At 37.2% G+C, this 57671-nt stretch carries 48 protein-coding genes (2 of these 48 running past the window's edge); 12 read left to right on the forward strand and 36 right to left on the reverse strand.

What is annotated here, in order from left to right:
• Positions 1–501: the 5' portion of a sodium-dependent transporter gene (locus LQE94_RS03035; RefSeq protein WP_022074547.1), read on the reverse strand. Its footprint begins 897 nt before the window's first position; 501 of the gene's 1398 nt are visible here — the first part of the coding sequence; its start codon is at positions 499–501; the stop codon falls past the left edge of the window.
• Positions 502–835: 334 nt separating this feature from the next.
• Here LQE94_RS03035 and LQE94_RS03040 point away from each other — a divergent pair, with 334 nt between their 5' ends.
• Entirely contained in the window at positions 836–2842 is a 2007-nt protein-coding gene (locus LQE94_RS03040; RefSeq protein ID WP_240576958.1) for an oleate hydratase, read from the forward strand.
• Between the two features lie 68 nt (positions 2843–2910).
• Here LQE94_RS03040 and LQE94_RS03045 read toward each other — a convergent pair whose 3' ends face one another.
• Complete coding sequence (locus tag LQE94_RS03045) at positions 2911–4251, reverse strand: MATE family efflux transporter (protein ID WP_240576959.1); 1341 nt, start codon at positions 4249–4251, stop codon at positions 2911–2913.
• A 326-nt stretch (positions 4252–4577) separates the two neighbouring features.
• Between LQE94_RS03045 and LQE94_RS03050 the strand changes: the two genes are divergently transcribed.
• The 3 genes from LQE94_RS03050 to LQE94_RS16390 all read left to right on the forward strand — a co-directional run bounded on the left by LQE94_RS03050 (position 4578) and on the right by LQE94_RS16390 (position 6504).
• Positions 4578–4760 carry a hypothetical protein gene (locus LQE94_RS03050; RefSeq protein WP_240576960.1) on the forward strand — a complete coding sequence of 61 codons (183 nt, stop codon included), beginning with the start codon at positions 4578–4580 and terminating at the stop codon, positions 4758–4760.
• Positions 4753–5124: a CHASE domain-containing protein gene (locus tag LQE94_RS03055; protein WP_240576961.1), complete on the forward strand. Its 372-nt coding sequence runs from the start codon at positions 4753–4755 to the stop codon at positions 5122–5124. The genes LQE94_RS03050 and LQE94_RS03055 overlap by 8 nt, the downstream gene beginning before the upstream one ends.
• A 294-nt stretch (positions 5125–5418) precedes the next feature.
• On the forward strand, positions 5419–6504 hold the full coding sequence (locus tag LQE94_RS16390) for a hybrid sensor histidine kinase/response regulator (protein ID WP_240576962.1): 1086 nt from the start codon (positions 5419–5421) through the stop codon (positions 6502–6504).
• A 96-nt stretch (positions 6505–6600) separates the two neighbouring features.
• Here the strand turns inward: LQE94_RS16390 and LQE94_RS03065 are convergent, their stop codons facing one another.
• Entirely contained in the window at positions 6601–6816 is a 216-nt protein-coding gene (locus tag LQE94_RS03065) for a hypothetical protein (protein WP_240576963.1), read from the reverse strand.
• A gap of 140 nt (positions 6817–6956) precedes the next feature.
• On the opposite strand from LQE94_RS03065, the gene LQE94_RS03070 reads away from it, so the two are divergent.
• Together LQE94_RS03070 and LQE94_RS03075 are read left to right on the forward strand one after the other, a co-directional pair.
• Positions 6957–7598, forward strand: a complete 642-nt coding sequence (locus tag LQE94_RS03070; protein WP_118737894.1) for a sugar O-acetyltransferase — start codon at positions 6957–6959, stop codon at positions 7596–7598.
• A gap of 57 nt (positions 7599–7655) precedes the next feature.
• Positions 7656–7931 (forward strand): hypothetical protein, encoded by a 276-nt coding sequence (locus LQE94_RS03075; RefSeq protein ID WP_117989742.1) that lies wholly within the window; start codon positions 7656–7658, stop codon positions 7929–7931.
• Between the two features lie 100 nt (positions 7932–8031).
• On the opposite strand, the gene LQE94_RS03080 is transcribed toward LQE94_RS03075, so the two are convergent.
• From LQE94_RS03080 to LQE94_RS03090, 3 genes are all read right to left on the reverse strand, one after another.
• Positions 8032–9429 (reverse strand): MFS transporter, encoded by a 1398-nt coding sequence (locus tag LQE94_RS03080; protein ID WP_240576964.1) that lies wholly within the window; start codon positions 9427–9429, stop codon positions 8032–8034.
• Between the two features lie 53 nt (positions 9430–9482).
• Entirely contained in the window at positions 9483–10454 is a 972-nt protein-coding gene (locus tag LQE94_RS03085) for a flavodoxin family protein (RefSeq protein ID WP_240576965.1), read from the reverse strand.
• A 167-nt stretch (positions 10455–10621) separates the two neighbouring features.
• Complete coding sequence (locus LQE94_RS03090; RefSeq protein WP_240576966.1) at positions 10622–13018, reverse strand: GH39 family glycosyl hydrolase; 2397 nt, start codon at positions 13016–13018, stop codon at positions 10622–10624.
• Between the two features lie 475 nt (positions 13019–13493).
• On the opposite strand from LQE94_RS03090, the gene LQE94_RS03095 reads away from it, so the two are divergent.
• The 4 genes from LQE94_RS03095 (at position 13494) to LQE94_RS03110 (ending at position 20096) form a co-directional block, all read left to right on the forward strand.
• The gene (locus tag LQE94_RS03095) at positions 13494–13958 is read left to right on the forward strand and encodes a C-glycoside deglycosidase beta subunit domain-containing protein (RefSeq protein WP_240576967.1); all 465 of its coding nucleotides are present in this window, start codon (positions 13494–13496) and stop codon (positions 13956–13958) included.
• A gap of 1 nt (position 13959) precedes the next feature.
• On the forward strand, positions 13960–15015 hold the full coding sequence (locus tag LQE94_RS03100; RefSeq protein WP_240576968.1) for a TIM barrel protein: 1056 nt from the start codon (positions 13960–13962) through the stop codon (positions 15013–15015).
• 259 nt (positions 15016–15274) lie between these two features.
• On the forward strand, positions 15275–17704 hold the full coding sequence (locus LQE94_RS03105; protein WP_240576969.1) for a GH39 family glycosyl hydrolase: 2430 nt from the start codon (positions 15275–15277) through the stop codon (positions 17702–17704).
• 16 nt (positions 17705–17720) lie between these two features.
• Complete coding sequence (locus LQE94_RS03110; protein ID WP_240576970.1) at positions 17721–20096, forward strand: GH39 family glycosyl hydrolase; 2376 nt, start codon at positions 17721–17723, stop codon at positions 20094–20096.
• A gap of 95 nt (positions 20097–20191) precedes the next feature.
• Here LQE94_RS03110 and LQE94_RS03115 read toward each other — a convergent pair whose 3' ends face one another.
• The 21 genes from LQE94_RS03115 to LQE94_RS03215 form a co-directional block, all read right to left on the reverse strand.
• On the reverse strand, positions 20192–21391 hold the full coding sequence (locus tag LQE94_RS03115) for an NADH-ubiquinone oxidoreductase-F iron-sulfur binding region domain-containing protein (protein WP_240576971.1): 1200 nt from the start codon (positions 21389–21391) through the stop codon (positions 20192–20194).
• Between the two features lies 1 nt (position 21392).
• A complete protein-coding gene (locus LQE94_RS03120; protein WP_240576972.1) occupies positions 21393–23510 on the reverse strand; it encodes an FAD-dependent oxidoreductase in 2118 nt (705 codons plus the stop codon).
• A gap of 87 nt (positions 23511–23597) precedes the next feature.
• Entirely contained in the window at positions 23598–24533 is a 936-nt protein-coding gene (locus LQE94_RS03125; protein WP_240576973.1) for an ROK family glucokinase, read from the reverse strand.
• Between the two features lie 2 nt (positions 24534–24535).
• A complete protein-coding gene (locus LQE94_RS03130) occupies positions 24536–25708 on the reverse strand; it encodes an MFS transporter (RefSeq protein ID WP_240576974.1) in 1173 nt (390 codons plus the stop codon).
• The gene (locus LQE94_RS03135) at positions 25702–26043 is read right to left on the reverse strand and encodes a nuclear transport factor 2 family protein (RefSeq protein ID WP_117989733.1); all 342 of its coding nucleotides are present in this window, start codon (positions 26041–26043) and stop codon (positions 25702–25704) included. Before LQE94_RS03135 ends, LQE94_RS03130 begins: the two co-directional genes overlap by 7 nt.
• 27 nt (positions 26044–26070) lie before the next feature.
• Entirely contained in the window at positions 26071–26598 is a 528-nt protein-coding gene (locus tag LQE94_RS03140) for a nitroreductase family protein (RefSeq protein ID WP_118724599.1), read from the reverse strand.
• Positions 26599–26704: 106 nt separating this feature from the next.
• Positions 26705–28156, reverse strand: coding sequence for an FAD-dependent oxidoreductase (locus tag LQE94_RS03145; protein ID WP_240576975.1), 1452 nt, complete (start codon positions 28154–28156; stop codon positions 26705–26707).
• Positions 28157–28332: 176 nt separating this feature from the next.
• The gene (locus tag LQE94_RS03150; protein WP_330638832.1) at positions 28333–29391 is read right to left on the reverse strand and encodes a Gfo/Idh/MocA family protein; all 1059 of its coding nucleotides are present in this window, start codon (positions 29389–29391) and stop codon (positions 28333–28335) included.
• A 97-nt stretch (positions 29392–29488) separates the two neighbouring features.
• Positions 29489–30544, reverse strand: coding sequence for a sugar phosphate isomerase/epimerase family protein (locus LQE94_RS03155; protein ID WP_240576976.1), 1056 nt, complete (start codon positions 30542–30544; stop codon positions 29489–29491).
• Positions 30545–30557: 13 nt separating this feature from the next.
• Positions 30558–30953 carry a C-glycoside deglycosidase beta subunit domain-containing protein gene (locus LQE94_RS03160; protein WP_022076241.1) on the reverse strand — a complete coding sequence of 132 codons (396 nt, stop codon included), beginning with the start codon at positions 30951–30953 and terminating at the stop codon, positions 30558–30560.
• A gap of 78 nt (positions 30954–31031) precedes the next feature.
• Positions 31032–32144: a Gfo/Idh/MocA family protein gene (locus LQE94_RS03165; RefSeq protein WP_240576977.1), complete on the reverse strand. Its 1113-nt coding sequence runs from the start codon at positions 32142–32144 to the stop codon at positions 31032–31034.
• Positions 32145–32299: 155 nt separating this feature from the next.
• Complete coding sequence (locus LQE94_RS03170; protein WP_240576978.1) at positions 32300–33220, reverse strand: sugar phosphate isomerase/epimerase family protein; 921 nt, start codon at positions 33218–33220, stop codon at positions 32300–32302.
• 184 nt (positions 33221–33404) lie between these two features.
• A complete protein-coding gene (locus LQE94_RS03175; protein ID WP_240576979.1) occupies positions 33405–34700 on the reverse strand; it encodes an MFS transporter in 1296 nt (431 codons plus the stop codon).
• 304 nt (positions 34701–35004) lie between these two features.
• Positions 35005–36348: an MATE family efflux transporter gene (locus LQE94_RS03180; RefSeq protein ID WP_276312692.1), complete on the reverse strand. Its 1344-nt coding sequence runs from the start codon at positions 36346–36348 to the stop codon at positions 35005–35007.
• 84 nt (positions 36349–36432) lie between these two features.
• Positions 36433–38835 (reverse strand): GH39 family glycosyl hydrolase, encoded by a 2403-nt coding sequence (locus tag LQE94_RS03185; protein WP_240576981.1) that lies wholly within the window; start codon positions 38833–38835, stop codon positions 36433–36435.
• A gap of 178 nt (positions 38836–39013) precedes the next feature.
• Positions 39014–39991, reverse strand: a complete 978-nt coding sequence (locus LQE94_RS03190; protein WP_240576982.1) for a flavodoxin family protein — start codon at positions 39989–39991, stop codon at positions 39014–39016.
• A 207-nt stretch (positions 39992–40198) separates the two neighbouring features.
• Positions 40199–40759 (reverse strand): chromate transporter, encoded by a 561-nt coding sequence (locus LQE94_RS03195; protein ID WP_240576983.1) that lies wholly within the window; start codon positions 40757–40759, stop codon positions 40199–40201.
• The gene (locus LQE94_RS03200; RefSeq protein WP_022076232.1) at positions 40756–41319 is read right to left on the reverse strand and encodes a chromate transporter; all 564 of its coding nucleotides are present in this window, start codon (positions 41317–41319) and stop codon (positions 40756–40758) included. Before LQE94_RS03200 ends, LQE94_RS03195 begins: the two co-directional genes overlap by 4 nt.
• Before the next feature lie 93 nt (positions 41320–41412).
• Positions 41413–42846, reverse strand: a complete 1434-nt coding sequence (locus LQE94_RS03205) for a sulfatase-like hydrolase/transferase (protein ID WP_172696965.1) — start codon at positions 42844–42846, stop codon at positions 41413–41415.
• A 17-nt stretch (positions 42847–42863) separates the two neighbouring features.
• The gene (locus tag LQE94_RS03210) at positions 42864–44291 is read right to left on the reverse strand and encodes a sulfatase-like hydrolase/transferase (RefSeq protein ID WP_186864750.1); all 1428 of its coding nucleotides are present in this window, start codon (positions 44289–44291) and stop codon (positions 42864–42866) included.
• Positions 44292–44419: 128 nt separating this feature from the next.
• On the reverse strand, positions 44420–45283 hold the full coding sequence (locus tag LQE94_RS03215) for a LysR family transcriptional regulator (RefSeq protein WP_240576984.1): 864 nt from the start codon (positions 45281–45283) through the stop codon (positions 44420–44422).
• A gap of 238 nt (positions 45284–45521) precedes the next feature.
• Between LQE94_RS03215 and LQE94_RS03220 the strand changes: the two genes are divergently transcribed.
• Positions 45522–46658: an anaerobic sulfatase maturase gene (locus LQE94_RS03220; RefSeq protein WP_240576985.1), complete on the forward strand. Its 1137-nt coding sequence runs from the start codon at positions 45522–45524 to the stop codon at positions 46656–46658.
• A gap of 67 nt (positions 46659–46725) precedes the next feature.
• Here the strand turns inward: LQE94_RS03220 and LQE94_RS03225 are convergent, their stop codons facing one another.
• Entirely contained in the window at positions 46726–47769 is a 1044-nt protein-coding gene (locus LQE94_RS03225) for an alpha/beta hydrolase (RefSeq protein WP_022076226.1), read from the reverse strand.
• 89 nt (positions 47770–47858) lie between these two features.
• Positions 47859–50060 carry a glycoside hydrolase family 3 N-terminal domain-containing protein gene (locus LQE94_RS03230; protein WP_118689223.1) on the reverse strand — a complete coding sequence of 734 codons (2202 nt, stop codon included), beginning with the start codon at positions 50058–50060 and terminating at the stop codon, positions 47859–47861.
• Positions 50061–50258: 198 nt separating this feature from the next.
• On the opposite strand from LQE94_RS03230, the gene LQE94_RS03235 reads away from it, so the two are divergent.
• Complete coding sequence (locus LQE94_RS03235) at positions 50259–51074, forward strand: helix-turn-helix domain-containing protein (RefSeq protein WP_240576986.1); 816 nt, start codon at positions 50259–50261, stop codon at positions 51072–51074.
• A gap of 89 nt (positions 51075–51163) precedes the next feature.
• On the opposite strand, the gene LQE94_RS03240 is transcribed toward LQE94_RS03235, so the two are convergent.
• The 7 genes from LQE94_RS03240 to LQE94_RS03270 form a co-directional block, all read right to left on the reverse strand.
• Positions 51164–52132 (reverse strand): flavodoxin family protein, encoded by a 969-nt coding sequence (locus LQE94_RS03240; protein ID WP_118689224.1) that lies wholly within the window; start codon positions 52130–52132, stop codon positions 51164–51166.
• A gap of 351 nt (positions 52133–52483) precedes the next feature.
• Complete coding sequence (locus LQE94_RS03245) at positions 52484–53470, reverse strand: sugar phosphate isomerase/epimerase family protein (protein ID WP_240576987.1); 987 nt, start codon at positions 53468–53470, stop codon at positions 52484–52486.
• Positions 53471–53486: 16 nt separating this feature from the next.
• Positions 53487–53918 (reverse strand): C-glycoside deglycosidase beta subunit domain-containing protein, encoded by a 432-nt coding sequence (locus LQE94_RS03250; protein WP_117991901.1) that lies wholly within the window; start codon positions 53916–53918, stop codon positions 53487–53489.
• On the reverse strand, positions 53903–54097 hold the full coding sequence (locus tag LQE94_RS03255; protein ID WP_240576988.1) for a hypothetical protein: 195 nt from the start codon (positions 54095–54097) through the stop codon (positions 53903–53905). The genes LQE94_RS03250 and LQE94_RS03255 overlap by 16 nt, the downstream gene beginning before the upstream one ends.
• Positions 54098–54197: 100 nt before the next feature.
• On the reverse strand, positions 54198–55526 hold the full coding sequence (locus LQE94_RS03260; RefSeq protein WP_240576989.1) for a carboxylesterase/lipase family protein: 1329 nt from the start codon (positions 55524–55526) through the stop codon (positions 54198–54200).
• A 22-nt stretch (positions 55527–55548) separates the two neighbouring features.
• A complete protein-coding gene (locus LQE94_RS03265; protein WP_240576990.1) occupies positions 55549–56949 on the reverse strand; it encodes an MFS transporter in 1401 nt (466 codons plus the stop codon).
• A 199-nt stretch (positions 56950–57148) separates the two neighbouring features.
• On the reverse strand, positions 57149–57671 hold the end of the coding sequence (locus tag LQE94_RS03270; protein ID WP_240576991.1) for a GH39 family glycosyl hydrolase. The gene runs 1847 nt beyond the window's last position; the window shows 523 of its 2370 coding nt (coding positions 1848–2370); its start codon lies off the right edge, out of view; the stop codon is at positions 57149–57151.

Raw genomic sequence — 57671 nt, forward strand, 5'->3', positions numbered from 1 at the left:
AAATTTAGATACACGTTCAATTCCCTTTTCAACACCATTATAAACGATCAGTGCTGTTAACAGCATAAATACCAAACTGAACCACACAGAAGATGGTGAGGAAATAAATCCAGTAAAACATCCATCAGCCACAGCTTCTTTACCTGAACTAAACAGATAGATTGTAATATACTTCAGAATCCATCCCCCAATAACTGCGTAATATGTCATGATCAGCACCGGCACCAAAAATGTCAGAATTCCTAAAAATTTCCACTTCGAACGCATCGACTCATAGGCATAAATTGCACTTTTTCCAGTCTTACGTCCGATGGCGATATCTGTTGTTAATAATGTAAATCCAAAAGTAACTACCAATACCAAATAAATAATCAGGAAAAGTCCTCCCCCGTCTTTTGCTGCGAGATATGGGAATCTCCAAAGATTTCCAACTCCTACAGCACTTCCAGCAGCAGCAAATACAAAACCGATCTGCCCGCTAAAACCACTTTTTTGTTTCATAAGTTTAGCCTCCATAAAATTTAGTCGAACCTTAACTGATTTATTATATCAATAATCGTGGGATGTATACAATATAGATTTCAAAAATTTAAATTTTTTGCATTTTTGCACTACTTTAAATACATCATTCATCAATCTTTTGTATATACCTTATCATATTTTCTAAGATTTGATAATAGACCTTCCTATGAAAATCTGTAAATAACTGTTTTTTACAAAAAGGATGATTTGATAAGTTTTTTATCATTTTGCCCTTTTTGTAAATTGAAAACAGACAAAAATGCTCATACTATAATCATAACAAATGGATAGCTCACAGAAAGGTGGTTATATTATGGCAAATAAAAAATCTAAACTTGGTATGATCTCAGCAGTTGCAGCAGGAACAGGTACTGCAATTTACCTCGCACAGAAAGCAAAAAATAAATTTGAAAATGGTGATGCATCTCAATCTATTTCACCTTTGTTTAGTAAAAAGAAAACTGATGACATTTCCATTAAGAACAATTATCGCAATACGGAGCGTGGAAAATATGAGCGAAACAGCAAGGGAATCTACTATTCTAATGGAAACTATGAAGCATTTGCTCATCCTGAAAAACCGGAAGGTGTAGATGACAAACATGCTTATATTGTAGGAAGCGGACTTGCCTCTCTTGCTGCCGCATGCTTCCTTGTACGTGATGCACAAATGCCTGGTTCTCACATCCATATTCTGGAAGCGATGGATATTGCCGGCGGTGCATGTGATGGAATCTACGATTCTTCCCGCGGTTATGTAATGCGTGGAGGACGCGAGATGGAAAATCATTTTGAATGTCTGTGGGATTTGTTCCGCAGTATTCCTTCTATTGAAACACCTGGTGTTTCTGTACTGGATGAATATTACTGGCTCAACAAACATGATCCAAACTACTCACTTTGTCGTGCTACCATCAATCGTGGTAAAGATGCACATACAGATGGTAAATTTAATTTGAGTCAAAAGGGCTGCATGGAGATCATGAAACTCTTTATGACAAAAGATGAGGATTTGTACGATAAGACTATTGAAGATGTATTCGATGATGAAGTATTCGATTCTACATTCTGGTTATACTGGAGAACAATGTTTGCATTTGAAAACTGGCACAGTGCTCTTGAAATGAAACTCTACTTCCAGAGATTTATCCATCACATTGCCGGACTGCCTGATTTCAGTGCATTGAAATTCACAAAATATAATCAATATGAATCTCTGATCCTTCCTATGCAAAAGTATTTGGAGGCTGCTGGTGTTGACTTCCAGTTCAATACAGAGGTTACAAACGTTGTATTTAAATTTGAAGGAGATAAGAAGATTGCTTCTGCTATAGAATGTAAGGTGAATGGAAAAGAAAGCGGCATCGTTCTAACGGAAAATGATCTCGTATTTGTTACGAACGGAAGTTGTACAGAGGGAACCATTTATGGAGATCAGAATCATGCCCCGAACGGAGATGCTGAAGTCCGTACAAGCGGTGTATGGAATCTTTGGAAGAATATTGCCAGACAGGATCCATCCTTTGGACATCCGGAAAAATTCTGTTCTGACATTTCAAAAACGAACTGGGAATCTGCAACTGTTACAACTCTCGATGATAAGATCATCCCATATATCACTGATATTTGCAAACGTGACCCTCGCACAGGAAATGTTGTAACAGGAGGTATCGTAAGTTGTCAGGATTCAAGCTGGCTGCTTAGCTGGACAATTAATCGACAGGGACAGTTTAAAGATCAGGATAAAAACCAGGTATGTGTATGGGTATATGGCTTATTTACAGATGTGCCTGGAGACTATATTAAGAAACCTATGAAAGATTGTACAGGTAAAGAAATCACTGCTGAATGGCTGTATCATCTCGGAGTACCTGAAGACCAGATTATGGATTTTGCAGAAAATAGTGCGATCTGTGTACCGACAATGATGCCTTACATTACTGCTTTCTTTATGCCTCGTACAAAAGGTGACCGCCCGGATGTCATTCCTGACGGATGTGTCAACTTCGCATTCCTCGGACAGTTTGCTGATACTCCTCGCGACACCGTTTTCACAACAGAGTATTCTGTACGTACTGCTATGGAAGCTGTTTATGGACTTCTCAAAGTCGACAGAGGTGTTCCTGAAGTATGGGGAAGTGTTTATGATATCCGTGAGCTTCTCGACAGCAGCGTAAAGCTTATGGATGGAAAATCTCCACTGGAAATTCCGCTTCCTGGTCCGCTAAATGCACTCAAAAAACCGCTTCTGAAGCTTGTAAAAGGAAATGTTATTGAAAAGGTACTCAGAGACCATGATATCCTCAAAGACGGAATGTAAAATCATCTGAAACTTTTTCTGATTCAGCTCCCCGGCACAAACACCGGGAAGCTGTTTTTCTTTTTATATTAAATAACCTTATACTCCAGCCATTTCCTGCTATGAAATCTCCATGTAAATATAATTCCACGAACAGTCCAGTCCGCAAACATACCAATCCAGACTCCCATTGGTCCAAATCCCATGACACGAATTAAAAATACACAAAGACAAAAACGACATGCCCACATCGTAATGCAGGATGTGATCATTGAAAACTTCACATCTCCTGCTGCGCGCAAACCATATGCCGGAATAAATGACAGAACCCAGACAAATGGTTTTACAATTGTGATCCACATCACCATATGGAAGCACATATCTGCACTTACTCTTTCCATTCCACCTAACATTGTAACCGGTTTCGTCAACGCAAATACTGTCAGACAACTTACAATAATAATAACTTCCGCGATCACACACAATTTCTTTATATAATAAACCGCTTCGTCTTTTCTTCCGGCTCCCATACATTGACCTACGATTGTCATAAGTCCAATGCCAACTCCGATTGCTGCAATACCATTGAGATTTTCCAAAATATTAGTCATAGCCTGTGCTGCTATTGCCGCTGTACCAAGAGTTGATACCGTTGACTGGATCGCCAGTTTTCCTAATTGGAACATACTGTTTTCCACACCGGATGGAATTCCTATTCCAAGAATCTTTCGTATCATACTCCAGTTTGGACGTATTTTCATATAATCTCTCACTACGATTGGCTGTCTGTCTTTTCTTAACTGAATCAGTACTACAACTGCACAAAAGATACGTGAAACTAACGTAGCAATTGCTGCACCTGCAACACCCATATGAAAGCCCCATATCATAATTGCATTTCCCACAATATTCATTACATTGGAAATCATCGAAATGATCATCGGTCCTTTGGTATTATCCTGTGCACGGAAGATGGATGCTGCTGCATCATACGCCGCAATAAATGGAAATGATAATGCTGTGTAGAAGAAATATATTTCCGAAGCTCTCATAACCTCTGCTTCAACTGAACCAAAGATTACTCTTAATAACGGCTTCTGGAAAATAAGACAGATTAAACTGACTACAATTGAAATTGCTGTGATGATAAACAAAACCTGGCGTGCTGACTCATTTGCCCGCTCTTTATTCTTCTGTCCAATATACTGTGCACATATAATTGCTCCACCTGCTGCCAGAGCAGAAAATGCCTGTATTACCAGAACATTAATTGAATCAACTAACGACACCGCCGATATTGCTGCCGAACCGACATTACTTACCATCATTGTATCTGCAGTTCCCATAACCGAATTCAACAGCTGCTCTAATATTACCGGAACAAGAATCGCTGCAATCATCTGATTTGAAAACATGTGTTGTTGTTTCATTTGATATCTATCCCTTTCACTTTTTCTCTATTCTTACAATGTCACCTTTGATATTATCTTCCTTTCATATAAATATTGCAAGTTTTTATACAAGAACATGAATGGACTCTCCGATGGACGAAATCATGTCGGACTGAAAAATGTATAATCCCGTCTGAGTTCTATGTGCCATGGCACACTTTCCATTCGAAGTAAAGTTGGAAAGGGAACTACTGTTGTTATTATGATCCCACGCTAATTAAATTTCATATTTTTTTCACTTTACTTCATTAAAATAATGCGTATAATTGTAACTGCAAACATAATACAAATGAGGTTTTCTACTTATGAAAGATAACGTAAATAAAAGAAATTTAGAAATAAAGACAGCGCTTGTTTTTCTCATTACATTTGTTCTTGCTGCCGGTTTGACAGATTATCAAAACCAGACACAGGAAAAAGGAAGAAAAATCAAAAGCTGCTTACACCGCAGAATCAACGATCACCCATATAGAAGCTCAATTGAATAAATATCTGGCCGAATCCAATCTGATCAAGCAGATTGTAGAATCCGGGCGAGACATTGATACGCAACAATTTGCTACTATTTCTGAACTCATGCAGGACAAACAGCATGTGATCAAGGCCCACGAACTTGCTCCGGATGGTGTCATTTCCTATGTCTATCCATTAGAAAGCAATGAAGCTGCTATTGGTTTGGATATGCTTGAAAACAAAGAACGAAAAAAAGAAGCTAACCTTGCTAAAGAAACCGGAGAATATACCATTGCAGGACCTTATGAACTTGTACAAGGTGGCACCGGTTCACTGCTTTTTGATCCAATCTACACAAATGATACAAACGGAGAAAAAATTGTAATCGCACAAAGCTAAAGCTATTTTCCTACGGATACCCTTGAAGTAGCATGTGCTGTTCCAAATGATACCTGGTATTTTGAAATTGTTCCGAAAGAAGGGTGGACAACCGTTCATCAGGTAGTACTCGGTCTTTTCTTTGCCCTGATCATTGCAAGTCTTCTGGCAATTGGTTATTGGCAGGCCAGCATGCGTCGGCTGAAGGATATTCTCCATGCAGAAGAAATGAAAAAAACAGTTTAGAAGGCTGAAGCTGCTAATGAAGCAAAGACACGTTTTTTATTCAATATGAGTCATGATATCCGCACTCCAATGAATGCGATTATTGGATTTTCCGAATTGCTTGAAAAGCACATTGATGAAAAAGACAAAGTAACCTATTATATCGGTAAGATTAAATCTTCCAGTTCTTTACTGCTTTCTTTAATCAATTATGTGCTTGAAATGGCACGAATTGAAAGTGGAAAAGCTGACTTAAGATTAGATACCGGACACTTTCAGGAATTACGTGATTCTCTCCAAACCGTTTTTGAACCGGCTTTAAAAGAAAAAGGACTTACGTATTCTACGCACCTGGATATTCAACACCCATACATTGTATATGATAAAACAAAAACAAGTGAGATTCTGTTAAATATCGTAGGTAATTCAATCAAATATACACCTCGCGGTGGACATATAAGACTGGATATTTCTGAAATTCCATCCGAGCGAAGTGATGTTGCAACGTATCGAATGATTATTGAAGATACCGGTATCGGTATGAGTGAAGAATATCTGCCACATATTTTTGAAGAGTTTACCCGCGAACATACCAGTACAGAAAATAAAATTGCCGGAACCGGACTTGGACTCCCGATTGTAAAATCTCTGGTAGACTTGATGGGTGGAACCATTCAGATTGAAAGTAAAGTAAATGAAGGAACTAAAACAACGATTCAAATTCCATTTTTGATTGCCACCCAGGAACAGATTGAAGAGAGTCAAACATATTCACCGAATCTTGTTACTAACCACGCTCTTGGAAAACGGATTTTAATGGCTGAAGATAACAAATTAAATGCTGAGATTGCTGAGACAATTCTTCAGGAAAACGGATTTGAAGTAGATTGTGTAGAAGATGGATGCCAATGTTTAGCACTCCTCCAGAAAAAACCAGAAGATTATTATGGCTTAATCTTAATGGATATCCAAATGCCTAATTTAAATGGTTATGAAACCACACGCTTAATCCGAAACCTGAAAAATCAACGTGCTACAATTCCTATCATCGCAATGACTGCCAATGCATTTGATGAAGATAAGAAAAAAGCTTTCGCTGCAGGAATGAACGCACATATTGCCAAACCAATCGATGTTGAAGTTTTGCTCCATACACTGGAAAAATTTGTTCAATAACTTTTTCACAAAACCAAATTTCATAGTCTTATTAATCTATAATAGCCGAATCACTTCTGTATTCCAGATTTATTTCGGCTATTGTAATTTTACTTTTTAACTCTGATTCTTTTTCTTATTCTTCACACAATATTTAGAAAGTGCTTTCAGCACCGCCTCTGTTTCAAGCGGTTTTGTCAGATGTTCATTCATTCCAGCATCATACGCCTTTTGACGATCATCAGCAAATGCATTTGCAGTCATAGCAAATATCGGAATCGTAATATAATAAGTCGTCCAAAGATTACAACGCTGTTTTTTTGCTCCTCTCACTTTATACTTATCCAATTTTTATAAGATTTTATATATAAGACAGCAAGAAAACTACTATATATTTTTTTCATTGACTTGTATAATTCTATTAATAGATATTTCATATTATTTTTAATCAGACTTATAAAGGAGCGTTTATTATGAGAGAAGAAGAAAAAATCAATGCAGGCATTTTATTCTGCCCTGGCGATCCAGAATTAGTAGCTATAAAAAGAAAAACTCACAATCTCAATGTAGATTACAATAATACATATGAAGATGAAATAGAAAAAAGAGCTTCTATTCTTTCCGAGATTATCGGCGAATTTGGTGAAGGAAGCCGAATCCAGGGACCAATTTTCTTTCACTATGGAACACACACGAAAATCGGAAAACATTTTTTTGGAAACTTCAACCTGACAATTCAGGATGATGCAGAAGTGACCATCGGAGATAACTGTAACTTTGGACCGAATGTAACGATCGTCACTCCGATTCATCCGATGCTCGCCAACGAACGAAGAGAATTGTTAACCGCTGCTGGCGAAAAGAAGCTTTTATGTTATGCCAAACCGGTTCATATCGGAAACGATTGTTGGTTCGGTGCCTCCGTCACAGTATGCCCAGGCGTTACGATCGGAGATAATTGCGTCATCGGCGCCGGAAGCGTTGTAACCCATGACATTCCTGCAAATAGCTTTGCCGCCGGAGTTCCATGCAAAGTAATCCGTAAGCTTACCGAAGCCGACAGCATGAAAAATAAGCCGGAGATACTTGCGGATAATGTAGTAATTGAGCCGTAGATATGGTACTCTACTCTTAACACTTATATCATTTTCTTTCAAAAGGAGGGATTTCTCATGTTCACATTTTTTAATTCAGACACTTTATGGATTGGAACAAACATGCGAATATTTAATCAGATTCGTGATGAATTGGATACCCGGCATATTCCTTATCGTTACAAAGTCAAAAATGAACTCGGACAATGGGCAATACATGGCTCACTTCGAGGTCGTACCGGAAGCATCGGAAATCCTTCTGAACAAATGTATCAATATAAGATATTAGTACTAAAGAAAGATTTGGAGCAAGCAAACTTCATCTTATCCAATATTCAACAACTCGATAACTGAAAATTTTTCCTTCCACTTCCAATACACGGTTCTTGCAAAAAAAGATAGTTGAACTAGAAGTTCAACTATCTTTTTTTCGCAAGGACCGTGTATAGCCACCTTACTTAGCTGCCGCCTCTGTAGCCTCTTTCTTAGCTGCATCACGTTTTGCAAGTCTTTCTCTTACAGCTTCCATATGTCCCGGTTTATCCAGGTCATAGATCAGAAGTGGAATTATTCCTACGAAGAATACAATTCCAGGAAGAAGGTTTGCTGCAATATTGATACCTGTCTGGATATGTGGTGTCATATCAACTCCACCGGCATATCCGAATGCTCCCATAACAACCAGGAACAATGAGTTTGCAATAGCTGTTGCGATTTTAATAGCACATCCCTGGAATGAGAATGCCATACCATCGTTACGTGCTCCATATTTATCATCAAAATCGTCGATTGCATCAACCATCATACCAGATCCAGATGGACCTGCAACATATCCAAGACCATATACAATCAATACAATAAAGTCAAATACGATATTTTCATAAGGACCTACAAACAGTACAATCAATGAAGCGCCCTGAATAACCATTGAAAGGATTGCTGTATTACGTTTTCCAAGTTTGTCAATTACCTTTGGTGTAAATGGCATAATGATTGTTCCGACGATCATCTGCATCATCATGAAAATTGTGATGAATGCGAAGTTCTGTACACAATACAAATAGAAGTAAACTGCTACTGAAATACGTCCTAACATACCAAACATGTTAAAGAAACTGTATAACATTGCACACATAAGGTTTTTGTTTTTGAATACCATTTTCAGACCATCACTTACTTTACCCTGGTCTTCTTTCTTAACAGTGATTCTTTCTTTTGAAAGGATTGCTACTGCCCAGAACATAGGAAGTGCAATAACTGCAAGTAAAATAGCTGTTGAGTGATATCCTGCAGCCTGATTTCCTTTACCAAACCAGAGAACAAGTTTTAATACAAACAGGTTCAAAACAATCTGTCCGATTGTCATACCCATCATCTGAGCTGCATTTAATTTATTGATTTCTTTAGGGTCACGTGTCATAACTACAGGCAATGCAAGGTATGGTACATTTGTCATTGTGTAAGACATACCTAAGCCAATGTATGTAATGTAAGCATAAACCAATTTACCTGTGCTTCCAAATCCTGGTACTGTAAATGTCAGAATTGTAAAAATTACAAGGAAAATGGCTCCCACAAAAATGTAAGGTCTGAATCTTCCGTGTTTTGTATGAGTACGCTCCATAAGAGTTCCCATCATTGGATCATTAATTCCATCCCATACTTTTGCAATTAACATCAAAAGTGCTACTGCACCAGTTCCAAGTCCAAATACATCTGTATAGAAAATAGAAAGATATGTACTTACCATTGTCCATGAAAGCTGTGATGCAAAGTTACCAAGTCCGTATACAAAATAATGTTTTCCTGTTAACGGTGTCATACCGTATTCATTTAATTTTTTCTCACCCATTTTAATCTCCTACCCTCTGCCGGTTTTATGGCAGCAATCTATGTAGCTTTTTATTACATAGATTCGATTTCTTTATCAAAGTTTTTGTATTTTTCCATCATTTTTGGAAGTGTATCTTTATTGGCAACCAATTTTGGAACACATACCTTGATCATGTTCTGAATTTCATTGTAATGCTCGTAAATACCAATTGTTGTGTTTCTTGCTCTGTTCTTTTCTTCTTCTGAGAACTCTACATTTACCTTGTCCCCATCTACGGACAATGTTCCCCAAATACCACAGATTGGACATTCTACGTGAGTTGTTCCATTCATGCTAAGCAATGGATTGTGACATACAGGACATACGCCTTCTTCTCCAACCCATGTATCGACTTCATCATATGGTTTTCCAAGAGATTCTGCTACTGCTTTACCAAGGTCTGCACATTTCTGCATCAGTGCCGGATCAAACAAAGGATGTCCTGTTCTTCCCTGATCATAAGCATCTACATGTCCTACACATTTCATGCAGCATGAGAAGCTAAATAAATCTAACATTGGAAGTCCCAATGATACCCAGTTGTGAGTCTGCGCTCCGCCGACTGAAATATATCCAACATATCTGTCTTTAAAATATCTTGGGTCAAGTAATTCATCTTCTGATTTACCTTCTGCAATACGTTTTTTGTTTTCTTCGATCAACGCTGCTCTGTCATGGGATGGTCCAAAACGATCTACAAAGTTTTTGAACTGTCCTACAATACCTACTGCATATACAGGAGCTGCGATAATGATTCCGTCTGCTTCCAGACAAGCTTCTTCCAGAATGTGGTAATCATCTTTCATACAGCAGTGAATTTCTGTAGCACCTTTGTCTCTGTTTCTACTACAGAAATCACATGCACGGCAATGTCCGATATCTAATGTTATAGTATTGATAAACTGAACATCTGCACCTGCTGCTTTTGCTGCAAACAATGCTTCTTTAAGCATGACATCACTTCTCTGGTTCTTTCTTCCAAAAGAAATTCCTAATACTTTCATATTGTTCCTCCATCTCTTAATCTTAATTATTGATGATTTTATTTTAACTTTTTTTAATGTTCCCGACTTTCCCAGAACCACCCTATCCTCGTTCAATATTTTGTCATAATTTTTTCTTCAAGAAGTCAAAAAGCAAAAATCATCCTATCTTTTTTGCTCTTTTTGCTTTACACATTATATTGATACTGAATATCAATCAAACGGATTTCCTGCATTTCAAGATTGTTTGTAAGACACAACTCTCCATTCTCTACTTCTATTGTTTTCATCTCGATACTTGGAATTGCACTACTCTTTAAATACTCTACTTCATCTCGCATAAGCCCCTTTGAATAATCCAGATTTTTCCAAAGGTCCTGCACACTTCCGCTTGCTCTGTTTACCCGATATGTTTTAACAAGATATTTTCCATTTTGTACATTTTGAATTGTAAAATTCAATTTAATCGGTTCAATATCTTCAACATACTGCTCAATATCTTCCAGTTGTATCTCATCTTCATCTGTAAAGACATATCTGGACGACAGACTTTTGTAGTTATGACATGCGATTACAAAATGATTACGTCCATTTGTCGTCACGATTGCATTTTCATATTTTCCCAACACTTTAGAGCACAGTCGGTTAATAAACTGAAATGCATAAAATGACGGCTTACAGATACCATCTCTCGATATCAGCCCTGAATCTCCATTCAAAACAGTATCTGTGTCATAATAATCTGAATAAAGATCCAATGCATGCCAATACGCCATAATATCGACCTGACCATTCATATCAATACAATTTTTTAAAATGTATGCACCCTGTTCACAACTGTCATTCAATATATTTCGGTTTGAAATTGTAAAATTCCACTCATCTATGTGAAGTTCTGGAATTTCAAATTTTGCTTCTTGCATAATTAATTTCATAATCTGCATCTGGTTAGAAATGTACTCGGAATCAATGGACTTCTTTCCAATTCTTTCTCCTTCTTCTATCAACGCAATATATTGGAATGAACAGAAAGACAAAAAATCCGGATGAATCTCTCGCTCTCTCCATATTTCGAAAATATTTTTGCAAGCCATGCTTTCATATCCCAATATAAATCCGGCCCCTCCCACAGAAATTTCTTCCGAATATCTTTTCATTGTCTGATATAAAAGATCAAACCGCTGATAATACTCTCCATCTGGCTCAAAGCTATGTAATGACGGGTCGTTCCAATATTCAAAATACCAGGTCTCCAGCTCATCCACGCCATATCGATTGACCAGATGCACACACACTTCCTGGATAATTTCAGAAAATGTAGCAAAATCAAAAACACTTGTTTTTGTTTCTTCTATGTTAATACTTCTTTCCGGAGTATACATAAACAGACTTGGCTTACTCCCCAACTCCAAGTATGGTTTCAAATGATGATCCAGAAGGAAATCTAACACCTGATCCAGCTTTCGAAAATTATATCCGTCTTTCTCACTGAAACAATGCTCCTTCGATAAAATATTCCAGATTCTTGCATATTTTATTCCTGTCTGTTTTTGCAACTTTTCCACCTGATTCTGTGCCTCTGACTGCAATAATATATATCCGTCTCCGATGCTGATCGCCTTGCTAAAATCAGTATATGTTCCTTTAATTTTTTTTGCGTCTGTTACATATTCCTTTTCCTTTGTCGATTGTGGACTTTCCTTTTTCTCACGAAATTTCAAGTATTCTAAAATCCGGTTTTCTTCTTCCTCCTGCAATTTGATTTCCTTTTGCTGCATCACATTTTCTTCCTGCATCTTTTTTCGATATTCACTTGGCGAATCTTTATAGACCTCACGAAATGTCTTTGTAAAAGATGCTGATGTCGGAAATCCATTATCGTAAGCGATATGTGTTAAGTTTTTATCTGAATACATCAGTTCATCTACTGCGTGAAATAAACGGACATTATTCAGATATTCCATAAATGTCATTCCTAAATTCTTTTTTATATATTTAGATAAATATGCATTTGACAAATACAATTTATCTGCTAAGTCATTTAAACTAATCTGGCTTTGATAATTTGCCTGCACATAATTTTGAATCTGTCGTATTCTCAGTCGATCCTGTGAATCCTCCAGATTTAATCGGATATCGTCTGCTTTCACAAGAAAATTGCTTGTCAACACATACAACGTTTCAAAATACAATGCATTTAAATACAGTGCACTCTTATCGTCCTTTTCAAAATATCTTGTCAAAATACGGTCCAGCAATCTGCGAAGATTACTATATGCATGATTACAGTCTGCAACTGTATTACACCAAAACAATAGTTGCATCGAACCCATATATTCAGCCAGTAAATGAAAATCTATCTCAAACCTTGCCCCCAGAAGTTCTTCGTTTCCAATTACTGTATGTCGTTTATTTGCATTTATAAGAACAATGTCTCCGCTTTGCATTTTATATGTTTTGTCATCAATCTTGATATCCAGATTTCCACGAAGTACATAGAACATTTCCGGATTCTGATGATAATGTGTTGCTGTTTCTGCATTTGCAATAAAATAAAACTGCATTAATTTTCTTGTCGTATCCATCTTTCATCCCTCCTAGTGATTCTATGTATCATTATATTATTTTAGTTGTTTACACTCTATGTGAGATTTTGTTCAATCTATCCTTATAAATATCCTTTTTTAATTTTTCTTTGTAGCATTAGAACAATTTTTATATGTTCTTTTTTGTCCACTTGTATTGTGTACAACAAAAGTTATCCAATGATATTTGAAAGCAGGAATGACACTTCACCCCTGCTTTTACTAATACAATATTTATTCTTTTTTTCAATTTTCTTTGTTTTTTTTGAAACAGCTCATCTTTCTATTTTCTCTAGTTTGCTTTTTCTTAATTATTTAGTTTGATAATTAATTTTTATATTCAATTTCACATGTTTCTTTTCTTTTTTTCATCAATTTTTCTTTTTTTTCTTCAAAAATATATTTTTTTATATAGGTTTTTTTCTTTTTCTTTTATTAAAATATACCTAACAAAAAAGCACAGGAGGTTTTTAATATGTTTGATTCTTATTTAATTCGAGAAGACAGTCTTGAAAATACTGTCGAAGACGGAAAAATAACCGGTTTTAAATTTGCAGTACGTATTGCTGATTATCGTGGCTGTTTTCTCTCACTTCACAATGGATACTATATCGAATGCGATGATGTAGTTTATCCGAGAGAATTACAAAAATTTGAAATTAACGGCAAGGCTCCACGAGATTTTAATGAAATAAAAACTTGTGTCTGGGAGCACTGGAACTATGATGATGAAGCTTATGTTTATGTTACAAAAGAGGGTGGCCTTACTCCCGGCAAACATATCATTAAATTGCAACAGTCAATCCTTTCTCAATATGGCTACATGCCATGGGATGAAGAGTGGCTTAAAAACCCGCCCGTACCGGGAAACGGTGCCGGTTCTGGAAAAACTGCATCTATCTGTTCTTTCACATTAGAATTACAGGAAGGAGACAACTAATATGAGTATTAAACGCGGTGTATCTTTATACAGCTATCAACAGACACAGTTTTTTAAACAAATGGATTGGAAAGATATGATTCGTGAAATCCGTGATAATTTACATACTGACGGTGTAGAAATTATTGATGAAGCTACTATTCGTGACTATCCATTTCCATCTGAACAATTTATTTTTGATTGGAATAATTATATTGCACGCTATGAAATGACCCCTGTCACTATGGATATTTATTTAGATGTACATCAATTCCGTGACCATATTATGAATCATCGTGAAGCTGCAGAACGTCTAAAAAATGATATTAAACTTGCTGCTCGACTTGGTTTTCAAAATGTACGTCCTCTTTGTCTTGTTCCAATTGATGTCATTGAAATGGCTCTGGATACTGCTGAAAAATATAACGTCCGGATTGGCAAAGAGATTCACGCTCCGCTTCCAATCCGTCCGGGTGCAAGAAAACAACCTACAAGCGGTATGGCTGCTGCACTTGACTTCCGTATGTCAGAACAGATCATTGATCTTGCACAACGTACCGGAAGTAAACACGTAGGACTTGTTCCTGATTTTGGAATCTTCCAGCATTCTCCTTCTCAGGTAGCAATTGATTATGTAAAACGTCATGCTACAATCCCTGAAGCTGTTGACTTTATTCTTGCAAACAGCAAAGACCATGATTTAGATGATATGATAGCTCTTGTAAATGAAAAATACCCTGGACATGGTATTGACGGTTCTAATCTTGAACGTATGGCACTTCATGAGGCTTCCGCAGATCCAAATGACCTCATAGAAATTCTTCCATACATCATGAGCATTCATGGAAAATTCTATAACATGACAGAAATACCAGGAAAACCGGGATGCTATGAAGATTTAGCTATTGATTATAAAACACCGATCCGTATTCTTAAAGAACATGGATTCGATGGTTATATTGATTCTGAATATGAAGGACAAAGAGATCAACAGGATCGTGGCCTGGAGTATCTGCCTAATGAAGTAGAGCAAGTGAGAAGACATCATGAAATGATGACCCGTTTGATTGGCGAATAAGTAAAAAGCTCCTGACAGTATGTACGTTTTTCATAACTGTCAGGAGTTTTTTTGTTGATTTTTTATTATTTTTTCTATACTCAAACAATTTATTTATCTTTGTAATTACTTTTTTCTTAATTTTTGCTTTATTTTATTCATATTTTCATATTTCATTTATTGACCTTTTCCTCTTTGTTTTTTATAATAAATTTAACCATAAAATACAAAAATATATTTTCATCATTTAATACATTATTCTTTTTAGGAGAAATTTATTATGTTATCCGCAAACCATCTGGATTATATGATTACTGATCTGGCTTTATATCGTTTCTATACATCCACAACTATCTGTCTCCCAGACTTTGGCATTATCTGTCCCTTGAAAAATAATCTTGAAGTTCAATACCACGATATCAACGATGCTAATACTTTACACAGCTTACAGCTTCATCCTCATGACTTTTTTGTTTTTCAAACTGGATTGCCCGTCACTTTGATTCCAGATGATATGTGCATATATCTAATGATACGACTTAACCCTGCTTTTTTATTGAATCTTTTTTCGGCCGACCGCTTTTCTTCTCTTCCGGTCTGTCACCTTGCTTCACAATTTTGGGCTGAAACTCTTTACGCTATTTTAAATATGTCGCATTTATATGTCACAAATAAAGAAAAAAATGAATTTCAGATCATCAGCAATTTATACAATACATTGGATTCATTTTTTCCTCCTGTTGTTCCTTTGAAAAAAAGCTCTCAACTTCGGCATTCTGAAAAACGAAAAGAATTGATTCTTTCTTATATAGAAAATCATATACAGGATACCTTTAGACAAAATAAAACAGCCCGGGTGCTTGGACTTACTCCGCAATATCTTTCTGCCTGGTTTCAAAAAAATTTTAACTGCACTTTTTCAGATTATATCCTTAATAAAAAAATAGAAGCAATCAAGCTTTGGTTGCGTTATACTTCAATATCTGAAATAGAAATAGCCGAGCAATTTCATTTTAAAAGTGTAGATATCTTACAAAATGCAATGTTTCAGCAATGTGGATTGTCTCTTTTCCAATATCGGGAAACCTTTCAAAAGAAGGAGACTCTATCCCTGCCAGATTCTGGAAATAAGCTTCCTCTGTCTCCCTACTATGATGAACTCCTTTCCACCAATCTGACACATACACCTTCTTCTACTGACATTTTTCCTGTAGAAGAAGATATTCACAAGATTTCTCATAAATCTGTAAGATATTGTCCTAATTCTTGGAAATATCTTTTAAATATGGGATATGCTTACCAATTTAATGATAATCGAATGCAGATACAATTAAGAAAATTTCAAAAAGAGGTACATTTTAAATATGGTCGGATTTGTAGATTATTGGACCTGACAACTCTTCATAGTATCAACCATACTACCCGTTATGGTTTTGAAAATATTTTTCTATTACTTGATGATATGCTTCAGCTTGATTTAATACCTTTTATTGAACTTGGATATAAACATGCAAAAATTCATTTTCAATTTCATGAAACACAAATTTTAACTATGGACGAAGAAGTTTGTTCCTATTATGATAAACTAATTCAGATTTTACCTGATTTTCTTCGTGCATGCTGTAATCGCTATGGAATTGAAACTGTAAAATTATGGGAATTTTCTGTATACTACGATTTCATCGAAGAATATGAACATTTGTCAACTATTACATTTCGACAGTATATGGACTATTATCAGACGATACGCTCTTTAATCAAAAGTCTTGTTCCTGAGGCCAAAATCGGAGGTGCTGATTTCAACATTTTTTTACCTTTTGAATTATGGGAAGATAAATTTCGCACTCTGCAAGATTCACAGATTACTATGGATTTTATCACAATCAATGCCTATGGAGGAGTTATGACAGATTCTGAGATACATCTATCTCTGGATTCTGATTATATGTCCAATAAAATAAAAGAAGCAACTAAATTAATCAACAGCTATTATCCTTCCATACCTGTGCTCATCACTGAATTTAGTTTTTGTTATACTTCAAGGAACTATTTAAATGATATGATATTTTCAAGTTGCTTTCTTGCCTCTTTTCTAATTGAAAATATGCATTTGGTAAAAGGAATGGGCTATTTTACAATGTCCGATTTAAGTGTTTCCTATTCTGATTCCTGGAATTTATTTTTTGGTGGAAATGGATTATTCAATTACATAGGGATTCCAAAACCTACTTACCATATTTATAAATTTTTCAGAGAACTCGGAACCCAAATTATCGGTCATAGCTCTGATTATTTGATTACTACTGATTCCAATTATCATTTTCAGGCACTTTTTATCAATTATGTTCACATTAACGAAGAAGCTGCTTATGATATACATAACAAAAAACTTTTGGATACTCCTGAGCAATTATTTGCACATACAACGCCACAAACTTTACATATTCAAATTGAACAGGCTGTTCCAGGCACTTATCTTTTTAAAACCTATACTGTAAATGCATTTAATGGAAACATTTTATCATACTGGGCTAAGTGCAGCTCTATTACGCACCTTTCAAAACAAGATTATGAAACCTTTGAGCAGTTAGCACAACCAGGCATAAATCTGTATACAAAAAATGTATCCTCTGATGAACTTCTTGATTTCACTGTTCATCTAGAACCATCAGAAGTAAAACTTATTTTAATCGACTATATTGAAAATTAATGAAAGGACTGTATTTATGAACGAAAAAGCTGAACTTCCTCTTACCAGTCTCATGCAATACAGTGTTGAGACTCCAATTAATTTTTGTCATACAACATATGACATTCTCTGTATTTTATCCGGAAGTGTAAAAATCTCTCTGGAACGCCACGAAGAACGCATTTATAATCATCACGATGTTTTAATCATTCATCCGAATCAATATGCAACATTTTCTTCAAATGAGAAAAATGAAATACTTCATATGCGTCTTCTGCCTTCCTTCATTGAAAAATACTTAGGTATGGATTCTATTCTTTTCTGTGATTCATCTTTAGAGCCAAACCGAAGTTATCTTGCTGTGCGCCGTCTGCTAAGCAATATTTCCTGGCGTTACAACACCGATGGACCCGTTTATAACCTTGCAATCTACAGTCTTTTATTTGAATTGCTGGATTTATTAAATCAAGAATATACATTAAAACTTCCGCTTTCTATTGAATATAAAAATGAAAGGCAAAAAGAGCGCTCTTTTGAAATTTTAGATTATATCAGACAAAATTATAATCAGCCGATTACACTGACCACGCTTGCCGAACATTTGCATTTATCGGTCCAGTATTTATCAAAAATATTCAAAGACTGCTTCAACATAAAATTTAATGAATATGTAAATCAGCTCCGTATTCAATATGCGGAACACGATCTTTGTTATTCTGATAAATCTGTAACAGAGATTGCATTAAATCATGGATTTACAAATGTTGCTACATTTAATAAATACTTCCGTACAATACATGGATGTACTCCAAAAGAATATCGTCAAAATTCCAAAACTACATTTTCCTCTGATCAGGAAACTCCGCAACTAAATGAGCGAAATGTATACTTAAGTACTGACGTGACTAAAGAAACACGGCACATTACTGTCGATTGTTCAGAAACAGCTGCTTTTTCGCAAAATCTATGTTCCATGATAAATCTTGGTTTTGCAAAAAATCTACTTTCCGTTTCTTTTCAAAAACAATTGACACAAACTGTCCATGAACTTCCTTTAAAGTATGTCCGAATAGAAGGACTTATTAGCAATGCGATGATTCCAAGACTTTCTGAACAGGACAGCTTTTATTTTGCTTCTATCGAAACAGTATTAAATTTATTGTATCAGCTACACTTAATTCCTTTTATTGAACTCGGGAAAAACTCATATAATTATTTACAGAATAATACTGATCAGTGGATTTTTCGTGGATATAGTACAAATTCCAAATTCCACTTACTTTTAGAAGCATTCTTAAAATATGTAACCAGCCACTATGATGCTTCCTGGTATAACCAATGGGTCTTTGAGCTTTGGAATCCGCCTGCTGAATCTCTTGACATTTATATGAAAGGATATCAAAGTATTCATAAATTAATACAGACTTATATCCCTTCCGCCAAATTTGGTGGCCCCGGACACAATACAGGTATGCCTTCCACTAATTTTCTCGATTACCTGGAACTATTTTCAAAAAATCAGATTATTCCGGATTTTATTTCTGTTCATATATTTACGGCACAATATTTATTACAAGATCAGAAGCAAAAATTAGTCCGCCTTTTAGACCCTAATATCTTTTCTATTCAAGTTTCTTGGATGAAACGAAAGATAACGCAATTTTTCGGACAGGATATTCCTTTATATATTACAGAATATAATTCTTCTTTAATTCCGGGAAGCTACATTAATAATTCATGTTATCAGGCTGCCTTTCTTTGCCATAATTTGCTTGCAATACATGAACAAATTCCTTTATCCGGTTACTGGATGCTGACAGATACACTTTCAAATATTGAAAGTCCTAAATCTTATCAGATAAATGGGATTGGATTGATTACGGCATCCAGAATTAGAACTCCTGGATATTTTGCGCTTCGTCTTCTCAGTAAATTGGGTGGGCGATTGATAGAGCAAGGCGATAATTACTGCATTACACAGACAAGTGAAAACTCTTACCAGGTTATTGCCTGGCATTGTGTTCCATTTTCCAGCTCTGCATTTTTAAGTAATGCTGAAGAGCACTCTCTACGCAAAATGTATAAGCACTATGAACATATGCCTCCGCTTCAGATGATATTTCATCTAAATAATATCTCATCCGGTACTTATCGAATCAAACGTTCTCTGCTTGATCGTTTTCATGGAAGTTATCTGGATATTCAACTTGGTGAACTGGTAAATGGAAATATCGATGAAGAAACTTTCTTATATGAAAAGCTCTCTCCTTTCCCAGAAGATATGAATTATCTGTCATCTGCCTGTATTCCTGAAGAACGTGTTCTTTATATGCAAGTGAAAGACAGACTGACTGTTACATCTCCCATCCATCCGCACAATGTATGTCTATGGGAAATTACCAATCAATACTGATAAGTGTCTTCAAAAAACAAGACCAGATACGCAAAAATTGTATCTGGTCTCATTTTTATTGTTGAATCAAGTAATTGAAGGTTGTCTTTATTATTTTATCTCTTTCTAAATTTACCAACTTTTGTTAATCTGTTTGGAAGTTTTGGTAACTTACCTGTTGTTTGTACAATTGCATCTTCTTCACAAACTTCCATACATTTACCACATTTTGTACAATCAAAATCATCGATCATATGGATATATTTTGCTTTTCCTTCGATGCAGTCTTTTGGACATACATCCATACATTCTCCACATCCATTACAAAGTGATGGATCAATATAAATATTAACGAAAGATGTACATGCCCCTGCCGGACAGTTTTTCTTCTTGATATGTTCTTCATATTCTTTTGCAAACAATTCAGTTGCACTTAAAGCAGCTTTCGCTGATACCTGTCCCATAGAACATGGTGTAGAATAGCACATTGCCTCACCGATTTCTTTTGTCAGATCGATAAATTCTGCTTTTCCTCTTCCTTCTGTGATTTCTTTTTGCATGTGATCTAACTGAATCAGACCTTCACGACAGAATACACATTTTCCACAACTTGTTTTTCTGGATGCGAAAAGTTCTTTCTGACATTCCTGTACAATACAATCTTTGCTTGTCAATACACGAATAACTCCGTTTGTGATTCCTGCCTCACCGACTGTCAACTCTGCTGCTTCCGGTGTATGATACTCATATCCAAAGTATAACGCCTTTACATCATCCTTATCAATCAGTTCTGCAATTTTTTTATCTACTGCAACTTTCTGAAGTTCAGCACCATTTACAGATACATATACACCATCTTCATAACATCCGTCAAATAAATCGGCAAGATTCTTCACTGTAACGATATGAAGGACTGCGCTTCCTTTTACTGCACGGACATTGACGATACCACTTACCAGTTCTACGCCATATTTCTCTGCTGTCTCTTTCAGACTTTCCAGAAGTTCTATTTCTGTTTCCGGAATCTGTAAGGATTTTTTCTCAGTTTCCAGCGCGTAAGCAGCAATGGAAATTCCTTCCATTACCTGCTCCGGCTGCTCTTTTAATACTGCCAGTAATGCATGGTCTGTATCAGCATTATTCAATGCTGCAACCACACCGAGTTCTTTCTGTTCTTCTGCACTTTCTTCTTTTGCTGCCATCAGGCGGTCGAACAGTGGCTGTGCACACAAACCATATTCAGAAAGATTTGCTTCCTGGACTTTATTCAGGACATCCTGACTGCTTCCGTTTTTTGCGTTTTCCAATGCACTCATCTTATTCAGCCTCCTTATTTTCTACAAAATCGCCCCAAAGACTTGGTCTTGAAATTTCCAGACGTAAATCACACTGGAGACATCTTCCTGCCTCTGCACAAATATCTGCATCACAGATACCATGGTCGAACAAATTGAAGTTGTCACTTCGGCTCTCTGCCGGGTCAACCTGTGTATGTTTTCTTTCTTCATAACCGAATCCAGGACACTGACCGATATATGCTTCTTTTTTCTGCTCAGGAGCAAGTACTTCGGAAATGTCTCCATCTCCTCCGAGATATTTATCAATCTGAGAAGCTGCTTCTCTTCCTGATTCGATTGCCATGATAACAGATTTTGTACCATAAATTACATCTCCTGCAGCGAAGATTCCTTCTACAGAAGTTGTCTTATCATTTTCAATATCTTTTACGGCAATGCTGTTTGCTCTTCCAAGCTCCAGACCAGCTTCTTCTGTGATGTCAGGTCTCTGACCAACTGCAAATATAACTGTATCTGCATCGATATGATGCTCTGAACCTTCTTCTTTTTCGATGATTGCACGGCGGTTTTCATCAAATGTAAATGATTTTACATTCATAAAATCAACGCCTGTCACATGATCTGTTCCTGTGATTCTCTCGAAAGTCTGTGCAGGATGTACAAAGATTCCTTCTTCTTTTGCCTGTTCGATTTCTTCATCATCGGCTGTCATGACTTCTCTTGCTTCCAGACATGCCAGATGAATCTCCTCTGCTCCGAGACGTTTTGCAGATCTTGCACAGTCAAATGCAACGTTTCCACCACCGAGAACGATGACACGTTTGCCCATGCCTGTTTCTTTTCCCATACTGCAGTTACGTAAGAAATCTGCATTTAAAATTACTCCGTCAAGATCGCTTCCTTCCATTGGAAGGCGCACACCTTTGTGTCCACCGATTGTCATAAGTACTGCATCATATTCTTTGAGTAAATCAACCGGTTTTTCAACTTTTGCATTTACTTCAATCTTAACACCCTGATCTTCGATTACTTTTGCCTCTTCCGCAATGATTTCTCTTGGAAGACGATATGCAGGAATTCCATAAGCCATCATACCACCAACTGTCGGAAGTGCTTCTTTCAATGTGACATCATGTCCCTGTTTTCTCAGGTAATATGCTGCTGTCAGACCTGCAGGACCTGCTCCTACAACGCATACTTTCTTTCCTGTATCTGCAAGCTGTTTTCCTTTTCCTTTCCAGTAAGCACCTGTATCATGCTCTGCTGCATAACGTTTGATATCACGGATTGCCATCGGATCGCTGACTTCTTTTCTCTTACACTGTAATTCACATACGTGACTACAGATATAACCTAATGCTTTCGGGAATGGAACTTTCTCACGAATAACTGCTGCAGCTTCATCATATTCTCCGTTTTTCACGTGTCTGATGTAACGAGGGATATCTGTATGTGCAGGACATGCATGACGACATGGCACGACTGCATCCTCTTTCTTCACCTCAGAATTCATCAGTTTGTCACGAATTGTACCTGTCGGACAGACTTCAACGCAAGCCTGGCAGAAACGACAGTCTGCATCTTTCAACAGCTTGTTATGTACAGTTCCTACATATGTTTCCATATCTTTTTTCTGATACTGAAGTACTTTTACTCCACGCAATTCGTTACATGCACGTACACAACGGCCGCAAAGTACACAACGATTCATATCATGAATGATCAATGGATTTTCTTCATTCTGTTTGAAACCTTTTGTACGTAATTTCAAACGACCTGTCTTTGGTCCGATATACTGAATTAACATCTGTAATTCACAGTTACCATATTTTGGACATGTTGTACAATCTTCCGGATGTCCTGCAAGGAGCAATTCCAAAGCCAGCATACGAAGCTGCTCCAGTTTATCACTCTTTGTTGTGATATTCATTCCGTCTTTTGCTTTCAATGTACAAGAAGTTGTTACTCCTTCCTGTCCTTCTACTTCTACTACGCACATACGACATGAACCAAGTGGGCTCAAATCTTTATGATGACACAGATGTGGGATATAAATGCCTGCATCCAGTGCACAATCCAACACATTTTTACCTTCTGGGACTTCAATCTTTTTCCCATCAATTGTAATAATTGCCATAACTTCCTCCTTTATTTTCTCTTATTCTTTCCTCTTTATTTCACGCTGCCGAATTCATCTGAATCCGGCAGAATCTTAGCTATTGCTTTAGAATAACAATCTTACACAACCATACATTCCGGCATCATTTCCAAGTGTTGCAAGCGAAATACCTGTTCCACGACATGCATGAAATGCTTTCTCTTCAAATTTCTTCTGGATTCCCTGAATCAGAATATCTCCGGCTCTTGATACACCACCGCCGATAACGAAGATTTCAGGATCTGCTACTGCAGCCACATTTGCCAGAGCTGTTCCAAGCATTGTGCAAAGTACGTCAACCAGTTCCAATGCTACTTCATCATTCTCTTTTGCGACATCAAAAATATCTTTTGCTGTCAAAGGATCAAATGTTGTTAATTTTGTAGCACGTGTCTCTGTTGCAAGTTTTTTCTTCGCCATACGGACAATTCCGGTTGCAGATGCATACTGCTCCAGACATCCCTTATTTCCACATCCGCAAGTATCTGTCTCATCATCATTCATATGAATATGTCCAAGTTCTCCGCCGGCTCCATGAGAACCTGCAATAATCTTACCATCCACGATGATTCCACCGCCAACACCGGTTCCGAGTGTCACCATAATGACATTCTGATGGCCTTTTCCACCGCCCTGCCACATCTCACCAAGGGCTGCTACATTTGCATCATTTCCTGCTTTTACAAGGAGACCTGTCTTCTCATTTAAAGCCTTTTCTACATTGATGACATCCCATCCAAGATTAACACATTTATGAACTGTTCCTTCACTGTCAACCGGTCCCGGAACTCCAAGTCCGATTCCCTGAACATCCTCTTTTGTGATTTCCTTTTCTTTCATCTTATCTAACACAGCTGCTGCAACATCATCTAGAATTGCTGCGCCATGATTTTCTGTATTTGTCTTAATTTCCCATTTTTCTAAAATTGTTCCGTTCATATCAAAAAGACCAATCTTACATGTTGTTCCTCCGATATCAACACCAAATCCATATTTTTTCATCTTTACTTATTCTCCTTTTTTTTCATCATAACCACTGCTGCGATTACTCCGAAAATCAACATTCCGAAAAATGCAATCACAAACTGATTGTTTGCTGTATTTTCACCTAATGTGAATTTTGCGGTATTTCCCATAAAAATCGGTGCTATCAATCCGCCGATTCCCCCGAAGATTGAAAATACTCCGCCTGCCTTTGCTACCGCTTCCTGCTCAACAGAAATTGAAAGCAGATAAGCTCCGATTGCCATAAAACAACTTAATGACACTCCGCAAAGAGCACTTAAAATCAATACTCCCACCATTCCATGTACTGTCAGTACCATTCCATATCCGACTGCTGCAGTCAGAATTGAAAATGGCAGTGTAAAATTCTTTAGTTTTGCAGATATTTTTGAAAAACACATTCCTGTCACAAGTGCAAACGCCGCATTCACAGATGTCACCATACCTGCCAGCCCCGGATTGTTTGAAATATTCTCTGCAATATAAATTCCTATATTTGTACTATAGGCATTGATAAATAATGTATGTACAAAGGATGCAAATGAAATCAGATAAATTATTTTATTTAATTTCATATCCGATGCTTTTTCTGTTTTTATTGGTGGAGTCTCTACCAAAAGCATCTGCACACCAGCCATTGCAATGAATGGAATCAGATACACCAGATAATAATTACGATAACTCCAGCCTGCCAGCATTCCTCCCAGCATGCTTCCTACCATTGTTCCGATTCCCATTCCAACAACATGAAGACCCATATAACCGGCTCGTTCCTCTTCCGGTATTAATTCAGCAGCGATTGCCGTATTCATCGGTCCCGTAATTCCAAATCCAAAACCAATTAGTATTCTCGACAAAACAAGAATCCAAAAGTTTTCTGAAAAAAATGGCATGATGCCACAAATACCTATAATAAGAAGTCCACTCAACACAATTTTCTTTTTGCTGATTTTTGTTGTCAGCCAGCCAATCATAAGTGAACCAACCATAATAAGAAGATATTGTATTGTTTGTAAAAGCTGGATTACACTTGTGCCGTATTGTTGATACTTTTCATTAATCACTCCTAGTACCGGAGAGATACCTACTATGTTTAATCCAAATGCAAATGCCGTAAAAAATATGCTTACTGCTACTTTTTTCTTATTTACTGGTTTTGTTTTTTCTAGCATGGCTGTAATACATCCCAATGTTCAGCGAGCTTTCCGTCTTCCAAACGGTAGATATCCACAACACGGCATCTTGTGTTTCCTTGCTGATCAACATTTTTTAAATATACGGCAACCATATCTTTTTCTGCAATCATCATTTTAATATTCAGGCAGAATTCTGGATGTTCTACAAATTTCTCTGCAAAGGCTTCTTTTAATGCTTCTCTGCCCTGGCCAACTCCCGGATTGTGCTGAATGTAGTCTTCTCTTACGTATTTATCTGCTGATTCGATAATATGCTCATTAAAAAATTCCTGATAAAATTTCTGAATCACGTCCTTGTTTTTCTGTTCCATGATTTTATTCCTGCACTTTCTAATGTCTTATTTTATAATCTTAAAGTAATCTGGTTTTCTTTCAATTGGTCCCGGGAATCCATCTGCAGGATATCCAAGGATACAAGAACCCACTCCAATATATTCACCTTCGTAACCAGCTTCTTTTAACAGTTCTTTTCCAAGATCTGTCTCAAATGTCTCACGGATACGATTGATCCATCTGGATCCGAGGCCGAGTGCATATGCCGCATTGAACATATTTCCAAGGCAAAGGCTTCCATCTTCTACCGGATTGCCGACACCTTTTTCTGCCAGTACAAGAATAATGGTTGGTGCTCCGTAAAATACATCGACACCTTCCGGTGCTCCCGCAATCTCTGCATTTAATTTACAAAGCTTCTTGATCCATTCTTTATTCTGTACTGCAATAAAAATCGGAGACTGTTTATTACCACCAGAAGGAGCATTCATTCCAGCCTTCAATACAGTCATCAGTTCTTCATCTGTAATCTGGTCTGGTTTATAATTTTTTACACTTCTACGATTCAGAATGTCTGTTACTGTTTCTTTCATTTGAATTCCTCCAATATTATCCTTTTATCCCAGATGAGCAGAAGCTATATTACCTGCTTCTGCTCATCTTCTATTCTGTCATTATTTGTTTGCGGTTACTTAGGAATTAGTCTTCATCTTCAACATACTCCGCAGCACTCATACCAGCGATACGTCCTGTATTAACAGCAAATCCCATAGAGTTTCCTGGAAGTAAGAACATATAACTGTCATCATAAATGTTGCAAGCATCTGCTCCTGCTGCATACAATCCTGGAACTGGCTCGAAGTCTTTATCACAAGCTTCGCAATTCTCATTGATACGGATTCCACCAACTGTTCCATATCCGCCTGGACGGATTCTTGCACCATAGAACGGAGCCTTTGTGATTGGTCTTAAATATCTCTTATCTTTGAAGAATTCTTCATCTACGCTGTCGCAGAAATCATTATATTCTTCTACTGTATCTACAAGATTATCTACATCGATTCCTGCCATTTCTGCAAGTTCTTCGATTGTATCTGCGATAAACAGACCTTCATTTCCGTTCTCCTGTGCCATCTTGATTGCATCTGCGAAATCTGATACATCTGGATCAGGACGAACCATAGATACGTTATCCACACCATTTCTCATGTAATATTTTGCAATTGATGAATCTACAATACTGATGCAGACTCTACCTTTCTGATGTGAACACACATTTGAGAGGAATGTCGTATTCTGCATATGATCTTCGTTCATAACACGTTTACCCTGCAAATTAACAAGTAAGTTTGGCTGTCCCATAATGTTTCCAACACTTCCTGGAAGGTTATCTATACCTTCAATTGCAGCTGCCTGCTCAATTCTTACCGGAAGGTGATCAGCCCCTGCTTCCCATGCCATGCGAAGTCCGTCTCCCATCATTCCAGGAATAGCAAAGTTGAACATATCTACACCATGTTTGTAACCTGTCTCTTTTTCAATAAATTCTTTGTTGCATCCTGCTCCACCTGTACAAATAATTGCGGCTTTACAAGCAACTTCAATTTCTTTACCATCTTTATCTGTTGCAAGAACACCTGCAACTTTTCCGTCTTTCATAATAATCTTTTTAGCAGGTGTCTCAAGAAGTACCTTTACTCCTAATTCCTGAGCTCTTGCATACAAAGCTTTGTTCATGAATGATGCGGCTCTAGGTCCGATTCCCTGATCTGTTTTAACGATATGCCATGTTGGCTCTGATTTTGGGAAGTAACGATAAGCACCTTCGAATTCAACACCCATATCTTCCAGCCATTCAATTGTCTCTGCTGACTGTTCGAAGTAACGTTTTACAAGTCTTGCATCTACATTGTAATGAGTATATTCCATAAACATGTTAAATGCTTTTTCTACTGTTACATCTTCCATCTGCTGTTTCTGATATTTTGTTCCGATACCAAGTGGTCCCATTCCCATGTTAGCTGCTCCACCAACTGCTGCTGCTTTCTCAAGAACGATAACTTCAGCTCCGTCTTCTGCTGCCTGAACAGCTGCTGATAATCCTGATGGACCTCCTGCAATTACTACTACTTGTGTTTCATAATCTGCCATGTTTTTTCCCTCACTTTTATGATTTATTTCTCTTTGATTTATTTTTATTTTAGTTTGTTTTCGTATCATCATATACTGCTTTTTATACCAAAAAACATTATTTTTTTGTCTTTACTTCTATCAAAAAAATTACAGAGAGCAAAAAAGAAGATACTTTTTTTGCTCTCTGTATAGTATTATGCTTCAAATGCGATTGCTTTTCCTGTTTTTGCTGACTCACGTACTGCATCCATCACGCACAGCACACGTCTAACCTGTTCTGGTTTTATAATAACTTCTTCCTCTTTGTTAAATGCTTTCACAAAATGTTCAAAGTAATTTCTGTGATTTACATCAACCTCCGGCAATGCTTCTTCTTGAAGCAGTCCAGGTGCTGCCGGGCCAAAGCTTCTTGTAGGACCGGCTGCTGTCATTGTAATTTTACCAGGTACATTTTCAAGCAAGTGTGCAGTACGGACAATCTTACCTTCTCCATTAAATCCATCGATGATAGCAGATCCTTTATTACCACCGATAAACCATGCACGCTTTGGTGTCAGATAATATGTTCCCAGTTCAATCTCTGCTGTTACACCATTTTTGAATTTCATAATGATATTAAAGTAATCATCTACATTTTCATTGATAACATTTCTTACATCTGCATAAAGGGATACGATTTCAGATTTTATCATATCAAGCATCTGGTCAATCAAATGAACACCCCAATCATAAAGCATTCCTCCACCCATCTCTGGGTATACATGCCAGTCATGCATATTTCCATTAAAACCATAAAGCTGAGATTTAATCACATACATATCTCCTACCATGTTTTTGTCATATACTTCTTTCATGATACGATAATCTTTATCCCATCTTCTCTGCTGATGAACAGTGAATAATACACCATTGTCTTTGCATGCAGCTACCATTTCATCAAAAAGTGCAACACTCATTGCTGCCGGTTTCTCACAGATTACATTTTTCTTAGCCGCCGCAGCTTTTTTCACCATTTCTGGATGGCTTGGGTTTGGAGTAGATACCATAACTGTATTAATATCTGCTTTTTCAAGCATTTCTTCAATGCTGTTATATGTTTCAACGCCTTCTGGTGCATCCTTCAGCTGTTCTGGGTTTGTATCTGCTACTGCTACAAGTTTAATCTCACTATCATCAAATGTACTCATCATATCAGCATCGCAATGTCCCATAAATCCAAATCCAACAATACCTAATTTAACTGTTTCCATCATTTATCCCTCCGATTTTTATCTTTTTATTATCAATATCCTTAACGACCAAGATTCAGACAAGGGTTTTCCCTCCTCCGAATCTTAAATCTAGCCTTTTTTATCCTTCAATTGCTCTTCTCATAGCTTCCTGATGACGACGTACCTGTTCGATACTATCAACACCAACATCTCTCAAATGCTCTCCACCTTCGTACTCTGAACTTAAATATCCTTTATATCCAGCTTTCTTAAATGCCTCGATTACTTCAGGAATTGCAACTGCTGTTTCCACATAATCTTCGTGAACATTATAGAATTTTGCATGTGTATGATAAATGTAATCAATATTATCGATAATATCCTGTGGCTCAGACCAAGAATATGTAAACGATGCATTTCCATACCAGCGGTCTGCATCATTTCCACCAGCTGCTTCGATAGCATCCATCATTTCTTTCATTCCGTTTGCCATACGATATTCCATATTTGCTTTTCCAAGGTTCAGATCATATTTAATCTTTGTAAATCCTTTTGCAACACGCTGTGCATAAGCATCATCCACAATCTTAATGCATTCTTCTGATGCACCCATTCTTCTTGCTTTATCTCTTACAACATCTGGGATGTTCTTGCAGAAGATTCCCATATCAGGCATAAATCCGAAGAATTTTGTTCCTGTACGCTTAATCATTTCCATATATCCGTCAGCCCATCCTGAGTTCAAAGAAAATGGTGCATGTACTTCAAGACAGATTTTTACATTTTTTTCTTCTGCATACTCTAAACTTCCTTCGATAACATCCATCGGTGTAGAAACCAATGTACGAAGTGTAGGAAATCCCATCATAGAAGCGAGACGGATATCTCTCTTCATCATATTAATCTGCTCTCCAAGACTTAATGTACGATTGTCATAAATTTTGTTTTCCAAAAATGCATCATAGCATGATGGCTCAAGACCATATTTTTTAAGCCAGCCAAACCACTGTGCTCTGAATTCTTCTGTTTCAATCGGCAATGGGAATCTGCGGATCATCTGTTCAGCAAGAAGCTCTACACCTGTTGCTCCTGTTTTTGCTGTTTCTCTAAGGCACCCCTCAAGATCCAATTTTCCATCATAATATTCATCCTGATAACTATACAGGGAAACACTTCTTTTAATATCATAACTCATCTTCAAGTTCCTCCTACTCAATCACGAAATCTGCGTCACAATCTGCTTCAATCTGAAATGGCATATATGACGGTGCAATAATCTGTCTTGCATGAATGTGATGATTTCCTTTTGCAAGTCCACCTTCTTTAATCACAGATACTGTTGCATAGTCGCCAAATTCCCAACGATAATCTGAATCTACAACTGTACGCATTTCTTCCAATGTAAATGTTTCTCCGTTTACTGTGAAACGAATGTCTTCTCTTTTAACATCCTCTCCGTCTACATTGATCTGGATATCACGAACGATTGACAATGTAATTCCACGATAATACTGTGCTTTGAACTGGAACTGGTAACCTGTTACCTTTCCGTTTTCTTCTATATTTTTAAATCCAGCCGGATTATAAATCTGTCTGCCAGCCATTTTTAACTCCTCGCTTTCCTAACTTATAGCTGAGATGCCAATATCTCTTGAAAGATACCGGTATTCTCAATATTCATCTTAGTCAAAGAATACTTCTTTTCCTGTTTCTGCTGATTTGTAAATTCCTTCGAGAATCTGTGTTACAACAAATGCCTGCTCTGGTTTTACAAGCGGATCTGTATCATTGATAATTGCATTGAGCCACTGCTCCTGCTCACGAACTGCCTCTGCTGCTGCTCCGCCTTCAAAGAAATCAACAACACCTGCAGGTGAGATTGTTTTTTCCATTAACTGATTATGCTCTACTGTGTTGTAGATCAGTTCATCCTGTGGGTAGCTTCCGCCGTGATGGATTTCAGCACCTGCTTTTGTTCCACAAAGTGTTGTAGAAGCTTCCATAGATTTCAGTATATTCAGTGCCCAAGATGCTTCCAGATAAATTGTTGCACCATTTTTCATTTTCACAAGACCGAATGCAGAGTCTTCTACTTCAAATGTCTTAGGATCCCATGGTCCGAATACATTTCCTTCAGGACCATCTTCCTGACGTCCAAGCTTGTAGAATACCTGTCCTGATACTGATTTTGGCTCATAGTTATTCATCATCCACAGTGTGATATCAAGTGCATGTGTTCCGATATCGATTAAAGGACCGCCGCCTTGAAGGGCTTTATTAGGGAATACGCCCCAAGTAGGAACAGCTCTTCTTCTAAGTGCATGTGCTTTTGCAAAATAGATTTCTCCAAGTTCTCCAGCCTCGCAAGATGCATGCAATGTCTGAGTGTCATCACGCAGACGGTTCTGATAACCGATTGTGAATTTCTTTCCTGATTTTTTCCATGCATCAATCATTTTACGTGCATCTTCTGTATTATGAGCCATTGGCTTCTCACACATTACATGTTTTCCAGCTTCAAAAGCAGCTACTGTAATCGGACAGTGAGCCACATTTGGTGTACATACATGTACAACATCAAATTCAACGCTTGTATCTGCAAGCATCTCTTTATAATCAGTGTAAACTTTAGCACCTTCTACACCATATTCTTTTGCAGCTTTTTCTGCACGCTCAGGAATGAGGTCACAGAAAGCTACCATATCAGCTTTGTCTGCATTTGCTTTGATAGATGGCATATGTTTCTGATTTGCGATTCCTCCACAACCTACGATTGCAATTCTTAATTTTCCCATTTGGTTCCTCCTTTTTATATATTTTAGTTTGTTTCACTTATTCAGCTCAAGAATCCAGATGCTTAACGCATCTGTCGTGCTTCGCACTCTTTGATTCTTTCGCTGTCATCTAGGTTAAAAACAAATGTCTGCTGCGCAGCCGCTTGTTTTTCTTCCTAGATGACAAACTGTTTTAAGTATCTCTGGCTTAAAACAAGAGACTGCTCTACTTTTTCTTTACTTCCTTCAAAAGCTTTATCTTCCACTTCAATACATGTATATCCGTCGTATCCGATGTCTGTAAGTGCTGATACATATTTATCCCATCTCACATCTCCCAGTCCCGGAAGCTTTGGTGACATAAAATCAAGTGGATATGCCATAATTCCGCAATCATTCAAACGGTCATTGTAAAGCTTAATATCTTTGTAATGAACATGGAAAATTTTATCTTTGAATTCATAAATCGGTTTAATATAATCGATCATCTGCCATACAAAATGTGATGGATCGTAATTGATTCCCAGATTATCGCTATCAAGAATTGCAAATACTTTTCTCCATATAGCCGGTGTTGTCATTAAATTTTGTCCGCCCGGCCACTGGTCTGGTCCAAACAACATTGGGCAGTTTTCGATTGCTATTTTTACATTTTCTTTCTCTGCAAGTTTAATAATCGGTGGCCAAACTTCTTTTACAAGCTCCAGATTTTCTTCGATATTCTTTGTCTGATCTCTTCCGATAAATGTTGTAACCATACCAATGCCAAGCTTATGGCTTGCACGGATTACATTTTTCAAATGTTCTACTACAGAAGCTCTCTTTTCTAAATCTCCATCCATTGTGTTTGGATAAAATGCAAGAGAAGAAATTTCTACGTTTTTCTCTTTACTGTAGTCAAGAATATGTTTTGCATACTCATCGTCTGCAAGGACTTTATCTACATCTATATGACTTACTCCTGCGTATCTTCTCTCTGCTTTGCCTTGTGGCCAGCAGGCAATTTCTACGCATTCAAACCCATGATCTGATGCAAAATCCATCATTTCTTCATAACTCCAAGTATCAAGAATTGCACTTACAAATCCTAATTTCATGCTGTTTCGCTCCTTTTCATTTTTCTCTCTTAACTTGATTCCATTATATAAAATGTATTTCCGGCATGCTTTCGCAAAATTAACCTAATTTCATACAGTATTTGGACTCTTTCTTTTTGTACAAAAAAAAGAGGACAAAAAAAGGTATATCTTTTTTGTCTTCTTTTTCTTTCATTCGCTTTCTTTAGTCTTCCAACTTGTACATAGCTACCGGTATCAGTGCTAATACATATACAATTGCCGGCATTAAGTTTACACCAATTTGAATTCCGTTTCTGACTTCATTTGTAATGTCTTTTCCAGCTACATATCCAAACCATCCAATAATAGCAATTCCAAGTGCAGAACCAATTGCTTGCCCAATCTTTCCTGCCAGACTGTTCATTGAAAATAATATACCATCCGGTCTTGCACCTGTTCTATCATGAATATCTGTGACTACATCAACTAACATTGAGCTTCCACACGCTCCACCAATATATCCGATTCCATATACAACATGTGCCAGCAACAAATACGGAATATTTGTATAAGGTCCAAAGAACATCATAAGGCATCCTACTGTTTGAAAAATCAGAGCTACATACAATGTTTTCTTTCTTCCAAGTTTATCAATCACTTTTGGTCCAAAAGGCATTACGATTGCACCTACAAACATTGGCATCATCATAAACACAGTAATTAAAGCAAAGTTTTGAACAACATAAATGTAAAAGTATGTTGCACATCCAATTCTTCCCATCATTCCAATCATATTCAATGTTGTGTATGCAATAACAGACATAGCATTGCGATCTTTCAGCACATATTTTAATGATTCTTTTGTAGAAGTCTGCTCTTCTTTCTTTACTGTAATTCTCTCTTTACAGTTTTTCGCACACAACCAGAAAAGTGGTAATGCAACAATTGCATATGCTCCTGCTGTAATCTGATATCCTCTTCCCGGCCAGATACCTTCAAAATAATTTACTAATGGTAATGTACATAACTGTAAAGCAATCATACCAATTACCATTCCCATCATTTGTGCTGTGTTTAACTTATTTACTTCTTTCGGATCATTTGACATAACTGCTGGCAATGCAAGATATGGCACATTCGTCATTGTATAAACCATTCCCAGTCCGATATATGTAATGTAAGCATAAATCAGATTTCCCACACTACCAAAACCTGGTACACTAAATGTTAAAATTGTAAATACAACCAACAACGGAGCACCGATTGCAATATAAGGACGGAATCTTCCGTATTTTGTATGTGTATGCTCCATAATCGCACCCATCATCGGGTCATTAATTCCATCCCATATTCTTGCTACCAAAAACAATATTGCAACAGCTCCTGCCTGCAATCCAAATACATCTGTGTAAAATAATGTCAGATACGAACTTACCATTGTCCATGATAATTGGGATGCCACGTTTCCAATTCCAAATGAGAAATAATCTTTTCCTTTCAGTTTTTCCAGTTTTTCCATTGTTTCCCTTCCTTTCTTCGTTCGAATTTTCAAGAGTCTATTTTTAAATAAAATATGACTGACAGATTATATTCTTTTATCAAAAATAGAACTTTTCATTTCGTCCGACTTTCCCATCTTTAGCAATGTTGCTATTCACTTATTCTTCCTACCCTCCTTTATTATGTTTGATATCCTCATTTTATCTTTTTCGCCATTTTTCAGCGTGCATATTTCTGCTCCATTCTTTTCTTTCATAAACCTTCGTTTCAAAAAAGCAGATGCAGGTTTCGAATTTGAAACCTGCATCTGTTTTTTTCCTTTTTTATTTAATTGCTTTTGTTTTCCATTTTCCTCTCTTATAGAAGAAAATTGTAATCAACGCTCCGATCACCCATGAAATAACCAGTGACAGATAAATATATTCTCGTTTTCCCTGTGGGAACGCTGTGCTTCTGGATGCATAGACAAGCAGATACGCAAGTGGTACACGAATCATGATTGTCTGTACAATGGAAATCCACATTGGTGTCATTGTATCTCCGGCACCTCGCATAACACCAGACAACACCTGGGTCACTGACATAACCAGATATCCTACTGCAAGGATTTGCATTAGATGATAACTTAAATCAACCAATTCTGATGTACTTGTAAAAATTCCCATCAGTGATTTACCAAAGATTAAAATTAACGATGTAATCACTACCGATGTTCCGACTCCCATAAAAAGCCCCTGTTTTGCACCTTTTGCAACACGATCATATTTATTTGCTCCAACGTTCTGTCCGGCATAAGTAGTCATCGCATTACCAAACGACATATTAGGAAGCATTGCAAATCCATCTACTCGCATTGTAATTACATTCGCTGCAATAAACTGTTCTCCAAAACTGTTTGTCAATGATTGTACAATTAACATTGCCATAGAAATCATTGCCTGTGTTACACCCGACGGAACTCCAAGTCGGATAATATTTTTGGCATGCTGCTTGTTTAATCTAATATATTTCCACTTCAAATCAAACAGTTCTGTTAATTTCGAAAGCCTTCGCACGCACAACACTGCTGAAATTCCCTGTGCAATTGCAGTAGCAAGTGCAACTCCGTTTACACCCATTCCAAACTTTACTACAAAAAGTAAGTCCAGCACAATATTCAACGCACTTGCCACCAGCAAGTATAAAAGGGCTGACATGGAATCTCCCAAGCCTCGAAGTACTCCGCTTAGAATGTTATAATATGCAAGTCCTGCTGCGCCCAAAAACAGAATTTTCAAATAAGAAGTACACCAATCCAAAATACTATCGGGCGTATTCAATAATTCCAAAAGCGGTCTTGCCGCCAACGTCGCAACTACCATAATGATCAACGATGCAATCGCAGTTAACATAATACATGTTCCAATTGTTCCAGATAACGCCTCTCTGTTTCTGGCTCCCAGATACTGAGACACCATAATACTTGCTCCTACTGAAATTCCAACAAACAACACAATCAGAAGATTCAAAATCGGACCGGCACTTCCAACTGCTGCCAGTGCATTATCCCCTACAAATCTTCCTACCACAATACTGTCAACAGTATTATAAAGCTGTTGCGCAATATTTCCTATCAGCATCGGTATCGTAAAGATCAGAATATCTTCCCATGGTCTTTCAGCCGTCATATCCACTGGTGCGAATATTTTTTTTAACTTATTCACTTTTCTTTCCTCTCAATCCACTCTTTTTCCTTTAGCTTTAAATATTTCTTAATATTGATAATGTATATCCAGCACCTTAATCTCATGTGCTTTCAATTTTGTTTCTATATGAAGAACATTATCTTCCACTGTAATTTTCCTCATATCTACTTTTGGATTGGCACTTCTTTTCATATACTCTACTTCACCTTTTGAAAGGTTACTGATATAATCCATATCCTTCCAGATATTCTGAATGCTTCCATTATTTTCATTTACATAGAATATACGCATCACATAGTTTCCATTTTTAACATTATTAATCTGGAATTTCAAATGTATCGAATCTGTATCTTCATACAAACCATCAATATCCTCTACCCGAATATCTTTCTCGTCCTTCATCGTATAGCGGTAATTGAATTTCTTACAATTGTGACATGCAATTGTATAAACACCATGTCCATCAGTTGTAAGCAATGCATTCTCTGTTTTCCCAAGCATTTCTTTTTTCAAAAATTTCAAGAAATGAAATGCATAAAAGGATGGTTTTTTAATTCCGTCTCTTGTCAGAAGTCCATTATCTCCATATAATACCGCTCCTGAATCATAATATTCTGTATGAAGATCTGAGCCATGCCAATAGCCCATCATGTCTGCTTCTCCGATTGATTCCATACAGGTCTTCATAATATAAGCACCTTGTGCACAGCTGTCATTGATACAATTTCGGTTTGAAATCGTAAAATTCCATTCTGTAATATGTAATTCATCCGCCATAAAATCTTCTGCTTTTAAAACATCTTTGAACAATTCCAGTTGATTTTTTACAAAGCTGTTATCAAGCGAGCGCTTTCCAAAATAAACACCATCCTGCTGAAGTAATAAATATGAGTAGGAATATACACTGATAAAATCCGGTTTAATATTTCTTGCCTTCCAATTTTGAATCAATGCACTATATTTATATCTGTCATACCCAAGTGCAAATCCAGCTCCTCCCACTTTAATTTTTGACGATATCTTCTTTAACGCATGATATCCAATCTCAAAACAGTCAAAATACCACCCTTTCGCATCCAACATGTTGAGACGGTCATCTTTCCAAAGTTCGAAATACCAGTTCTCGATTTCATTTACCCCATAGCGGTTTGCAATATGCGATGAAAGCGCTTCCATAACTTCAACATAACTTTCTCTGTCATGAAATATAATTTCATTATATCGGTCTCCTACAGAAGAGTTGATTGTATAATTTACATCTATTGGTTTGAATGAGAGTTCTATATATGGTTTCAAATTATGCTCTACCAAGAAATCCAGCCCGCGGTCTATTCTGCTGAAATTGTATTTGTTATCTCCGGAAATATTTTCATAATACATATCCTTCATAAATATATTGTAAATTCGGACATAGGAAAATCCGATTTCTTTCTGCATCATAAGCAGCTGACTCTGCACATCGTAATTGAGCAGCGAATCAATATTTCCCATATTGATGATTTTATCCCATGGTTTTTTCCACTCTGTAGTATTTTTTGCATCTACGACATACAGATTCATATTTCTTGTCGCTGTATTATCCTCCACCGGCTCTTTGCCTGCCAGATATTCTTTCACCCTTTTATCCAGTTCTTGTTTTGCCTCTTTATTCTCATTCAGATTTTCTTCTTTATGAACAGTCGAACGATATGCCGACGGAGTCATATTATAGATTTCTTTGAAAGCCTTATTGAATGCTGCTGTTGTAGGAAATCCATTGTCCAGTGCAATTCTTGTAATCTTTTTTTCGCTATAGAGAAGCTCATCTACTGCATGGAACAGACGAATATTATTGACATATTCCAAAAAACTAAGTCCAAAATGTTTCTTAATATATTTGGATAAATATGCATTCGATAAATACAATTTCTGAGCCAGATCGTTCAGACTCAGTTGTTTTTGATAATTTGCCTGTACGTAATTCTGAATCTCAAATATTCGCGAATTATCAGGGGTAAAATTCTCTTTCATTCTTACGTCGTCCGCTTTTATCATGAAATATGCCACTAACAAATAAATGGCTTCATAATAAATGCTGTTGAGATAAATCGCCCCTTCTTTTTCTTTGTCATAAAAACGGTTCAGCATCTGATCCAACACTCGTTTTAACTGCTCATACGACTCGTTCTTATCAGCTGTAGTATTACACCAGAATAACAACTGATTTGTTCCCATATATTCTGCCAACATTGTAAAATTGATTTGAAATGATGCAAGAAGGATTTTTTCTTCCGTCGCCCTCCAAGAATGACGCTTGTTCGCATTAATAAGTAAAAAATCACCTTTTTTCAAATTATAAGTTTCTGGTTCAATCTGTACTTCCACACTGCCTTCCAGAACATACACAATCTCCAGATTCTGATGAAAATGTGTATTCTGTACTTCGCTAGTATCAAATTCGAAGTCCATAATTGTTCGCATATTATCCATTCAAGTACTACCTCTCTTTTGTGGTTTCTGCTTTTTAGTCACTATTTTTAATTTTAATAGTTGATAATATTTTCGTCAAGCATTGAAATAGCCCCACAGCACATATGTGTCTGACATGGACACAATACGCTGTGGGGCATATAAATAAACTGTATTACAATTTAGAATGTATCATTTATTATGCATTGATCATTTCGTCGAATTTTTTAACACGTTCCATCTTCTTCTCAAGCAACTCTTTGTTTGCCATAATCTTTGGTCCACAGATTGCTCCGAATCCCTGAATTTCTGTTGTATGCTCTCTTAATCCTGCAAATGTTCCTCTTGCTCTTGCCTGCTGCGCTTCAGAAAATTCAACATTTAATTTATCTCCATCAATAGAAATTTTTCCTTCGATACCACAGATTGGACACTCTACTGTTGTTGTTCCATTTACCGTCAACAGATTCTGATGACATACAGGACATGTTCCCATTCCTTTTGGTCCATAGAATTCAACATCTTTATCTTCCATATCCACAGCCGCTGCTGTACGTTTTCCGATTTCATGCATGTGTCCGATCATTTCTTCATTCAAATATGGGTTCCCAATTGTTCCCATACTGTTTGCATTATAGTTTGCAACCACTTTCATCATCGCAGGGAATCCAAATAAATGTAATGTTGCTGTTCCCATAGATACCCAGTTTTCTGTGCTTGCTCCGCCTACTGAAATGTAAGAAACTGTACGGCGCTTTAATCTTTCAATCGGGTAGTCATCTGCATTTCCTGGTGCTTCTCCATTTCTTCTCTTATCCAGTACCCAGTTGATAGCGGATACATCGTGACGGCATGAGAAACGATCTACAAAATCTTTGAACTGTCCTACCGGCTGTAATACATATACTGGTGCTCCAAGAATGATTGCGTCTGCTTCACGGACAGCTTCTTCTACCATCTGAAAATCATCTTTGATGATACAATTATTGTCTTTTCCTTTTTCTAAAGCTGTAGAACATGCTCCACAACCGATACAACGACCAATGTTCAGTCTCTGTGTATTGATAAAATTAATCTCAGCATCTGGAAATGCTTCTTTTGCTCCGTAAAGAGCTTCTTTTACAAGAATGTCTGTGTTTGCATTCTTTTTACCAAATGATAATCCTAATACTTTCATAGTTATTTCCTTTCTTTTTCACTCGATTTTCCAATCTATTACGATTCATTTCGACCTGATTGATATTACATACTCATTATATCGATTGATATATAAAAGCACCTCATCACATATGCCTTCTTTTCTGGACTCAAAATGACCTGCTCATCTTTCTTTATTTTTTGTCGAAACTTAAAAGGTCATCTTTTTATATTCAATTTTGACCTTTTACAGAAGCATGGAAGTAAAAAGTTTCATTCCGCCTGCCAAAATCATCACTAAGATTGAACTTATACAAGTTTTTCTCAATAAGAACAAGGAAATAGCAAAAATTACAACCATGCTCCAGTCTGTATTTGAAACAGAAATTTTCCCACAATCTCCCCAGAATGCGGTAATCAAAATGCTAATACCCGCAGATGCAATCATGGCAATTACCGCCGGATGCAACGACTGAAGCACTTCTTGAACTACCTGATTCTCTCGATTTTTCAGATAAACATAGGCAATACTCGTCACAATAATACAAGATGGAAGAATACAGCCTATTGTAGCAATCAAAGCGCCTCCAACACCTGCAATCTTATTTCCCACAAAAGTTGCAGAATTCACCGCAATCGGTCCCGGTGTCATCTGCGAAATGGAAATTAAATCTGTGAATTCAACCATACTCAACCACGCATGCTTTGTAACAATCTGTTCCTGTATCAATGGCATCGCTGCATACCCTCCGCCAAAGCTAAAAAGGCCAACTTGCAAAAAGCTAAAGAATAATTGTAAGTAAATCATGCCCATTTCCTCCGTCCTATCCATGTTTGCACACATCCAATTCCAATGCAGATTAAAATCACTGCATAAACCGGTACTCCAAAAAAGCAGGTTGCCATAAATGCTACAATCATAATCAGATTCTGTGCTGCCTTCTTTTCTTTTACTACACCGCTTGCCATTCCATATACTACATCCGCAATGATTGCGCCTACCGCCGCCTGCATACCAGTTAATATCTGGCTTACAATCACATTATTGTGGAACTGATTGTAAAACACAGAAATGACAGAAATAATAACAAGCGGAGGTAGTATCGTCGCAATAATCGCAGTCATTGCTCCCAAGATCCCCGCAAGCTTATATCCTACAACAATTGCTCCGTTCACGGCAATCGCGCCCGGCGAAGATTGTGCGATTGCAATCAGATCCAGCATCTCTTTTTCATCAATCCAGTGATATTCATCTACGAATTTTTTCTTCATCAATGTTACGATGACATATCCTCCTCCGAAAGTAAATGTACTTAAATAAAGTGTAGATATAAATAATTTCAGTAAAATTTCTTTTTTACTTTTCATCGCTCTCGTCCTATCTTTTTGTGTTTCTTTTTATATTTCTATTCTTATGGAGGAAATCTCCTCCTCTTACTGACATATCTTTCTATAAATATATCATTCCTGCAATCTTGGAACAACATCTGATGTCTGTAAATACCAGTCCAACATTTGATTTTTCATCTCACAGACAATATTTTTATAATTTGGATTATAATATAAATTCTTTTCCTCTTTTGCATCCACCTCCAAATTATATAATTCATTTTCTCCATTTGTTCTCACAATCAGCTTCCAGTTCTTTTTCCGCATCATCGTACCTCGACACACACATTCCTGTCTTTCCTGTTGAATCAACATTTTCGGATAATAAATACACTCTGGTCGCATTAAAAAATTATAGTCCCGCTCCGTTCCTTCAAAACACTGTTGTTCCCGAACATCATATCCCCCTTCACAATAAACAACTGCATCTTCGGTTTCTTTCTCCCCATCAATCAAATTTCTAAGCGATTTGCCAAAATGATCATGCTTTGCTTTTATGCCTGCATAATCTAATAAAGTCGGGAAAATGTCCAGCTCTGACACCAGTTGTTTTACCTTGTGTTCTTTTAACGAATTTGGAACCCTTATCAATAACGGAACTTTTGTCAGATCATCATCAAACGCATTTGGCCATTTTTCAACCAGCCCATAATCTCCTGCCCAGTCTCCATGATCAGAGGAGGTTACGATAATCGTGTCTTCCAATAAACGATTCTGTTTCAATGCTTCAATTAATCTACCCAACATATCGTCACAATACTTTACCATACCCAGATACACTGCTGCACACTTACGAAATGTATCATCATCCACCTTTTCGAAATGACTATATTCTCGAATAATTCGCATAAAAGCAGGCTTATTTTCCAAATCTTTTCTTCGCAATTCTGGCAAATCATCCGGATTGTACATGTCATAGTATTTTTTCGGAATCGTATATGGCGCATGTGGATTATTTAATGATACAAACAGGAAAAATGGATTCTCTCCTTTTTGATAGTGATTCAGAAAATCGACTCCGGCATTTACCATTTTCGTATCTGTCATTTCTTCTAATTCTTCGTCTTCCATTGGCTCCAATAACATGTGGTAACGTCCAGAAAACATCGGTAATTTTTCAGTTTTCACAACCTCATTGTCTTTCCGCCATGCCAGTTTCAATCCCAGACTCTTCGTAAAAGACTGCCTTGAAGCCTCATCGTTCAAACAATGGTTTTTCCCATAAAACTGTACGTTATATCCTGCATCTTTAAAATCTTTCATGAAATTAGGATGATGTTCGTCTATAAAGTGTAACAAACTCCGATGACCATTTACATGCGGATACCATCCTGTCAACAGAGAACATCTTGAACCAACACATACTGGATTTGCAACATAAGTATTCTCAAAACAAGTTCCCTCTTTTGCAATCCAGTCATAATTTGGTGTTTTTGACACCTGATTTCCATAGCATCCCAACACATCCGCTCTCATTTCATCTGTAAAAAAGAATAATACATTCATCTTTCGCCCTCCTGTAATCATCTACCTTCTATTGGCACCACGTCCGAAGTATGAATCAACCAATTTAACATTTTTCTTTCTAATTTAATAGAAATGTCTTTATATTCCTCTTGTCCATACAAATTTTCTTCTTCCCATGGATCTATTTGCATATTATATAATTCATTTTCTCTATTTGTCCTCACAATCAGTTTCCATTCTTTATATCTTTGCATCACAACACGGCATACTGTTTCTGGTCTCTCCTGTTGCTGCAGACATTTCGGATAATAATCTGTTCCTGGAATTTGTGGAAAATCCAATGGTGTTCCTTTAAAGCATGTCGGTTCAAAGCAATGTGGTTCATTTATATCATACCCCCCTTCACAATAAACCGCACGTGACTCATCCCCATTCTCTCCCTCTAATTGTGGACGAAGTGAAACCCCAAATTGTTGATAATGCAACTCTATATTCTCATAATCCAAAATCGTCGGGAAAATATCAAAAGACTGTGTAAGTGTCTTAATTCGCTGTCCACCCTTACATCCCGGTCTTCTTATAATAAGCGGAACTCTCGTTATCATATCCGTCATATCTGAGGGCCACTTTTCAACTTCTCCTGCATCTCCCGCGAAGTCTCCATGGTCAGAGCACAAAATAATTGTTGTCTCCTCATAAATTCCGGCTTCTTTCAACGTCTGTACAACTCTACCTGTCAATTCGTCCACATAAGATATCATTCCAAGATAAACAGCATTGATTTTTCTAAAAAATAATTCTGTCTCTTCTTCCGTATTTCGATACTTCTTTAAAACCTTATATAATTCAGGTTTGTTCTTTTTCACCCATTCCAATTTTCTCGGAAATGGAATCTGTTTGGCATTATACATGTTATAGTATTTTTCCGGAGCCGTATATGGAGGATGCGGATTCATCCATGATAACATCAAAAAGAAGGGTTGCTTTTTCTGAGCTTGTTCTTTTATAAATTCAATTGCGTCTTCTGTATGTTGCTCATCCCCGATTTCTTTCTGATCTATATTTGGAATTGGTGGATATAACATAGAATATGGTGCGTTTTCAATTGCACGATATGATTTTGTAACATCTCTCCTTTTAAATGGGAGTAATTTTTTGAAGACATGTTGCATGGATTGTTTATCAAACATATCATCTTTTCCTGCGTGGCACGTCACAAATCCAGCCTCATTTAAATGCGATATAAAATTAGGATCGTGCTCTGTAATATTATAATACGTTCTTTTTCCATTTACATGCGGATACCAGCCACTGACCAAGTTACATCGGGATGGACCGCAAACCGGATGTGTCGTATAGTTTTGTTCAAATAATGTTCCTTCCTGTGCAAGTCTGTCAATGTACGGGGTCTTTACCAACGGATGTCCATAGCACCCCAGACTTTCTGCTCTCATTTCATCTGGAAACAGCAATACATAATTCAAAATATCATCTCCTAATATAATAAAAAAGTTATAGTCTCTCGTTCTAAAGAAACTATAACAATTTTGCTTTTACTTGTATAATACCTGAAACTCATCATGCAATTCTGCATTTGCATCAAACCATGTTTTTATCCAAATACTTCTTTTATTGGAAATTTCTTTTCCCTTTTCCAACTTATCATAATCTTAAAATAGATGCTTTCATCCTCAATCGGTATAAACTGTATCTTCTCAGACTCAAGCAAATCTGGGCTTTTGTAAAAAATGCTATATCCATCCTTTTTATGTAAATGTAAAATCGTATTTATAACATCGCCCGTATATATAACTTGTTCTGATGCAATCTGTAATTCATGCAATATCATTTCCTGATATTTTCCAAACTCAGGATCTAATTCTTTTTCTACACAGATTAATTTTTTATTCTTAAGTTCCTTATACAGGACTTCCTTCTTTTTCTGATTAAATTTCATCTCTTTAGAACATATAATCCCAGCTGAAATTCGTTCCAACGTATAGTGCTCAATCTCGCTTCTTTCTGATAAAAATCCGCCCAGAGATATAACAATATCTATCTTATCTTTTTCAAAAGCTTCCTTTAACTCATCAAATCGATATCTGTATATTTGAATCTTTTCCGGAGAGAAAAATCCGCATAATTTTTCTAATAAATTATCAATCAACTCCGAAGTAATCACTTGCAATACTCCAATTCGAACAAAGTCCTGATGTGCGGTCTTACTTTTCACTTCTTCTAAACTTTCCTCAATCTCATTAACAATCTTTTCAAATCGATTTTGAAACACTTTTCCTGCTTCTGTAAGTACCACTTTCCGATTATTTCGAAATAGTAATTTTACCCCCAATTCTTCTTCCAGTGCCTGAATCTGCCTGCTAAATGCAGGTTGCGATACAAATAGATTCTGTGCTGCATTTGTAAAATTCAATGTTTTGCTTACTTCTAAAAAATATTTTATCTGTAATAAATTCATCCTGCTCACCTCAATAACTTCATGGTAACATAAATCTATCTTTTACTCAAATGCAGATTTTTTATCATTCATGCAGTCTTGATATGACACAATCCTCTTTTTGCATTGTACTTTTCTCTGCGTCTCATGTAAACTGAACTTAGACATTTTTATAAAATAAAAGATAATTTGTTATCGTTCACTTTATCTCGAACATACGGTCTGGAATATAAGCAATAATCTAACAGGAGGAATTTATATGCCCGCAATCAGTGTTCTTATGAAACCTTCATCCAGTCTGTGCAACATGTCCTGTGACTACTGTTTTTACTGTGATGAAGCCCAGAAGCGAACGCATAAATCTTATGGATTTATGACGGAAGAAACCTTAAAAAATGTTATTCGAAAGACTCTGCTTCGTGCAGAAGGATATATCAGTTATGCCTATCAGGGCGGTGAACCAACCTTACGTGGTCTGGATTTCTACAAGCAGGCTGTCGCCTTTCAAAAGCAATATAACAAAAACAACATTACCATATCAAATTCGTTCCAAACCAATGGCTATCTGTTAGATAAAGAATGGTGCAAATTCTTTCACGAAAATCATTTTCTGGTAGGACTTTCTATTGATGGCACCAGAGAAATCCACAATATCTACCGACGTACAGCAAATAACGAGGATACTTTTGACAGGGTTGTTGCCTCAGCCAAGTTAATGGATCAATATCAGGTCGATTACAATATTTTAACAGTGGTAACGCCCCAAATTGCCGCTCACATACGTACCATCTATTCCTTTTATCAAAAAAAAGGATGGAATTATCAACAATATATTGCCTGTCTCGATCCTTTAAATGAACCTCACGGAAACAATCCTCATTCGCTTTCACCAGAAGTATATGGACAATTTTTGATTGATCTTTTTGAACTTTGGTACAGCGATCTACAGCAAGGAAAGCAGCCATTTATCCGTCAATTCGAAAACTATGTTGCAATCGCAATGGGTTATTATCCAGAATCCTGTGAGCAGCGTGGATTCTGCGGAATCCAGAATGTTGTTGAAGCAGACGGAAGTGTTTATCCATGTGATTTCTATGTTCTTGACGAATATCTCCTCGGTAATTTTAACACAGATCGGATAGATGTAATCAATCAGCATCGGGTAGATTCGGGATTTATAGAATGCTCTCAAAAAATGGATTCTAATTGTAAATGTTGTAAATATTATCCACTTTGCAAGGGTGGCTGTCAAAGAAACCGCGACTATAATAAAACTTCCAACAGTTATCAAAATTACTACTGTAAAAGTTATCAGATGTTTTTCCAGAAAAATTATACTCGCATTATGGATATTGCAGATAAAATTGCTAAAAACAGGAGGACAGATTTCTTTTGATCCGCTCTCCTGTTTTTTGCTAAAATTCTATATTCGTATCATTTATAAATTTTAAATTCATATTTTATCAGATATTCGGAATCTTTCCCAGCACCTCATTCAACTTCTCTTCGTCCACATCTATAGAACGCTCCTGAAGCAAATCTAGCAATTTCATTTTACTAAGTGTTGTCATCATATCTTCAAATGTCATATCCGGTCTAAATGGAGTTATTTTCTCTTTCATCACTTTGATTGTATCCGCAAGTGCCTCTTTTGCTGCCGGGTTTCCAAAAATTCTTCCAATCGTACAATCCAGAGAAAGCCATGCTGCACCATCATCTGTGATATGTGCTTTACAATTTGGTTTTGTAAGTACTTTATCTTCTGCTGTTCCAACATAAAAATCACCCATCACATCCTTTAAAAATCCAATACTATCTTTTACCCAATTTGGAATTCTTGGACAAAATGCGGATTCTCTTGTCTGGATGGATTCATCACCTGTTGAAAAACCATGCGGTCCATATGCATAAATATGACTCTCAAATGTTACTCCTGCCTTATCCAGTGCATCCATCATCTGAATACTGTTATGAATCGGAACCACATTGTCTGTACGAGCTGCGAAAAGGAAGCATGGGCAAGTATCATAGTTTACTTCTTCTACAATTCTCGGTGCATTGGTCGCGATTTCATCAACCTGTTCATTTAATACTGCATAACCTAAAATTGCTGCTGCCGGTTTATGCTTGGCAATCGTTGCAGCTGCACCTGCGAGATGTCCTCCTGCTGAGAATCCGGCTACTGCAATTTTATCTGCCATCAAATTCCATTCATCTGCATGATTGATGATATATTCCATTGCATCTTCATAATCCTGTAATGGGTCCGGCCAGCTTCCAACCTCATTTGTCGTATATCTAAGAATAAACGCATCATATCCTGCATTTAAGTACGCCAACGCTACCGGTTCAGCTTCACGATCTGAGCAGAACATATAGCCGCCTCCTGGAATTACCAGTACACCTGGTCTCTTGGTAATATTTCGATATTCTTTTCCTACATCCTGAATAAATGCTGTTAAACGGACATTTCGTTTTTCATTCAAAGTAACTTCTATTGTTTTCATTTTCTGTTTCCTCCCATATATTTATATAAAGAACAGCACAAGATTTTCTATCTGTCCGATAGACTTTTCCTGCACTGTTCCTCCTTTAATTAAAATTTAACATTTACTTCTTCACACAGACAATCTCTTGAGTTTCCACCAGCATAGATTCTGAATTTTCCATCTTCTAATACATATTCAGCCTGATTGTTATAGAATCCCATATCCTGTTTTGCCAAATGTAACACAACAATTTCTTCCTGTCCAGGTTTCAGCTCTACTCTTGCAAAACCTTTCAGTTCTTTCACCGGACGCACAAGACTTGCTGTTACATCCTGCATGTACAACTGTACGATTTCTATACCTTCGCGGTCTCCTGTATTTTTCACCTGTACTGTTACTTCCAGTTCCTCTGCTTTTTCTTCCACATGAAGATTCTCGTATTCATATGTTGTATAACTTAATCCATAGCCAAATGGATATAGAGCATCGAACGGAGCATCCAGATAACGTGATGTGAACTTACTCTTGCTTCCCGGTCTTCCTGTACTTGGATGATTATAATAAATCGGGCACTGTCCTGTTACTGACGGGAACGAAGCTGACAATTTTGCTGACGGATTTGTCTCTCCAAAAAGTACGGATGCCAACGCATTTCCTGCCTGGATTCCAAGATGCCATCCTTCTACGATAACCGGTAAATGTTCTGCCTCCCAGCCAAGTGCCAGCGGACGTCCATTCATCAATACTGTTACAAGTGGTTTTCTGAATTCTAATAATTTTTCCAGCAACTGTCTCTGTTCTCCCGGCAATGTTGTATCTGCTTTTGAAGATGCCTCTCCACTCATACTAGCAGTCTCTCCAACTACTGCGATGATCACATCTCCTTCCAGGCAAGCCTGTTCTATCTCTTCTTCATTAATCGCACCTTCCGGTCCGCCACATGGATAATATTTTACATCTGCTCCACTGTTCTGCAGTCCTTCTAACACTGATACACAGTCTGCCTGATTAAATGCCATTGCCCACGCACCGCAAACTTCTGCTTTTTCAGCTGCCAGAGTTCCAACCAGACTAATTTTCAAATTTCTATTTAATGGCAAAATATTTTTTTCATTTTTTAATAATACAATTGATTTCTTCGCTGCTTCTAATGTTGTTGCAACATGTTCTTCCGGCAATGCTTTTTCATACTGCTCGATCACTTCATCCGGAACATATGGGTTTTCAAACAATCCAAGCCATACTTTTACTGATAAGATTCTACGCACAGCCTCATCTACTGTATCCATAGATACTTTGCCTTCTTTGATCAGCTGTTCCAGATTCTTGGAGTAAATGTTTGTTCCCATATCCATATCCAGGCCTGCATTGACAGCCTGACGACCGGCATCTTTTTCATCTTCAGCAATACCATGTGCCACACATTCTTTGATTCCATTTGCATCACTGACAACAAATCCATCCAGTCCATATCCATCTTTCAATACCTGACGAAGTGTATATTCATTGACTGTACATGGAACACCATTCAAATCATTAAATGATGCCATTGCTGTTGCAGCTCCCTCTTCTACTGCTGCCTTAAATGTCGGCAGATATACATTATGAAGCTGAGAGATTGACATACTTGTTGTATTGTAATCTCTTCCTGATTCGCAGGCACCATATGCAACATAATGTTTTACACAGGCTGCCACATAATCTTCTACAGACTCCTGATTATTCTGCAATCCCTGAATTTTCTTTCTCGCAAAGCAAGACCCCAGATACGGATCTTCTCCAGGTCCCTCGGAAACTCGTCCCCAACGAGAGTCTCTTGCGACATCGATCATCGGTGCAAATGTCCAGTTTATTCCATAAGCTCTTGCCTCTTTTGCAGCCATCTTTGCTGTTCTTTCGAACAGATTCTCATCAAAAGATCCTGCCTCTGCAATTGCGATCGGATACACACTGCGGAACCCATGAATTACATCGAATCCTACAATCAGCGGAATTCCAAGTCTGCTTTCTTCGACTGCAATTTTCTGCAATTCATTATTTTTACGTGGGTCATTTACCATCATTGCTCCGACTTTACCGGCACGGATATCATCTTCATGGAAATCCTGCTCTGAAGTTGCGAGGATTTTCTGGAATTCCTCCTGAGAAATACGTCCGTCTGTCATCATCTCGATCAACTCTTCAAACGGAACTTCAAACCCGCCTACTATTGATGGCGATTCCAGATTCATCTGACCAATCTTCTCTTCTAATGTCATCTGGCTTAAAAGATCTTCTACTTTTGCTTTCTGTACTTCTGTTAAGTTCATGTTCTGTCGTTCTCCTTTCATGATTGCGTACATCACCATATTCTGCTGAATTTTCAATATTCAAAGCTCTTTTCTATAAATAGCAATGTGCCTGCAAACTACTGAATTCTATACTTTCATTATACGCCCTTGACAGCATTCCTCAATCTAAATATAATGATATTTATATAACGATATATAGATTTGAGGTTTTAACACATGCTATATCAATTTCATTCCAAAGAATTTTCCCAGACTCTTCCTATCCAACTTTGGATGTTTGGAGCAAATCATTTGCAGGAACCGGTCCGAAGACCTCAGGGAGTTCCTTACTTTCAATGGTTCTACTGTGTAAAAGGACAGGGCGAGCTTATCTTAGATGAACAAAGAAGCATAATTACAAAAGGGCAGGGATTTCTTATTTATCCTGATCGGGAACATATTTATCAGGCAGTCACAAATAACTGGACTTTGCATATTATTGCCTTCAATGGTCCTCTCTGTTCTGATATTCTTGCTTTACTTCAAATGGGCGAATCCGGCGCTTATCATTTTTCGGATGGCTCTATTTTCGAACAGCATATTCAAAAACTCCTCTGGCTTTATGAAAATCGTTCCAGTGATCAGACGCTTTCCTATTCAAAAGAATGCTACGATTTTCTTTTGGATCTTTCCAGATGTATCACGCGCACACATGAATTTACATATTCCCACGAAAATCCTTTCGTCTTGAAAGTCATTTCGTGGTTAGAGGAAAATTATGCCCGGCCGATTAGCCTGAATGAATTGGCCGAAACTGTCAATCTTACAAAGGATTACATGTGTGCTTTATTTAAGAAAAATACCGGTGAAACAATTATTCAATGTCTCACCAGCATTCGTATTGGTCATGCCCGACAATTTCTAATTCAATATCCTGAAAAAAAGGTCATCGATGTAGCACAAATGTGTGGATTTGACAGTCCAAGTTATTTCGGAAAAACGTTCAAAAATATTGTTGGGATGACTCCTGAACGATATCGTAAAAATGGATAAGCCGTTGGGAGGATAAACCGCTAGGGACGGAGTTTTTTGGCTCGCATGCATGCCAAAAAACTCCGTCCCTAGCGGTTTCTTTCAGTATTTTATTTTTCTTCACCAACACCGATATATTTCTGTTTTAATTCGTTCAGGTTCTCTACTTTTTTCTGTGTCATTGCACCATCACGGATTTCATTTGAATGCTCCCATTTACCAGCATCATGAAGACGTGATCTGTTCTGTTCTTCTTCAGAGAAGATTACTTTGATATCTCCATCTTCGATTGTCAGTTCGCCTTCGATACCGCAAACTGGACATTCTACTTTATTTCCCTTATGGCTGACTGTCAGAATATCTTCATGACAGACTGGACATGTTCCCTGATCATCACCACGATATTTTGTACGCTCTTCTTCTGTCTCAGCATTCAATGCATCTACGATGTTTCTTCCGAGCTGTGTCATTCTATCCATAACATCCGGTCTGCCAAGAACATGGCTGATGTTCATTGCTCCAAAATATTTGTATTTATCGATTACATCGATTCCCATTGGGAATGTAAATTCGTACATGTTAGGAAGTGAAAGTGATAACCAGTTTTCTGTTCTTGCTCCACCAACTGTAATCAAAGCTCCAACTCTTGGTTTTACACTTCTTACATCTGGATATGTCTGAGGATCTCTGCCCTCTTCGATTCCCTTCTCTACTGCTGGTCCACGGAATGTCTTATCATGAGAAGGTCCGATTCTGTCACAAACAACTTTGAAGTTACCTGTTGGTGCAAATTCATATGTCGGAGATCCAACGATAACAGCATCTGCTGACATCAATGCTTCTTCAATGATATAGAATTCGTCATCTTTATGTACACATGTACCTCTTCCGCGTCCTGACATCAGTCCACCTACACATGCACAACATCCTGTACAGATATGAATGTTAAGGTCATCACAACGTACAAACTGAATCTCCATTCCTGCACGTTCGCATTCTAATAATGCTTCTTTAATCATGACCTCTGTGTTTGACATTTTTCTACCAAATGAGAAACCAACTACTTTTTTCTTTTCCATTTTCTTTATCCTTTCTTTTGTTTTTTCATTAACAACATAAGTCTCATTACAAATATATTGGAATTTTCTGTAACTTCTTTTGATGATGTATTTATCATACAAGATAAACGGATGAATCGTCTCTTATTTCTTTATTCTAATCCTATATGAAATTTATACTTTTCTCTAATGTGTTTTGACACAGCAGAAAACCAAGAACAAAAAAACGAATAAAATTTTTGTCCTTGGTTAGTTTTCATTAGGGAGCCAGCAGGGACGGGGAAGCCGATAGGGACGGAGTTTGTGGCTTTTTTGTAAGCAAAAAAGCCACAAACTCCGTCCCTATCGGCTTCCCCGTCCCTGTCGGATCCCTTACTCACATTCCTTAAGCAATTTTTTCACCATCGCAACGTGACGTGTCGTCTGCTCAATGCTGTCATAACCACCTTCTGCCTCATATTCTGTTACAATGTATCCTTCATAATCAGAAGCTGCTATAACTGGAATGATCTCCTCATAAGGAATTGCCACTTCATGGAGATTTTCATCTACGTAATGACATTTTCCATGCATCTCAAAACAATATGGCATAATACGTTTCAGCCCTTCCAGTTCTTTTGTACAGCTCTTTCTAAACTGTACAAATCCATACATACTGTTCAGTGTTCCGCCAAGCTGAGGACACTTTTCAATATCCGGTGCCATGATCTTCATTGCCTCTTCCATTGGGACTTCATCGTAACGAAGCTGTGCACATTTCTCCAGTTGTTCTACTGTCGCACCTGCTGCCAGTGCACGATCCCAGTAAGGTTTATTTGGTTTTGTTGCAAAGCATCCAAAATCCGGAACAAATCCAATATATTTACTTCCTGACTTCTCGATTGCCTCTACATAATCTAAAATAGCCGGTGTAATCGGACTTTCCGGATTATGAATTTCAATTCCTACATGAACATTATAGGCCTCTGCATATGGAGCAATCCGCACCAGTCCGGATGGAGATAACAAATACTGCTCTCTCATAACTGTGCAGCCAAGTTTATTTGCAGAAATAATATCCGTAATAGCTCTTGCTACCATCTCATCTTCTGTCAGGTCGCGGTCTTTTAACATACCTCTGTCCATATTAGCTGAATAACAGATTGGTCCGATTCCATATTTTTCTTTGCATTTCTCAATAAATGCTACAAATTCATCACTGACATATGGATAAGAAGGAATCATCTGTGCAGCTACGATTTCATATCCTTCTGCACCAAGTTCTGCTGCTGTTCTGATCACATCTTCCAGATCAAGTTCTCCTTTTACATATGGTTCTGTCAATGAAAATAATGTAATTCCTGTTTTTACATTTGCCATGATATCAGTCCACCTCCTAATCAATTACCTTCATGTGTTTACTTCCACAGCTGTCTACCGGCATATACTGGTGATCTGGTCCGATCGGCATATATGGCGAGCGGAAGAACAATGTTACATCAATATCATGTTCCCCTTCACTTAATCCCCCTGGACAAAATACTTTGATTGTTGCCGGTTCAATAACCTGCCAGAATTCTGTATAGCATTTATCAAATTCAATCGGACTGAATTCTTTTCCATTAATACAGAATTTAATTGTTTCTGCTGGCACTTCTTTTCCGTCTACCTTTACACCGAATTCATCAATTACAGAAAGGAAATGTCCACGATAATAACTCAGACGAATATCAAACTGATATCCGATATTTTTTCCATTTACTTTCACATTTTTTAAACTGTCATCAACAACAACGTCAACGAAGTCCATTCTCATTGCAAATCCCATCTTACATCTACTCCTTTAGAATCTAATTCCGCCATTTGTCTTTCCCGCCTGAACTGTTTTTCGTTGATATAAAAATAACATACCTTCACTATATGCACTACTCCCCAAATGACTATTTCATTGTCTTTAAGTTGCTCATCTTTTTCGAAAAAATAACAAGAGAGGTCAAAATTATACATTTAATTTTGACCTCTCTTATATTAAGATACTTTATATGTTTTCAGGGTAGGATAATAATATAAAGTTTCTCAACCAATATAATGATATATTTTTGAAGTACTATTCAAATTCTTTCACATACGGATTTTCTTTTGTACAAGGTTTCCAGTCATCTCCATCTGTTGGTTTTCCTGTACGCATAAAGTGTGTCCAATAATTCAGCATATCTTCACTCAATTTTCTATCATGTTCTTCCCACGGTCTCCAACAACGGTCCATCGTTCCAAACATATACCATAACTCTGCGCAATGAAACGCTCCCCAATCATCCCCCGGAAGATGTCTCTTAAAATAATATACATAAGATGGTTGACCCCAAAGTTCTTCTGTTTTTTCACTCCATTCAATGCATCCTTTATAAAGGGCTGTTTTTTCTCCACTTTCAATCATTTCCGGAGTCACAAACAAATCAGCTTCTGTTGTTCCCAGCATATACGGAATCTGTTTTACATGATTATTATTCAAGCAATCTGTTGTATTTTCTTTAAACACATATCCATCTGTCACCGGCATAAATAAAATCATCTCATGCTTCATTGCTGCAAATTCTTCTGCCATTCGCTCCAATTTTTCGGCAGGTATCTTTCGCAGTTCTTCTAATGAAGCAGCTCCTGTGTAAGTTATGAATTCTTCTCCAATCTTCTGTGTCTCTTCCCATGTATGTCCTCCCAAAGATTCGTTATTATGAGCACCTCCACTTTGAAAAATTGCCTTTGAAATCATATTCCCGGATAGCTCTGTCGATACAAGGAACTGCGTGCTCATTGCACCCGCAGATTGACCAAACACGGTAATGTTATTCGGATCTCCACCAAAGTTTTCAATATTTTCATATACCCACTTCAATGCTTCAATCTGATCCAGAATTCCATAATTTCCAGAAACTCCATGCTCATTTTCTTCATTTAACCATGGATGTACCAAATTTCCCCACATTCCAAGACGATACGCAATCGTTACCAGAATAACGCCTTTTTTACAATATGCTTCTCCATCAAATTCTTTTTCCCAACTCCAACCGCTTCCGAAGCCACCACCGTGAATCCAAAATGCGACCGGAAGTTTCTCATCTGGCTTTTCTGCAGGAGTCCAAATATTCAAATACAGACTATCTTCGCTCATCTCCGGTATATACTCTGGAAGATCATAAAATTCCTTTACTAATTTTTCTTTCCAGAAAGGTACTTCTCCTTCTGTATCTGCCTCCTGCCAGCCACGTTCGCGGAATCTATCTGCATGATACACCCCATCCCATGGTTCTATCGGCTGAGGTGCTTTCCATCGCAACGCTCCTACCGGTGGTTTTGCATATGGAATTCCTTTGAATATTGTATATCCTTCTGCTTCTATCCCTTCTATTTTACCTGTTTTTGTTGTTACTAATTTCATATTAACCAAATTTCTCCCGTTTTTATTGCTCGTTTAAGAGTGCTTCTCTTCTTTCCTTTAACTCTCCACGGACTTTTTCCATCTTTTCTTCATTCAAATCAAAAATTAACATCGGAATAATTGCGATTGCTGCTACCACAAGTGGAACAATATTAACACCCACATTGATACCTGTCAGAGCTCTTGCAGTTAAATCCGCACCATTTGTATACCCAAATGCAGCCATAACCATAAGTCCTACAGAACCTGCAATTGCAGAAGAAATCTTTGTCATTAATCCGTTAAATGCAAATGCAACTCCATCATTTCTGACACCTGTCTGATATTCATAATTATCCAATGCATCTACAATCATAGATCCTACACATGCACTATAGCCTCCACCAAGACCATAAACCAGATTTGCTACAATTGTATAAGGAATATTGGTATATGGACCAGCAAACATCATAACAAGACCAACTATCTGAATGATCTGTGATACAATTACTATCTTTTTCTTTCCAAATTTTCCAATCAAAGAAGGAATAATTGGAATCAGTACCAGGCTAACCAAGCCCGCCAATGACATCAACACTGAAGCCAGAGCCATATTACCTACACAGAACATGTAATAATAAAAGGCTGTACATGCTCTTCCGATCTGACTAAACATTGCACAAAACATGTATGCATAAACGCAAAGCAGATTCTTATTTGTGAAAATAGATTTGAAAAATCCCAAAAATGTTGTTCCCTGATTTCCATTTTTTGATGCTGCAATTTCTTTTGCTTTTGCAAGCTTCGGATTTTCCTTACAAAAATGCACCATAATCAATACTAATGGAAGCGAAATAACTGCATAAGCAATTGCTGTCTTCTGATATCCGGCTTCTTGTACGCCCTTTCCCAGGAACATGATTAACGGCATTGTACACATTCCAAGCACTGTACTTCCAAGAGCTCCTGCCCACATGGAAGAAGCAAATATCTGGTTCAGTCGTTTTGGTGTATCTGTCATTCTTGATGGCAAAGCATTAAATGGTACATTCATTACTGTATAAGCCATTCCAAGACCAATATATGTAACATATGCATAAATAAGCTTTGTTGTACTGCCAAAATTCGGTACACTAAATGTCAAAATCGTAAATACTACCAATGCAATTGCTCCGGCAATAATGTATGTGCGATACCCTCCCACCTTTTGATAAGTTTTATCCATGATTGCTCCCATCATCGGATCATTGATACCATCCCATACTTTTGCTACTAACAGAAGCGTTGCTACTGCAGTTGCTGACAATCCAAATACATCGGTATAAAAATAGGCAAGATACATGTTAACCATTGTAAAAGATAGCTGACATGCAAAGTTTCCTATTCCATATGCACCAACTTGAATCGGTCCTACATTTTCTTTTGTCGTGTTTTCAGCTTTCATTGAAGCCACCCTCCTTTTCCTTTGATGTTTATATTTTAAAATTTATAAGAACGAAAAACTTATCTATTTTTATCCTATAGTTAATCCTGTTTGATTTTAAAACTTATCCAACGCAAAAGAAGCAAAAATTAAACACTTTTTTGTCGATTTTTGCTTCTTTTTTCATAATAGCATAATTATATTTTTTCTGAAATCTCTGTCATAATATTTGTACAAATGCCATCTCATTTGATTCCAGAACTAGTTCAAATTCCAATATATCCTTTTTTGTTTGCATATATCTCACTTCCATGCGTGGAATACAAATTTGTTTTAAATAAGAAATTTCCGAGCGCATCAACTCTTTCGAATATCCAAGTTTTCCCCATTCTGCCAGCACATTTCCACAAGACTCACTCACCCTGTACATACAAATTTTATGTTTTCCCTCTCGCATATTTTTTAATTCAAACTGCAGTTTCAACTTATCATTATTCTTGAATATAAAAGGAAGTTCTTTTACTTCAAGAGAATTTTCAGCTTTCATGTTATAGCTATAACTAAACTGCTTTGCATTAAATGCCAGAATCTGAATGGTTTCTCTGTGTTGTGAAGTTGCAATATAGTGCTGCCCTTTTCCAATCAGTCTTTCTCCCATCCATCCCCAGAATTCCATCGCATAATATGCCGGCTTTAATATACCATCTTTCGTAATCAAACCGGTTGCACCAATCAGCGGAGAA

Origin of the sequence: Mediterraneibacter sp. NSJ-151, from assembly GCF_022487435.1 — a bacterium.
GTDB classification, from domain to species: domain Bacteria; phylum Bacillota; class Clostridia; order Lachnospirales; family Lachnospiraceae; genus Schaedlerella; species Schaedlerella hominis.

Bases quoted from the DNA above. Each gene is read 5' to 3' on its own strand.
- LQE94_RS03040 (WP_240576958.1), top strand. From the start codon at position 836: ATGGCAAATAAAAAATCTAAACTTGGTATGATCTCAGCAGTTGCAGCA.
- LQE94_RS03045 (WP_240576959.1), bottom strand. From the start codon at position 4,251: ATGAAACAACAACACATGTTTTCAAATCAGATGATTGCAGCGATTCTT.
- LQE94_RS03050 (WP_240576960.1), top strand. From the start codon at position 4,578: ATGAAAGATAACGTAAATAAAAGAAATTTAGAAATAAAGACAGCGCTT.
- LQE94_RS16390 (WP_240576962.1), top strand. From the start codon at position 5,419: ATGAATGCGATTATTGGATTTTCCGAATTGCTTGAAAAGCACATTGAT.
- LQE94_RS03070 (WP_118737894.1), top strand. From the start codon at position 6,957: ATGAGAGAAGAAGAAAAAATCAATGCAGGCATTTTATTCTGCCCTGGC.
- LQE94_RS03075 (WP_117989742.1), top strand. From the start codon at position 7,656: ATGTTCACATTTTTTAATTCAGACACTTTATGGATTGGAACAAACATG.
- LQE94_RS03080 (WP_240576964.1), bottom strand. From the start codon at position 9,429: ATGGGTGAGAAAAAATTAAATGAATACGGTATGACACCGTTAACAGGA.
- LQE94_RS03085 (WP_240576965.1), bottom strand. From the start codon at position 10,454: ATGAAAGTATTAGGAATTTCTTTTGGAAGAAAGAACCAGAGAAGTGAT.
- LQE94_RS03090 (WP_240576966.1), bottom strand. From the start codon at position 13,018: ATGGATACGACAAGAAAATTAATGCAGTTTTATTTTATTGCAAATGCA.
- LQE94_RS03095 (WP_240576967.1), top strand. From the start codon at position 13,494: ATGTTTGATTCTTATTTAATTCGAGAAGACAGTCTTGAAAATACTGTC.
- LQE94_RS03100 (WP_240576968.1), top strand. From the start codon at position 13,960: ATGAGTATTAAACGCGGTGTATCTTTATACAGCTATCAACAGACACAG.
- LQE94_RS03105 (WP_240576969.1), top strand. From the start codon at position 15,275: ATGTTATCCGCAAACCATCTGGATTATATGATTACTGATCTGGCTTTA.
- LQE94_RS03110 (WP_240576970.1), top strand. From the start codon at position 17,721: ATGAACGAAAAAGCTGAACTTCCTCTTACCAGTCTCATGCAATACAGT.
- LQE94_RS03115 (WP_240576971.1), bottom strand. From the start codon at position 21,391: ATGAGTGCATTGGAAAACGCAAAAAACGGAAGCAGTCAGGATGTCCTG.
- LQE94_RS03120 (WP_240576972.1), bottom strand. From the start codon at position 23,510: ATGGCAATTATTACAATTGATGGGAAAAAGATTGAAGTCCCAGAAGGT.
- LQE94_RS03125 (WP_240576973.1), bottom strand. From the start codon at position 24,533: ATGAAAAAATATGGATTTGGTGTTGATATCGGAGGAACAACATGTAAG.
- LQE94_RS03130 (WP_240576974.1), bottom strand. From the start codon at position 25,708: ATGCTAGAAAAAACAAAACCAGTAAATAAGAAAAAAGTAGCAGTAAGC.
- LQE94_RS03135 (WP_117989733.1), bottom strand. From the start codon at position 26,043: ATGGAACAGAAAAACAAGGACGTGATTCAGAAATTTTATCAGGAATTT.
- LQE94_RS03140 (WP_118724599.1), bottom strand. From the start codon at position 26,598: ATGAAAGAAACAGTAACAGACATTCTGAATCGTAGAAGTGTAAAAAAT.
- LQE94_RS03145 (WP_240576975.1), bottom strand. From the start codon at position 28,156: ATGGCAGATTATGAAACACAAGTAGTAGTAATTGCAGGAGGTCCATCA.
- LQE94_RS03150 (WP_330638832.1), bottom strand. From the start codon at position 29,391: ATGATGGAAACAGTTAAATTAGGTATTGTTGGATTTGGATTTATGGGA.
- LQE94_RS03155 (WP_240576976.1), bottom strand. From the start codon at position 30,544: ATGAGTTATGATATTAAAAGAAGTGTTTCCCTGTATAGTTATCAGGAT.
- LQE94_RS03160 (WP_022076241.1), bottom strand. From the start codon at position 30,953: ATGGCTGGCAGACAGATTTATAATCCGGCTGGATTTAAAAATATAGAA.
- LQE94_RS03165 (WP_240576977.1), bottom strand. From the start codon at position 32,144: ATGGGAAAATTAAGAATTGCAATCGTAGGTTGTGGAGGAATCGCAAAT.
- LQE94_RS03170 (WP_240576978.1), bottom strand. From the start codon at position 33,220: ATGAAATTAGGATTTGTAAGTGCAATTCTTGATACTTGGAGTTATGAA.
- LQE94_RS03175 (WP_240576979.1), bottom strand. From the start codon at position 34,700: ATGGAAAAACTGGAAAAACTGAAAGGAAAAGATTATTTCTCATTTGGA.
- LQE94_RS03180 (WP_276312692.1), bottom strand. From the start codon at position 36,348: ATGACGGCTGAAAGACCATGGGAAGATATTCTGATCTTTACGATACCG.
- LQE94_RS03185 (WP_240576981.1), bottom strand. From the start codon at position 38,835: ATGGATAATATGCGAACAATTATGGACTTCGAATTTGATACTAGCGAA.
- LQE94_RS03190 (WP_240576982.1), bottom strand. From the start codon at position 39,991: ATGAAAGTATTAGGATTATCATTTGGTAAAAAGAATGCAAACACAGAC.
- LQE94_RS03195 (WP_240576983.1), bottom strand. From the start codon at position 40,759: ATGATTTACTTACAATTATTCTTTAGCTTTTTGCAAGTTGGCCTTTTT.
- LQE94_RS03200 (WP_022076232.1), bottom strand. From the start codon at position 41,319: ATGAAAAGTAAAAAAGAAATTTTACTGAAATTATTTATATCTACACTT.
- LQE94_RS03205 (WP_172696965.1), bottom strand. From the start codon at position 42,846: ATGAATGTATTATTCTTTTTTACAGATGAAATGAGAGCGGATGTGTTG.
- LQE94_RS03215 (WP_240576984.1), bottom strand. From the start codon at position 45,283: ATGAATTTATTACAGATAAAATATTTTTTAGAAGTAAGCAAAACATTG.
- LQE94_RS03220 (WP_240576985.1), top strand. From the start codon at position 45,522: ATGCCCGCAATCAGTGTTCTTATGAAACCTTCATCCAGTCTGTGCAAC.
- LQE94_RS03225 (WP_022076226.1), bottom strand. From the start codon at position 47,769: ATGAAAACAATAGAAGTTACTTTGAATGAAAAACGAAATGTCCGTTTA.
- LQE94_RS03230 (WP_118689223.1), bottom strand. From the start codon at position 50,060: ATGAACTTAACAGAAGTACAGAAAGCAAAAGTAGAAGATCTTTTAAGC.
- LQE94_RS03235 (WP_240576986.1), top strand. From the start codon at position 50,259: ATGCTATATCAATTTCATTCCAAAGAATTTTCCCAGACTCTTCCTATC.
- LQE94_RS03240 (WP_118689224.1), bottom strand. From the start codon at position 52,132: ATGGAAAAGAAAAAAGTAGTTGGTTTCTCATTTGGTAGAAAAATGTCA.
- LQE94_RS03245 (WP_240576987.1), bottom strand. From the start codon at position 53,470: ATGGCAAATGTAAAAACAGGAATTACATTATTTTCATTGACAGAACCA.
- LQE94_RS03250 (WP_117991901.1), bottom strand. From the start codon at position 53,918: ATGGGATTTGCAATGAGAATGGACTTCGTTGACGTTGTTGTTGATGAC.
- LQE94_RS03255 (WP_240576988.1), bottom strand. From the start codon at position 54,097: ATGTATAATTTTGACCTCTCTTGTTATTTTTTCGAAAAAGATGAGCAA.
- LQE94_RS03260 (WP_240576989.1), bottom strand. From the start codon at position 55,526: ATGAAATTAGTAACAACAAAAACAGGTAAAATAGAAGGGATAGAAGCA.
- LQE94_RS03265 (WP_240576990.1), bottom strand. From the start codon at position 56,949: ATGAAAGCTGAAAACACGACAAAAGAAAATGTAGGACCGATTCAAGTT.